52 protein-coding genes (1 of these 52 cut by a window edge) are annotated in these 56772 nt (G+C 59.1%); 16 read left to right on the top strand and 36 right to left on the bottom strand.

Annotated features, from left to right (window positions below; genetic code table 11):
• The 4 genes from fhuB to FS804_RS19625 form a co-directional block, all read left to right on the top strand.
• Positions 1 to 141, top strand: the 3' end of a protein-coding gene (fhuB, locus tag FS804_RS19640) for a Fe(3+)-hydroxamate ABC transporter permease FhuB (protein WP_144578577.1). Its footprint begins 1824 nt before the window's first position; only the last 141 of its 1965 coding nucleotides appear in the window; the start codon falls outside the window, past its left edge; the stop codon is at positions 139 to 141.
• Positions 142 to 171: 30 nt separating this feature from the next.
• Positions 172 to 978, top strand: a complete 807-nt coding sequence (locus FS804_RS19635; protein WP_144578576.1) for an ATP-binding cassette domain-containing protein — start codon at positions 172 to 174, stop codon at positions 976 to 978.
• Positions 979 to 1225: 247 nt separating this feature from the next.
• Positions 1226 to 1753 carry a DUF992 domain-containing protein gene (locus FS804_RS19630; protein WP_063947108.1) on the top strand — a complete coding sequence of 176 codons (528 nt, stop codon included), beginning with the start codon at positions 1226 to 1228 and terminating at the stop codon, positions 1751 to 1753.
• A gap of 98 nt (positions 1754 to 1851) precedes the next feature.
• Positions 1852 to 2250 (top strand): cytochrome c family protein, encoded by a 399-nt coding sequence (locus FS804_RS19625; RefSeq protein WP_186376912.1) that lies wholly within the window; start codon positions 1852 to 1854, stop codon positions 2248 to 2250.
• A gap of 2 nt (positions 2251 to 2252) precedes the next feature.
• Here FS804_RS19625 and recX read toward each other — a convergent pair whose 3' ends face one another.
• From recX to FS804_RS19595, 6 genes are all read right to left on the bottom strand, one after another.
• On the bottom strand, positions 2253 to 2843 hold the full coding sequence (gene recX / locus FS804_RS19620) for a recombination regulator RecX (protein WP_144578574.1): 591 nt from the start codon (positions 2841 to 2843) through the stop codon (positions 2253 to 2255).
• 62 nt (positions 2844 to 2905) lie between these two features.
• Entirely contained in the window at positions 2906 to 3826 is a 921-nt protein-coding gene (locus FS804_RS19615) for an SMP-30/gluconolactonase/LRE family protein (protein WP_144578573.1), read from the bottom strand.
• Between the two features lie 35 nt (positions 3827 to 3861).
• Entirely contained in the window at positions 3862 to 4809 is a 948-nt protein-coding gene (locus tag FS804_RS19610; RefSeq protein ID WP_144578572.1) for an ABC transporter permease, read from the bottom strand.
• A complete protein-coding gene (locus FS804_RS19605; RefSeq protein WP_144578571.1) occupies positions 4806 to 5747 on the bottom strand; it encodes an ABC transporter permease in 942 nt (313 codons plus the stop codon). The genes FS804_RS19610 and FS804_RS19605 overlap by 4 nt, the downstream gene beginning before the upstream one ends.
• Entirely contained in the window at positions 5744 to 7207 is a 1464-nt protein-coding gene (locus tag FS804_RS19600; RefSeq protein ID WP_144578570.1) for an ATP-binding cassette domain-containing protein, read from the bottom strand. The genes FS804_RS19605 and FS804_RS19600 overlap by 4 nt, the downstream gene beginning before the upstream one ends.
• Before the next feature lie 91 nt (positions 7208 to 7298).
• Positions 7299 to 8315 (bottom strand): ABC transporter substrate-binding protein, encoded by a 1017-nt coding sequence (locus FS804_RS19595; RefSeq protein WP_144578569.1) that lies wholly within the window; start codon positions 8313 to 8315, stop codon positions 7299 to 7301.
• Between the two features lie 308 nt (positions 8316 to 8623).
• On the opposite strand from FS804_RS19595, the gene FS804_RS19585 reads away from it, so the two are divergent.
• Both FS804_RS19585 and FS804_RS19580 read left to right on the top strand, forming a co-directional pair.
• Positions 8624 to 9859 carry a GAF domain-containing sensor histidine kinase gene (locus FS804_RS19585; protein WP_063947115.1) on the top strand — a complete coding sequence of 412 codons (1236 nt, stop codon included), beginning with the start codon at positions 8624 to 8626 and terminating at the stop codon, positions 9857 to 9859.
• A gap of 1 nt (position 9860) precedes the next feature.
• Positions 9861 to 10583 carry a response regulator transcription factor gene (locus FS804_RS19580; protein WP_144578568.1) on the top strand — a complete coding sequence of 241 codons (723 nt, stop codon included), beginning with the start codon at positions 9861 to 9863 and terminating at the stop codon, positions 10581 to 10583.
• A gap of 4 nt (positions 10584 to 10587) precedes the next feature.
• On the opposite strand, the gene FS804_RS19575 is transcribed toward FS804_RS19580, so the two are convergent.
• Both FS804_RS19575 and FS804_RS19570 read right to left on the bottom strand, forming a co-directional pair.
• Complete coding sequence (locus FS804_RS19575) at positions 10588 to 11604, bottom strand: DNA topoisomerase IB (protein WP_144578567.1); 1017 nt, start codon at positions 11602 to 11604, stop codon at positions 10588 to 10590.
• Between the two features lie 87 nt (positions 11605 to 11691).
• Positions 11692 to 12921 carry a PQQ-dependent sugar dehydrogenase gene (locus tag FS804_RS19570; protein ID WP_144578566.1) on the bottom strand — a complete coding sequence of 410 codons (1230 nt, stop codon included), beginning with the start codon at positions 12919 to 12921 and terminating at the stop codon, positions 11692 to 11694.
• Positions 12922 to 13104: 183 nt separating this feature from the next.
• Between FS804_RS19570 and FS804_RS19565 the strand changes: the two genes are divergently transcribed.
• Positions 13105 to 13290 (top strand): hypothetical protein, encoded by a 186-nt coding sequence (locus tag FS804_RS19565; RefSeq protein ID WP_063947119.1) that lies wholly within the window; start codon positions 13105 to 13107, stop codon positions 13288 to 13290.
• On the opposite strand, the gene FS804_RS19560 is transcribed toward FS804_RS19565, so the two are convergent.
• From FS804_RS19560 to FS804_RS19550, 3 genes are read right to left on the bottom strand one after another with little or no spacing between them, the layout of a single operon-like run.
• The gene (locus FS804_RS19560; protein WP_144578565.1) at positions 13291 to 13917 is read right to left on the bottom strand and encodes a class I SAM-dependent methyltransferase; all 627 of its coding nucleotides are present in this window, start codon (positions 13915 to 13917) and stop codon (positions 13291 to 13293) included.
• A gap of 8 nt (positions 13918 to 13925) precedes the next feature.
• The gene (locus FS804_RS19555; RefSeq protein ID WP_144578564.1) at positions 13926 to 14594 is read right to left on the bottom strand and encodes a pseudouridine synthase; all 669 of its coding nucleotides are present in this window, start codon (positions 14592 to 14594) and stop codon (positions 13926 to 13928) included.
• Positions 14595 to 14633: 39 nt separating this feature from the next.
• Positions 14634 to 15221, bottom strand: coding sequence for a YigZ family protein (locus tag FS804_RS19550; protein WP_144578563.1), 588 nt, complete (start codon positions 15219 to 15221; stop codon positions 14634 to 14636).
• A 68-nt stretch (positions 15222 to 15289) separates the two neighbouring features.
• Between FS804_RS19550 and FS804_RS19545 the strand changes: the two genes are divergently transcribed.
• On the top strand, positions 15290 to 16519 hold the full coding sequence (locus tag FS804_RS19545) for a TIGR03862 family flavoprotein (protein ID WP_144578562.1): 1230 nt from the start codon (positions 15290 to 15292) through the stop codon (positions 16517 to 16519).
• Here FS804_RS19545 and FS804_RS19540 read toward each other — a convergent pair.
• The 3 genes from FS804_RS19540 to FS804_RS19530 all read right to left on the bottom strand — a co-directional run bounded on the left by FS804_RS19540 (position 16511) and on the right by FS804_RS19530 (position 19663).
• Positions 16511 to 17572 carry a glycine betaine/L-proline ABC transporter ATP-binding protein gene (locus FS804_RS19540; protein ID WP_144578561.1) on the bottom strand — a complete coding sequence of 354 codons (1062 nt, stop codon included), beginning with the start codon at positions 17570 to 17572 and terminating at the stop codon, positions 16511 to 16513. The two genes, FS804_RS19545 and FS804_RS19540, sit on opposite strands and share 9 nt — an antisense overlap.
• Positions 17565 to 18452, bottom strand: a complete 888-nt coding sequence (locus FS804_RS19535) for a proline/glycine betaine ABC transporter permease (protein WP_063947125.1) — start codon at positions 18450 to 18452, stop codon at positions 17565 to 17567. Before FS804_RS19535 ends, FS804_RS19540 begins: the two co-directional genes overlap by 8 nt.
• Positions 18453 to 18664: 212 nt before the next feature.
• A complete protein-coding gene (locus FS804_RS19530; protein WP_063947126.1) occupies positions 18665 to 19663 on the bottom strand; it encodes an ABC transporter substrate-binding protein in 999 nt (332 codons plus the stop codon).
• Between the two features lie 364 nt (positions 19664 to 20027).
• Between FS804_RS19530 and FS804_RS19525 the strand changes: the two genes are divergently transcribed.
• Positions 20028 to 23003: a PAS domain-containing protein gene (locus FS804_RS19525; RefSeq protein WP_144578560.1), complete on the top strand. Its 2976-nt coding sequence runs from the start codon at positions 20028 to 20030 to the stop codon at positions 23001 to 23003.
• Positions 23004 to 23069: 66 nt separating this feature from the next.
• Here FS804_RS19525 and FS804_RS19520 read toward each other — a convergent pair whose 3' ends face one another.
• From FS804_RS19520 to FS804_RS19475, 10 genes are all read right to left on the bottom strand, one after another.
• Positions 23070 to 24014, bottom strand: a complete 945-nt coding sequence (locus FS804_RS19520; RefSeq protein WP_144578559.1) for a glyoxylate/hydroxypyruvate reductase A — start codon at positions 24012 to 24014, stop codon at positions 23070 to 23072.
• Between the two features lie 289 nt (positions 24015 to 24303).
• Complete coding sequence (locus FS804_RS19515; protein ID WP_186376911.1) at positions 24304 to 26652, bottom strand: polysaccharide biosynthesis tyrosine autokinase; 2349 nt, start codon at positions 26650 to 26652, stop codon at positions 24304 to 24306.
• A 107-nt stretch (positions 26653 to 26759) separates the two neighbouring features.
• Positions 26760 to 27665, bottom strand: coding sequence for a UTP--glucose-1-phosphate uridylyltransferase (locus FS804_RS19510; RefSeq protein ID WP_144578558.1), 906 nt, complete (start codon positions 27663 to 27665; stop codon positions 26760 to 26762).
• A gap of 67 nt (positions 27666 to 27732) precedes the next feature.
• Positions 27733 to 28728, bottom strand: a complete 996-nt coding sequence (locus FS804_RS19505) for a glycosyltransferase family 2 protein (RefSeq protein ID WP_144578557.1) — start codon at positions 28726 to 28728, stop codon at positions 27733 to 27735.
• Positions 28728 to 29672, bottom strand: a complete 945-nt coding sequence (locus FS804_RS19500) for a glycosyltransferase family 2 protein (protein ID WP_144578556.1) — start codon at positions 29670 to 29672, stop codon at positions 28728 to 28730. The genes FS804_RS19505 and FS804_RS19500 overlap by 1 nt, the downstream gene beginning before the upstream one ends.
• Entirely contained in the window at positions 29669 to 30667 is a 999-nt protein-coding gene (locus tag FS804_RS19495; protein WP_144578555.1) for a glycosyltransferase family 2 protein, read from the bottom strand. Before FS804_RS19495 ends, FS804_RS19500 begins: the two co-directional genes overlap by 4 nt.
• A 17-nt stretch (positions 30668 to 30684) precedes the next feature.
• Positions 30685 to 31866: a glycosyltransferase family 4 protein gene (locus tag FS804_RS19490; RefSeq protein WP_144578554.1), complete on the bottom strand. Its 1182-nt coding sequence runs from the start codon at positions 31864 to 31866 to the stop codon at positions 30685 to 30687.
• Positions 31867 to 31931: 65 nt separating this feature from the next.
• Positions 31932 to 32723 carry a glycoside hydrolase family 16 protein gene (locus FS804_RS19485; RefSeq protein ID WP_144578553.1) on the bottom strand — a complete coding sequence of 264 codons (792 nt, stop codon included), beginning with the start codon at positions 32721 to 32723 and terminating at the stop codon, positions 31932 to 31934.
• Positions 32724 to 32727: 4 nt separating this feature from the next.
• Positions 32728 to 33876, bottom strand: a complete 1149-nt coding sequence (locus tag FS804_RS19480; protein ID WP_144578552.1) for an acyltransferase — start codon at positions 33874 to 33876, stop codon at positions 32728 to 32730.
• A gap of 371 nt (positions 33877 to 34247) precedes the next feature.
• On the bottom strand, positions 34248 to 35726 hold the full coding sequence (locus FS804_RS19475) for a lipopolysaccharide biosynthesis protein (protein WP_144578551.1): 1479 nt from the start codon (positions 35724 to 35726) through the stop codon (positions 34248 to 34250).
• A 117-nt stretch (positions 35727 to 35843) separates the two neighbouring features.
• Here FS804_RS19475 and FS804_RS19470 point away from each other — a divergent pair, with 117 nt between their 5' ends.
• Positions 35844 to 36809 carry a glycosyltransferase family A protein gene (locus tag FS804_RS19470; RefSeq protein ID WP_063947136.1) on the top strand — a complete coding sequence of 322 codons (966 nt, stop codon included), beginning with the start codon at positions 35844 to 35846 and terminating at the stop codon, positions 36807 to 36809.
• 51 nt (positions 36810 to 36860) lie between these two features.
• Entirely contained in the window at positions 36861 to 37829 is a 969-nt protein-coding gene (locus FS804_RS19465) for a polysaccharide pyruvyl transferase family protein (RefSeq protein ID WP_063947137.1), read from the top strand.
• Positions 37830 to 37957: 128 nt separating this feature from the next.
• Here FS804_RS19465 and FS804_RS19460 read toward each other — a convergent pair whose 3' ends face one another.
• The 3 genes from FS804_RS19460 to FS804_RS19450 all read right to left on the bottom strand — a co-directional run bounded on the left by FS804_RS19460 (position 37958) and on the right by FS804_RS19450 (position 41217).
• The gene (locus FS804_RS19460; protein WP_144578550.1) at positions 37958 to 38950 is read right to left on the bottom strand and encodes a WD40 repeat domain-containing protein; all 993 of its coding nucleotides are present in this window, start codon (positions 38948 to 38950) and stop codon (positions 37958 to 37960) included.
• Between the two features lie 243 nt (positions 38951 to 39193).
• Positions 39194 to 40303, bottom strand: a complete 1110-nt coding sequence (locus tag FS804_RS19455) for a GTP-binding protein (RefSeq protein WP_144578549.1) — start codon at positions 40301 to 40303, stop codon at positions 39194 to 39196.
• Positions 40304 to 40416: 113 nt separating this feature from the next.
• Complete coding sequence (locus FS804_RS19450) at positions 40417 to 41217, bottom strand: creatininase family protein (RefSeq protein WP_144578548.1); 801 nt, start codon at positions 41215 to 41217, stop codon at positions 40417 to 40419.
• Between the two features lie 79 nt (positions 41218 to 41296).
• Here FS804_RS19450 and FS804_RS19445 point away from each other — a divergent pair, with 79 nt between their 5' ends.
• The 3 genes from FS804_RS19445 to FS804_RS19430 all read left to right on the top strand — a co-directional run bounded on the left by FS804_RS19445 (position 41297) and on the right by FS804_RS19430 (position 44359).
• Positions 41297 to 41791, top strand: coding sequence for a MarR family winged helix-turn-helix transcriptional regulator (locus FS804_RS19445; RefSeq protein ID WP_144578547.1), 495 nt, complete (start codon positions 41297 to 41299; stop codon positions 41789 to 41791).
• 131 nt (positions 41792 to 41922) lie between these two features.
• Entirely contained in the window at positions 41923 to 42945 is a 1023-nt protein-coding gene (locus FS804_RS19440; RefSeq protein WP_004433466.1) for a LacI family DNA-binding transcriptional regulator, read from the top strand.
• 451 nt (positions 42946 to 43396) lie between these two features.
• A complete protein-coding gene (locus FS804_RS19430) occupies positions 43397 to 44359 on the top strand; it encodes a 2-hydroxyacid dehydrogenase (protein WP_144578546.1) in 963 nt (320 codons plus the stop codon).
• 120 nt (positions 44360 to 44479) lie between these two features.
• On the opposite strand, the gene FS804_RS19425 is transcribed toward FS804_RS19430, so the two are convergent.
• From FS804_RS19425 to FS804_RS19395, 7 genes are all read right to left on the bottom strand, one after another.
• Entirely contained in the window at positions 44480 to 46135 is a 1656-nt protein-coding gene (locus FS804_RS19425) for an ABC transporter ATP-binding protein (RefSeq protein WP_144578545.1), read from the bottom strand.
• A complete protein-coding gene (locus FS804_RS19420; protein WP_144578544.1) occupies positions 46132 to 46986 on the bottom strand; it encodes an ABC transporter permease in 855 nt (284 codons plus the stop codon). The genes FS804_RS19425 and FS804_RS19420 overlap by 4 nt, the downstream gene beginning before the upstream one ends.
• On the bottom strand, positions 46986 to 47936 hold the full coding sequence (locus tag FS804_RS19415) for an ABC transporter permease (RefSeq protein ID WP_144578543.1): 951 nt from the start codon (positions 47934 to 47936) through the stop codon (positions 46986 to 46988). The genes FS804_RS19420 and FS804_RS19415 overlap by 1 nt, the downstream gene beginning before the upstream one ends.
• Before the next feature lie 92 nt (positions 47937 to 48028).
• The gene (locus tag FS804_RS19410; protein ID WP_144578542.1) at positions 48029 to 49639 is read right to left on the bottom strand and encodes an ABC transporter substrate-binding protein; all 1611 of its coding nucleotides are present in this window, start codon (positions 49637 to 49639) and stop codon (positions 48029 to 48031) included.
• An 87-nt stretch (positions 49640 to 49726) separates the two neighbouring features.
• Positions 49727 to 50440 carry an HAD-IA family hydrolase gene (locus tag FS804_RS19405; RefSeq protein WP_144578541.1) on the bottom strand — a complete coding sequence of 238 codons (714 nt, stop codon included), beginning with the start codon at positions 50438 to 50440 and terminating at the stop codon, positions 49727 to 49729.
• 255 nt (positions 50441 to 50695) lie between these two features.
• Positions 50696 to 52069, bottom strand: coding sequence for an aspartate aminotransferase family protein (locus FS804_RS19400; RefSeq protein ID WP_144578540.1), 1374 nt, complete (start codon positions 52067 to 52069; stop codon positions 50696 to 50698).
• A 14-nt stretch (positions 52070 to 52083) separates the two neighbouring features.
• Positions 52084 to 52920, bottom strand: coding sequence for a GNAT family N-acetyltransferase (locus FS804_RS19395; RefSeq protein ID WP_144578539.1), 837 nt, complete (start codon positions 52918 to 52920; stop codon positions 52084 to 52086).
• Positions 52921 to 53242: 322 nt separating this feature from the next.
• Between FS804_RS19395 and FS804_RS19390 the strand changes: the two genes are divergently transcribed.
• Entirely contained in the window at positions 53243 to 53911 is a 669-nt protein-coding gene (locus FS804_RS19390; protein ID WP_144578538.1) for a haloacid dehalogenase type II, read from the top strand.
• Between the two features lie 15 nt (positions 53912 to 53926).
• Positions 53927 to 55201: an FAD-binding oxidoreductase gene (locus FS804_RS19385; protein ID WP_144578537.1), complete on the top strand. Its 1275-nt coding sequence runs from the start codon at positions 53927 to 53929 to the stop codon at positions 55199 to 55201.
• 100 nt (positions 55202 to 55301) lie between these two features.
• Here the strand turns inward: FS804_RS19385 and FS804_RS19380 are convergent, their stop codons facing one another.
• A complete protein-coding gene (locus FS804_RS19380; RefSeq protein ID WP_144578536.1) occupies positions 55302 to 56291 on the bottom strand; it encodes a glycosyltransferase family 2 protein in 990 nt (329 codons plus the stop codon).
• A gap of 108 nt (positions 56292 to 56399) precedes the next feature.
• Complete coding sequence (locus FS804_RS19375) at positions 56400 to 56678, bottom strand: exopolysaccharide production repressor protein (RefSeq protein WP_144578535.1); 279 nt, start codon at positions 56676 to 56678, stop codon at positions 56400 to 56402.
• Between the last annotated feature and the right edge of the window lie 94 nt (positions 56679 to 56772).

Genomic DNA, 56772 nt, shown 5'->3' with positions numbered 1-56772 from the left:
TCCTTCCTGTTCGGCGCGGTGCTCATGGCGCTTTCCGATCTTGGTGCGCGAACGGTGACGTTCCCCTATGAACTGCCGCTTGGGCTTTTTGCAGCGCTCGCCGGTGCCCCCTATCTGATCTGGCTGTCGGGCAGGCGATGAATTTTTGAACGATATATAGAGGTGAGAAACATGGGTCAGGCAGCACTGGCAGTCGATCAAGATACACCGCTTTTTTCTCTTGATGGCGTCACCATGGCGGTGCCGGGCAGGACGTTGTTGCAGCCGTTGACGACATGTTTTTCAACCGGCAAGACTATCGGCCTGATAGGACATAACGGGTCTGGAAAATCGACGCTGCTCAAGATCCTGGCGCGCATCCAGGCGCCAACGGCCGGCCGGGTTTCGTTCGAGGGCAAGCCCTTGAATGCTTGGGGCAACCGCGAATTCGCGCGCAAGCTTGCGTATCTGCCGCAATATACACCGGCCGCCTCCGGCATGCTGGCAAAGGAACTGGTAGCGCTTGGCCGTTATCCCTGGCACGGGGCGCTCGGGCAATTCACCCGCGCAGATCAGGACAAGGTGGATGAAGCGATCGAGCTCACAGATACCGTTGCCTTCCGTGACCGGCTGGTGGATACGCTTTCCGGCGGCGAGCGCCAACGTGTGTGGCTCGCCATGCTGGTGGCGCAGAATGCCGAAAGCCTGCTTCTCGACGAGCCCATCTCCGCGCTTGATATGGCGCACCAGATCGAAGTGCTGTCACTTGTTCAGAGGCTATCCCGCGAAAAGGGCCTCGGCATTATCGTTGTGCTGCATGATGTCAACATGGCGGCAAGGTTCTGCGACGAGATCGTTGCGCTCCATTCCGGCAATCTCATCGCCAGGGGAACGCCCAAAGAGATCATGACGCCGGAGACGCTTGAGCTAATCTACGGCGTAAGCATGGATGTCATGATCCACCCAGCCACGGGCTTTCCTGTCGCATTGCCGCTCTGAGTTGTTGCAGCAAAACAACGGGTGATAACGACGGGTGTTAAACGGCAAATCCCCCCTCATTTGCCGCCCTAACAATGTCTTAATGGCCGCCTAGCCCGATCAGACATTGTTAACCGCGCCGCTTTCATCGCCTCCAATTAAGTTGTTTTGGATCGATTTTTCGGAACAAACGTTAACAGTGCGGAATTCAATATCCGGAGAGGGCAAGAAGGGCTGCTGCGGGTAGAATAAAACAGGAGAAGATCAAATGAAAAAGGCTGTTGCCGTAACTTTTGCCGCATTGACCATGGGCCTCGGTGGAGTAGCCTCCGCTGTTGCTGCTGACCTTGCAGGATATGAACCCGCTCCTCGCGAGCAGGACGACCGTAATGGCGTGAAGATCGGCTACCTCACCTGCGATATCGGCGGCGGCGTCGGTTATGTTCTCGGCTCTGCCAAGGAACTGGACTGCACCTTCCAGTCCACGATCGGCGCGCGTCGCACCGACCACTATACCGGCGCCATCCGCAAGATGGGCGTTGACCTCGGTTTCACCACGCAGGGTCGTCTCGTCTGGGCTGTATTCGCTCCCACCGCCGGTTACCATCGCGGCTCGCTCGGCGGCCTTTATCAGGGCGCAACCGCTGAAGTCACCGTCGGTCTTGGCGTCGGCACCAACGTTCTCGTAGGCGGTACATCCGGCTCCATCCAGCTGCAGACGGTCAGCGTGACCGGCCAGGTTGGTCTGAACCTCGCAGCGACCGGTACGTCTGTGACGCTGACCGCCATGAACTAATCGGCAAATTGCCCGCTACTCTCACCGGGCATTCTGCCGTATGTCAAAACCACGCCCTCTTCGTCGTCAGACGGAGAGGGCGTTGTAGGATCAGGGCCATGATTTCCATGTCTAGACAAGCTGCGGCCGCAGCCGCGTTTTTCCTGTTGCTTGCGGCGAGCGCCTTTGCAGATGGCGATGCCGCGCATGGCGAGAAGGTTTTCAGCCGCTGTTCCACCTGCCATAGCATCGACGCACCGCGCACACGCATGGGGCCGCATCTGATGGGCGTGGTCGGCAGACCGATCGCATCAGTCAATGACTACGGCCATTATTCGCAGGCGCTGAAGGATGCTGGAGCGGCCGGTCGCGTCTGGTCTGAGGAAGAGCTTCAGGAATTTCTCTCCAGTCCAAAGAAGGCGATACCTGGAAATGCAATGCGGTTTTTCGGACTTTGGAGCGACACCGATATCGCCGACCTGATCGCGTACCTGAAGACCCATCCGCTGCCGCAATAATGTCAGAGCGGTGCTTCGGATAAAATGTTTTCTGCTTCTTCCGTCGTCATCGACATAACTTTCGCCCCGATTTCGAAGCTGAAACCGTTTCTCGCGAAGGCCGAAAATTCTTTTGCCTTGCGCTTCTCATCAAATTCGACCCGACGAAAGGGACCAAATGCGCGTTTTCTCGCAAAACTGATGGCAGCGATAAGATCGTCAGTCTCCTGGAGTGCGACGGCAGCGGTCTCCCGGTCTACCCCCTTTAACTGGAGTTTTTGCGCCAGCCCCCGTTTCGATTTGCCACTGCGCTGGCCGCTTCTCACCGTGATTTCAGCAAAGGCGGTATCGTCAAGCGCCTTGATGTCGTAAGCGAAACGGACCGCAAAATCGCCGAGCGCCCTTACCTGGGCGGTGCTTATAGTCTCGAATTTCACTCGCGCCTTGCGCATGATGGCGTCGCGTAGTTGCTTCTCCGTCATCATGCGTTGTTCCAGCCGGTAGAGCGCGGAATTGCGTGCCCAGGACAGCATGCGGCTGGTAGGTTCAACGGCGGGTTTGTCGCCGTCGAACTCCATGTCATCAGTCAGGAACAGGTCTGAATCGTCGCTCATGGCGCAATTATAGCGCCCTGAAGCGACCTTGCCACGCCCTTTCAGACCGGTCTTTTCCGATCTCAGGGCGTTTGTGCACCGGTTGCGGCGACATAGACCGAATACAGTGATTTCGTTGCGGTGATGAACAGGCGGTTCTTCTTCGGGCCGCCGAAGGTGAGGTTCGCCACTGTCTGCGGTACCTTGATCTTGCCGATGAGCGTACCGTCAGGCGCAAAGCAATGCACGCCATCACCCGCGCTTGTCCACAGATTGCCGGCCGTGTCGAGGCGAAAGCCATCCGGCAGGCCGTTGTCGAGATTGCAGAACTCCCGGCCGTTGGCGAGTTTGATGCCATTCACGACGTCGAAGACGCGGATATGGCGGGGGCGGGAGACATCGTGGCTGTAGGAACTGTCGGCGACATAAAGCTTTGTCTCGTCGGGCGAAAAGGCAAGGCCGTTCGGCTGCACGAAGTCATCGACGGCGATGTCGATCTTTCCGGTGGCGGGATCGAGCCGGTAGACATTGCGGGTCTTCTGCTCCGGCACGGCCTTGTAGCCCTCGTAGTCGGAAAGAATGCCGTAGGTCGGGTCGGTGAACCAGACGCTGCCGTCGGATTTGACCACCACATCATTGGGAGAGTTCAGCCGCTTGCCGTCGTAGCTGTCGGCGAGAACGGTGATCGAGCCGTCGACTTCGGTGCGGGTGACACGCCGGCCACCATGTTCGCAGGAAACAAGCCGCCCCTGACGGTCGCGCGTATTGCCGTTGGCAAAGTTGGACGGCTGACGGAACACCGAAATCCCGCCATTCGGCACCCAGCGCAAGATCCGCTCATTGGGAATATCGCTGAACAGCAGGCAGTTGAGATCGGCAAACCAAACCGGTCCTTCGGCCCATCGGCAGCGGGAATAAAGCTCTTCCAGTTCTGCATTGCCGACGATCAGATGGCGAAAGCGGTCATCGTGGATTTCGTAAGGGGAGGTCTTGTCTGTGGTCATGAGCGTGGTCCGCTTTTAGGCTCGTCGTTCGGGGTTCAGCGCATGGCCTTGCGGCCGCTCGCCAGAAGAATGACGGAGATGATGATGAGGCCGGTGAGGATGAGGCGGATGCCGGCGCCGAAACCATAGGTGTTCAGCATCGAAACCACCAGGAACATGAAGAGCGAAGCGCCCCAGATGCCGGGAACATTGGAATCGCCGCCCGCGACCGCCGTGCCGCCAATGACAACGACGGCGATGGACATCAGCAGATATTCCGATCCCATGTTAAGCGCCGCACCTCCGGAGAAGCTGGCGAGCAGATAACCGGCAATTGCCGCCAGCACCGCGCAGAGCACATAGGTGACGAAACGTGCGCCATCCACGGGAATGCCGGTCATGCGGGCAGCGAAGGTGCTCTGACCGATGGCGGAAATCCAGCGTCCGTAAAATGTGCGGTCGAGCAGGAGCCAGGCGACGACCGAGAGTAACAGTGCGACGAGCGCGACGTTCGGGATACCGAAAGAGCTTGAAATCGCGAATGTCGCCAATGTTTCCGGCGGCTTGATGCGCAGACCACGGTTTGACCAGATGGCGATGGATTGCACGATGAAGCTCATCGACAGCGTCGCGATGATCGGCGGGATGCGCAGGAGCTTGATCAGCGCATAATTGCCGATGCCGATGGCAACGCCGATCAGAATGGCGATCAGCAGTCCGGGCATGATGAGACTGTCCGACACATCCATGAATTTCAGGGCAAGCGTGCCGGATAGCGTCATCGTCGCGGGAACGCAGAGATCGATGTTCCCCGGCCCAAGCGTGATGACGAACATCTGGCCGATGCCGACGATGACGGAGAACGCCGCGAAGGTGAGGGCGGCATGCGACAGGCCGAAGGAGCTTGCGCCGCCGGTGAAGAGCACGGTGACGATCCACACCGCAACGGTTGCGGCAAAAGACCAGATCCATGGTTTTCTGGTGATGGAAGCGAGCCCATTCATTGGTTTTTCTCCCGCTTTTCGAGACGGTTGAGCAGGATGCGCAGTGCAAGCACGATGATAAGGATCGCCCCTTGGGCACCGATCTGCCAGTCCGGCGAAATGCGCATGAAGGACAGGAAGGAGCCTGCGAGCGTCAGCGTCAAAGCGCCGATGACAGCACCGATGGGCGAGACCCTGCCGCCGACGAATTCACCGCCGCCGAGAATGACACCGGCAATCGACAGCAGCGTGTAACGCAGGGCGATATTGGCGTCGGCTGATGTCGTCAGGCCCACAAGGGCGATACCGGACAGCACCGCGAAGAAACCGGCCAGCGCAAAGGTGGCGGCGCGGATGCCGATGACCGACCAGCCGGAACGCTCGACAGAGCGGAAATTTCCGCCAACGCCGCGCATCAGCACGCCGAACGAGGAGCGCATGACGATATAATGGGCGATCACCGCAATCAGGATGCTGGCGACGATCGCGATCGGCAAGAAAGGCGGTTTCGCTGTCATCAGGGTGCGGATGAAGGCTGGGGCCTGGCCGCCCGGCGAAGGCAGAATAAGAACGGCGAGGCCGCCCCAGACGAAGCTCATGCCGAGCGTGACAACGATGGAGGGCAGGGCGCGGATATGGATGACGGCCCCAAGCACAGCATAAACCGCAATCGCTCCGGCAAAGATCGCAATACCGAGCAGGGGCGTCGATTGCAGGAAGGTGGCGGTGACGCAGGCACAGAAGCTGACGAAGGTGCCCATCGACAGGTCGAGATCGTTGACCGACATGATCAGCATCTGCGCAATGGTGGCGAGCGCGATGGGCACCGCCAGATTGAACAGCAGGTTCATGCCGGTGTAGCTCATGGCACGCGGCTGCATGTAGAAGACCGCGGCGAGCAGGAAAGTGAGCGAGGCGGCGGGAATGACGAGGCGGAGGGCGTTTGCCGAGAGTTTCATGCGTGGTCTTCTCCGGCAAAGGAGGCGGCCAATACATTCTGCTCGGTAATGTCATCGCCGACGAGTTCAGCCTGGATGGCGCCATCGCGGAAGACGTAGACCCGGTCACAAAGGCGGATTTCATCCATTTCGGTAGAGTACCAGATGAAGGTGCGGCCGTGAGAGGCTTCAGTTCTCAAGATATCGTAGACCTCCTGTTTCGTGCCGATATCAACGCCGCGCATCGGGTCGTCCATCAAGACGGTGCTGGCGGTGGTGGCGAGCGCACGGGCGAAAAGCACCTTCTGCTGGTTGCCGCCTGAGAGGGACAGGATCTTGTTGCCCATATCAGGCGTGCGGATTTCGATGCGCTTTTTCCACTGATCGCCGCGTTCGGTTTCCTTCGCCCTGTCCACCATGCCTGCGGATGAAATATCCCTGAGCGAGGCGATGGACAGGTTCTTGAGGATGCTCCACAGCGGGAAGGTGCCGTTGAGGCTGCGGTCACCGGCGACAAAGGCGATATCGGTCTTGCGCGCCGGCAGCCAGCTGCTGTTGCGGGCAAGGTAAAGCTCGAGAAGCGCTTCGGTCTGGCCATGGCCGCCAAGACCGGCAAGGCCGATGATCTCACCGCGAAAGGCCTCGAAGGCAAGGCCTTCGCCCCGGCGCGCCGGCATGGACAGCACTTTTTCGCCCGCCTTGCGGTTTTCGAGTTTCTGCCTGTCCTGCGGCTTGACGACGCTGCCCATGGCTTCCACCAGCGTGCGCGTGGTGAATTCGCCCGCCGGCCGGTTGGCCACCACGCGACCGTCCTTCATCACGACGATGCGGGTGGCGGTCGAAAGAATTTCGCCTAGAATATGCGAGATCAGCAGAACGGAACCGCCGGTTCGCACAAAACGCCGTACATAATCCATCAATTGTTCGGCAAGGCCGGCGTCGAGCGAGGAGGTGGGTTCATCGAGGATCACCAGCCTCGGGGCCTCAGGTGTGCGGCAGAAATTGATGGCGATTTCCACCATTTGCCGCTCCGCAATGGAAAGCTCGGCAATCGTCAGTTCGCAATCGATGCCATGCCCGGGAAAAATCTCGTCCAGCGTCTGGCGGATCATGGTAAGAGCGCGCCCGCGCCAGTTTCGTCCGCTGATAGTGGCATGCATGATGCGGACATTTTCGCTGATCGTCAGGTTCGGGCAAAGCGAGAGTTCCTGAAACACGCAGCGCACGCCGCTCGCACGCGCGGCGGCGATGCCGTGGCGGTTATGGTCACTGCCGTAGGAAATGGAGCCTTCATGCGGCGTCAGCCCGCCATTGATGACATTGACGATCGTGGATTTTCCCGCGCCATTATGGCCGACGAGCCCGAGGCATTCCCCGGCACGGATGACGAGATCGGCCCCATCCAGCGCCTTGACCGCGCCAAAAGCGACCTTCACGCCGCGTACGGCGACGACTTCTTCCGCCTCGATGATGTCATTCATGAGCAATTGCGCCAGTGATCTGAAATTGAATATGTGGGGCACTGCGGCGCTTGTTTCGAAAGCGCCGCAGGGTCCGGCATCGAACCGCAGACTACTTCGCCGAGGAAATGACCTTCTGGGCATCCTCAAGCGAGTATTCGACATTCGCAACGCCACCCTTCTGGGTCTTCTTGAGGTTCTCCTCAAGATTGGCCTGGTCGATGCGCAGGAAAGGAACCGTCAGGTCCTTCTTCACATCCTTCCCATCCAGAATCTGCTGCGCCACCCAGAATGCGAGCGTCGAAACGCCCGGAGCGATGGAGACGGACATGGTCTCGTAGCCGCTGGCATCCTTCTGCTGTTTCCACCATTGCAGCTCGTCTTCGCGGTTGCCCATCACGATCGTCGGTGTCGGGCGCTTGGCAGCGGCGAAAGCCTGTGCCGCACCATAACCGTCACCGCCCTGGGTTACGACGGCCGCGACTTCAGGAAGGCTCGGCAGAATACCGGCGACGGCGCGCTGGGCGACATCCTGTGCCCAGTCGCCATTGACCGAACCGACGATCTTGAACTGCGGGTTCTTGGCAACGGCATCGACGATACCGGCATGGATTTCGTCATCCACGGAAACACCGGCGAGACCGCGGATTTCGAGCAGGTTGCCGCCCTTCGGCATGGCCTTGGCGAGGTAGTCGATCTGGCTTGCACCCATCGCCTTGAAATCCACCGCGATGCGCCAGGCGCAGGGCTCGGTGACGATGCCATCGAAAGACACGACGGTGATGCCGGCATCACAGGCTTCCTTCACCGCGCCGTTAAGCGCGGTCGGCGAAGCGGCGTTGATGACGATGGCGTCATAACCCTGCAGGATGAGGTTCTGGATTTGGGCTGCCTGTTCGGTCGCCTGGTTTTCTGCTGTCGTGAAGGCGTCGGCTGCGGCCACCTGCTTGTCGGCGACGGCTTGCTTGGTGATCTTGTCCCAGCTGGTCAGCATCGCCTGACGCCAGGAATTGCCTGCGTAATTGTTTGAAAGCGCAATTTTCTTGGCCGACGTATCGGCATGTGCGGTGATCGGCAGGGCTGCGCATGCGACAGCGGCCGATGCCAGAAGCATCTTTCTGAAAGCCATTGATTTCCTCCCTGGTGGCTTGCCCTTTCGGGGTCCCGGAACCCTCCTCTGCCACAAATCTCCTCGGCGGCAGACGAAATCCCGTTGCACTGGAGCTCCGTTCCCCAGTACAAGCAAGAATGACCAATAAGATTTGGCTTGTATAGGCGGATCACGGCAATCTTACTGCGGGTTTCCGCAGAAAGCATGCGGGAACCCGCAGGACGAAACGGCATTCCGGGCGCAGAATGGATGATGCGGCGCTCTAGTGTGCTTAAACCTGCGCCGCCCGATGTCGATTCGGCAGGCGCTTGGGAGGGCGTCGGCAAATGTTGGATACGCCGAAAAGCGCGCTTTTTCATCACTACATGGGCATTTCGCGCCTGCTGGCCGGGCAGCTGGAATTCAACGCCATTATTCAGGCGGTTGCGACCGAGATCAGTCATATCATCCCGCATGACCACATGGATGTTTGCATCAAGCAGCTGGATGACAAGTACCACATCGCCTATGAGAGCGGGCTTGTCAGCGCCTGGAGCAAACACCCGCCTGCACTTTTGACCGGAAGTCCCATCCGCTCCCTCCTGTCCGGAGAGGTCGAGCATCTTCTGAGCAGCGATGCCTGCGCCGATCCCCGATTTCACTTCAAGGGCGCCTTTTCCAGTCCCATCCATGAACTCGACCTGCATAGCCGTCTGCACGTTCCGATGAAGGTGCACGGCGATATCATTGGTGCGCTCAGCTGCTCATGCCATCGAGCCAATGCCTATACGATGGAGGACGTGGCCAACGCGCGCGCAGTGGCGGATCTGCTGGCACCCTATTTTTATGCCATCCGCGCCGCCGAACAGGCAAAACGTTCAGCCATCGAGGAGGCGCGTGCCAATGCTCGCGAAGAAGGACTTCGCCTCGGCGCCCTGCAATTGACGGAGGCTCTTGAGGCCGAACGTCAGCGGATCGGCATGGATCTCCACGATCAGACGCTGGCCGATCTGACGAGACTGGCGCGACGTATCGAGCGCATGAGCCATTCGGCGGATATGTCGGGCGATATGCTGGAACCGGTTGTCCGGAGCCTTCAACATTGCATGCAGGACCTGCGCGAGATCATCGAGGAAGCAAAACCCTCGATCCTGCAATTGTTCGGCGTCGTTGAGGCGATCGAGACCTATGTCGACCGCTCGGTGCGCGATAGCGGCTCGGTTATAGAGTGGTCTGTCACCGATGAGACCGACGGCCTGGTGGAGAGGCTCGACAAGACGGTGGCGATCTCGCTGTTCCGCATCGTGCAGGAGGCGGTCAACAACGCCATCAGGCATGCCCAGCCGGATACGATCGCCGTGACGCTCTCCGCGGTTGATGGCGGGTTGAGGGTGACCGTGAGCGATGACGGCAATGGCGGCGGTGACAATGCTGCCTCCGGCGGTCTCGGCATTGGCAATATGAAGACAAGGGCACGGCTGATTTCGGCACGTTTTGATATTTCCGGCAATGAAGCCGGAGCGGGCACCCGCATCACTGTTACGCTGCCGCGAGGTGCTTTCGATGTCCGGGAGGATGTTTGACATGGACGTGCTGATCGTTGAGGACGATGTGCTGCACCGCGCCTATCTGAGTGAGGCCGTGAGGGCGGCGCTGCCGGAATGCGACAATGTTCTGGAGGCGGCAAATGGCAGGGCGGGCGAGAAGCTCGCGCGCGAAAATCGGGCGGCTCACATCGTCATGGATTTGCAGATGAACGAGCGCAACGGCATCGAGGCGGCGCGCACCATCTGGAAGGAAAGGCCCGATACCCGCATCCTGTTCTGGTCCAATTATTCCGACGAGGCCTATGTGCGCGGTGTTTCCCGCATCGTGCCCGAAGGTGCCGCCTATGGGTATGTGCTGAAATCTGCTTCCGACGATCGCCTGCGGCTGGCGCTCAGGAGCATCTTCATCGAGGCGCAATGCGTGATCGACCGGGAGGTGCGCGGGTTGCAGGAGAAGAGCCTCGGCAAGGCCCACGGTTTCACTGATTCCGAATATGAAATCCTCATCGATGTCGCGCTGGGCCTCACCGACAAGGCGATTGCGCGCCGCCGAAACCTGTCGCTGCGCAGCGTGCAGAACCGGCTGCAAAGCCTCTACGAAAAGCTGAACGTGCATCAGGCGGCCGGTGATGAGGAGGCGGAAGGCCGATTTAATCTTCGAACGCGCGCCGTTACCGTGGCATTCCTGCGCAAGCTTTTGAATTACAGCGCGCTGGAACGGGCCGAGCGAGACCTGTCGGAATGGGCGGGGAGCCGTTGAGTTATCAGGGGAGGAAGGCCAGCAGCCGTCTTTCATCCGCCCTGAGGCCCGAGACGGGTTTTGCCCCGACCTTCAAGATGCGGCTGAGCTTTTTCTGGGCCTTTTCTTCCGTCGCGATGTCGAGGACGGCGGGATGCACATAGCTCTTGCGGCAGATCGCCGGTGTGTTTGAAAGCTCCGCCGCCGCTGCCTGGCACATGCCCTTGATGCTCGGTTTTTCACCCGCCGCCACATGTTCCATCGCGTTGCAGAAGGCAGCGAGTGTTCCGCCCCAGGTGCGGAAGGTTTTGGCTGAAATGCCCTGGCCGCCAATGCGCGCGAGGTAGGCGTTGAGGTCGCTGGAATCGACGGAATGCACCCGGTTTTCGCTATCCTGCCAGACGAAAAGCTCCTTGCCGGGAAGATCGGCGATCTCCTCGAGGATTTTCTGAAGGCGCGGATGACGCAGCTGCCGTTTCACCTTCTGCCCGCCCTTGGCAGCAAAGCGCAACTCGATTGTCTCACCAAAGGACACGTGGCGCTTGAGCAGGGTCGTCGCGCCATAGGTGCCGTTGGTTTCGAGATAGGAGCGGTTGCCGACGCGCAGATAGGCGGCGTCGAGCAGCAGTGTGAGCGCGGCAAGCGTCATCTCCTGCCCGTGGTCCTGTTTTCCGACGTCCGCCAGCGCGCGCCGGCGGATGGCGGGCAATGCCTTGCCGAAGCTTTTCAGCTGGAAGAATTTGGTTTCTCCGCGTAGCGCATGCCAGTCGGGATGATAACGATATTGCTTGCGTCCCCGCGCGTCGAAACCGGTTGCCTGAAGATGCCCGGCAGGATCAATGCAGATCCAGACATCCCTGTAAGCGGGCGGCACACCCAGCGACTTGATGCGTTTCAGTTCGACGCTGTCGGAAAGAAGTTCGCCGCCCGGAAGGCGATAGCAGAAGCCACGCCCGCGCTTTTCGCGAGCGATACCCGGTTCCTGATCGTTGACATAGGCAAGGCCGATTTTGGCAAGAAGACGGGTAGGCGGCTGTGGCATGGTTGTTTCCGGCACGTTTGAGGTTGCGGGAAACGAAAAACAGGCCACCTTCGTTCCGGCAGCCCGTCCTTCCTGTTGTGGGTTTAATCAGCCGGCCCTGGCGATCCGCAAAATCTGTGAGTTGCCGCCGCCGCGCTCTTCGGTCACGGCATAGACGGCGCCGTCCGGGCCGACTTTCACATCGCGAATGCGCGCCTCCAGCGGCAGTCGGCTTTCAGTCGCAACCTTGTCGCCATCGGTGTGCAGGATGACCAGACCCTGGCTGACCAGGCCGCCAACGATGAAGGCGCCCTTCCATTCAGGTATCTGGTCACCGTCATAAAAGGCCATGCCGGAGGGGCCGATAACGGGGTCCCAATAGTATACGGGCTGCTCCATGCCTTCCTTGGCGGTGATACCTTCACCCACTTCGCCGCCGCTATATTCGATGCCATAGGTGATGACTGGCCAGCCATAGTTCAGCCCTGCCTTTGGAAGGTTCAGCTCATCGCCGCCCTTCGGTCCATGCTCGACGGTCCACAGTCGGCCTTGGCCGTCGAGGGCCGCCGATTGAAGGTTGCGATGGCCATAGCTCCAAATTTCCGGCAGAGCGTCCTGCTGGCCGGCGAAGGGATTGCCCTCAAATGCCTTGCCGTTGGCATCGATGCGGAAAACCTTGCCGAGACCACTCGACAAATCCTGCGCCTGAACGCGGGGCGTTGCGTCCGACCGCTCGCCAACAGTGACGTAAAGCTCGTTGTTGGGGCCGAAGACGAGGCGGGAGCCGAAATGTTTGTCGCCGTCATAGGTCGGCATCTGGCGGAAGATTACCGAGACATCCTCCAGTTTTGCCGCACCGCCCTCTTCACTCAATCTCGCAGAGGCAACGGACGTACCGTTGCCGCCCTCGCGTGGTTCGGAAAAGGAGAAGAAGATCTTACGGGATGTCTCGAAGTCGGGCGCCAGCGCGATATCGAGAAGACCGCCCTGTCCGTCGGACGCAACCTCAGGCACACCTTCCAGCGCCGGGCCCGCCTTGCCATCTGCGACTATATGCATGGCGCCTTGCTTGGCAGCAACGATCATACGACCGTCTGGCAGAAATTCCATGGACCAGAGATGCGGCAGACCCTCTGCAACGACGGTTTTTTCCACGTTTGGCTGGTTTGCGGCTTGGGGAGCGCGCGTCTGTCCCTCAAAGGCCGGTTTCTGATCCGGCGCATTCGGCCGTTTCGTTTCGGCAGCCGGAGCGGTCTGGGCGTGGGCGATCCCGGCAAGCGGCAAGGCAAAGAAGGCACACAGGATCGTTGAGCTCAGAAATCGGGTCTTATGGAACATGGGTCTCCCTTCCTTCGTTAAGGTCTCGCGAAAAACCATCTGGGAAGGAATTCGTTTCGTTCGATAGTTTCAAGAAAACTTGATCATCGCGTGTGCAGCCCTGGCACTTTTTCTAACCCGTAGGAATTCATACGGAACCCTATTCCTTTGGCCGCGTTTGGCATCGGTTAGACGGAGGGTGACATGCAGATCATTGACAACAAGACGATAGATGGGAACCAGACCAAACCGATCCTGAACGTTGCGGAATTCTGCCGCCGTTACAGGCTGGATAAGGCTGAAGAATCGCGGCTGAGGAAGCTATTCGGCGACTTCGCATCGCGCCACGAATTGCTGATGAATGCTCAGCGCAAGCCCAACTTTCGCTGATCAGCCGTCTTTATCGACCGACTTTCCAAAGATCATGAAGACGTCGTAACGGGTGTTTTTACCCGTTATCTGGTGGGAGGGCTTGCGAATGCCCGGCATCGGATCAGCGCGCAACGGCCATTTCAGGACGACACGTTTTGTGGCATTTTCCAGCGCAGTCTCCATAAGTTCCACCTGATCCTGATCTGCCCCGACGAGCTCTCTCAACACTCGCATTTCTTTTTTCACCAGCGCCGTATTGTGGCGAGGAGGATGCATGGGGTCGACGATGACCACTTCCGGTGCAAGTTCCTTCAGTAGATACCGCGAATCGCCATGGACCAGTGTCATGCGGGCCGCAGCTTCAGCGTAGGCGCCGCCCGCCTCCATTGCGCGCCGGATACCATCGGCGAGATGCGCATGCATGTCTGGCGAGCGTTCGATAAGGGTGACCTCCGCTCCGAGCGATGCGAGCAGGAAGGCATCCCGCCCCAGCCCGGCCGTGGCATCCACGATCCTTGGCGTGCGGCCTTTGGTGAAACCGGCGGCCTTGGGCAAGGCCTGCCCGCGCCCCTCGCCGGAACGGAAACGGTGTCCGACCGCGCCGCCGACGAAATCCACCACGAAGCTCTCGTTCGGTTCTTTCATCTCGGGCCTCAAAACGGACAGGCCACGGTGTAGGTGACGTCACGACCATCGGGATGGCGGAAGCCGACTTCCTGTGCATGCAACATGAGGCGCGGGGCGGCAATGCGTGCATCCCCCTCGGCATAGAAGTCGTCGCCGAGAATGGGGTGGCCAAGCGCCTTCATGTGGACCCGCAATTGATGCGTGCGGCCGGTGAGAGGCGTCAGCGCCAGTCGGGTTGCCGGAAGTGGCAAACGCTCGAGCACCCGCCAGAGACTTTGCGCCGGCTTGCCATTTTCATGGTCGACCAGGTGGCGCGGTTTGTTCTCGGGATCGATGGCAAGTGGCAGGTCCACTTCACCCTCTTCGCCCTTCACCTCGCCCCAGACAATTGCCACGTAGGATTTTCGCGTCTGGCGGTTTTCAAACTGTGACGCAATTGCCGCATGGGCCTTGCGGTTTAGGGACATCAGGACGATTCCAGATGTGTCCTTGTCCAGGCGGTTGATCATCAGCGCTTTCGGGAACTCTTTTTGGACCCGCGTCATCAGGCTGTCGGAAAGCGCAGGATCGCGCCCCGGCACTGAGAGAAGTCCGCTCTGCTTATCCAGCACCAGCAGATCGTTGTCTCGGTGCACGATGGTGAGCCATGGATCGAGCGGCGGGTTATAAATGGGGTTCGATAGCTCTGAAGACATGCGCTTCCATAACATGAATTGCGGGCTCGGACAGGCGCTCTAATCTGGAATTTGCAGGTTGACGCGGCCGCTCGTAAGGTCGCTGAGAAGCCGGGTGAGCCTTTCAGCGTCCTCGGCTGGAACCGAGAGCAGCATATCCGCGCCCGTGCCGGTAAAGTCTTCTTTTTCCAGCCGCAGGTTCGGCGCCGCGGAAAGCCGCGATTTCACCAGCGCGAGATCCGAGAATGGGCAGGTTAACGTTGCGCTGACATAGGCAATGACAGGGGAGGTTTCGCCAAGCCGCAGGCACGCTGCCGCGGTGCCGCCATAGGCCCGCATCAACCCGCCGCTGCCAAGCAGGATGCCGCCGAACCAGCGGATGACCAAGACCGCGACATTGTCGAGCGCCTGACCGTCGATGGCCTGAAGGATCGGCTTGCCTGCCGTGCCCGACGGCTCGCCGTCGTCGCTGAAGCGATAGGTCTGGCCGCTTCGCCACGCCCAGCAATTATGGTTCGCATTGGGATCGGAATGCGCTGCCAGAAAGGTCTTCGCGTCTTCTTCGCTCGTGACGGGTGCAGCAAAGGCGAGGAAGCGGCTTTTCTTGATATCCTGCGAATAGGTGACGGGGCGGTCGAGCGTGAACATGGACGTTTCATTATCGCATATATTCGCACGCGGAAATCGGTATAAGGCACGGAACAGTGAAACTAAGCATGGAGAGGGTTTTGGGCGAGGCAAGGCAGGTCGCCATTGTCGGCGGTGGCCCGGCAGGCTTGATGGCGGCGGAAGTGCTTTCAGCCGCCGGCCATGCCGTGACCGTGTTCGAGGCGATGCCGACCGTGGCGCGCAAATTGCTCATGGCCGGGAAATCTGGCCTCAACATTACCCATGCCGAAGGCTATGACAGTTTCCGCCAGCGCTTTGGCGAAGCGGAAATGCGGCTGCGCGCCGCCCTCGATGATTTCACGCCCGATAGGTTGCGCGACTGGGCGCTGGGGCTGGGACAGGAAACCTTTGTCGGCACCTCCGGGCGCGTCTTCCCCAAGGTCATGAAGGCTTCGCCGCTGCTGCGGGCCTGGCTTGCAAGGCTGGAGGCACAGAGTGTGACCATCCGGACGCGTCACCGCTGGATGGGCTTTTCCGACGATCGATTGGTGTTTGCGACACCGGAGGGCGACCTTGCTTTTAAGGCTGACGCCGTGCTGATGGCGCTCGGTGGCGCAAGCTGGCCCCGGCTGGGCTCCGACGCTGCCTGGGTGCCGGTGCTGTTGGAGAAGGAGGTGGAAATTGTCCCATTCCGTCCCGCCAATTGCGGTTTCGATGTCGACTGGAGCGAGATTTTCAGCGAGCGCTTTGCCGGTGAGGCTGTAAAATCCACCGTGACCAGTTCCCCCGCCGGAGCCTTTCAAGGCGAGTTCGTCATAACGAAACATGGTATCGAGGGCAGCGTCATCTATGCGCATTCGGCAGCACTACGCGACCGGCTGGAGGAGACCGGCAAAGGGTCGCTTGCTGTCGACCTTGCCCCCGGCCGAACCGCCGAACGGCTGGGCCGCGACCTGGCGAAGCTCGGCCGCAAGAAGAGTTTCGCAAACCGCATGCGCAAGGCGGGTGGTCTTTCGCCCGTCAAGGTGGGGATGCTACGGGAAATCTATCCTGATATCGCGACGATGCCGGATGCGGTCGTCGCGGCGAGCATAAAGCACACGGAGATTCCGCTTCTGCGGACCAGACCGATCGCCGAGGCAATCTCGTCGGCCGGCGGTATCGCATGGAGCGGCCTTGATCAGAACTATATGCTGGAGAAGCTCCCCGGCATTTTTGCTGCCGGGGAAATGCTGGACTGGGAAGCGCCGACAGGGGGGTATCTCCTGACCGCCTGCTTCGCCACCGGCAAGGCCGCTGCAAAGGGCATGGCCGCATGGCTTGAGGGCTCAGCCTGACAGACGTTCAGCCGTGCCGGCCTCCTCGCCATGTGCGGTTCTGACGAGGCAGCGCATGATGGCATCGGTGGTTATTGCTCCAAGTGTCTTGCCATTGTCCCCCACCACGGTGGCGCTGCTGACATTTTCCCGGACGAGGGCGCGCAGGCCTTCTTCCACCGTCATGTCCGCATCGAGCTGAAGGCGGGACTGGCCGGTAAATTCCGGCTGTACGACGGCGCCGAGGCGGATAACGCGGCCTCGGTTGACCTCTTCCACGAAGGCTTCGATATAGCTGTCGGCGGGCGACATGACGATTTCGGCCGCAGTGCCCTGCTGGATGATCTCGCCATCGCGCAGGATGGCGATTTTGTCACCGAGCCGCAGCGCTTCGTCGAGATCGTGGGTGATGAAGACGACAGTCTTCTTCAGTTCCTTCTGCAGTTCCAGCAGCACCGTCTGCATATCCACGCGGATAAGCGGATCGAGGGCCGAGTATGCTTCGTCCATGAGAAGGATTTCGGCGTTGTTGGTTAGCGCGCGGGCGAGCCCGACGCGCTGCTGCATGCCGCCGGAGAGCTGGTTGGGATAATGGTTCGAAAAACCTTCGAGGCCCACACGCCTGATCCAGACCTCTGCCCTTTCTTCGCGCTCACGCTTGTCGACGCCCTGCACCTCAAGGCCATAGACAACGTTTTGCAGCACGTTTCGGTGAGGCAGGAGGCCGAATTTCTGGAAGACCATCGCCGTCTTGTGTCGGCGAAACTCCAGAAGATCCGCTTCATTCAGACGGCAGACATCGGTGCCGCCGTAGAGGATTTCACCGGCCGTCGGGTCGATGAGCCGGTTGACGTGGCGGATCAGCGTCGATTTGCCGGAGCCGGAAAGGCCCATGATGACAGTGATCTGGCCGCCCGGCATGGTGATGTTGATATCACGCAGGCCGAGCACATGACCATGTTTGGCGTTGAGATCGGACTTGGACATGCCGGCTTTGACGGGTTCGACATAGTCCCCCGCCTTGGGGCCGAAGATCTTGTAGAGGCTGCGAATTTCGATCGATTGACTAGCCATGCGCCACTTCCCGGTGTTTTTGCAGGCGAAGGCCATAGGCCTGGCTGATGCGGTCGAAGATGATGGCGATGCCGACGATGGCAAGCCCGTTGAAGACGCCGAGCGTGAAGTACTGGTTGGCGATGGCTTTCAGCACCGGCTGGCCAAGCCCCTGGACGCCGATCATGGAGGCGATGACGACCATGGCGAGCGCCATCATGATGGTCTGGTTGATGCCAGCCATGATCGTGGGAAGAGCGAGCGGCAGTTGCACCTTGAAAAGCTTCTGGCGATTGGAAGAACCAAAGGCGTCGGCCGCTTCCAGGACATCGCGGTCAACCATGCGGATACCGAGATTGGTAAGACGGATCATCGGCGGAATGGCGTAAATGACGACGGCGATAACGCCGGGCACGCGGCCGATGCCAAGCAGCATCACGACGGGGATGAGATAGACGAAACTCGGCATCGTCTGCATGACGTCGAGAACGGGATTGATCACGTTCTGCAGGCGGTTGGAACGCGCCATGGCAATGCCGATCGGCAACCCGACGACGATGGACAGCACCGCGCAGACGAAGATCATCGAGACTGTCTTCATCGTGTCTTCCCACATGCCAAACCAGCCGATGGCGAAGAGAATGCCGCAACAGAGCGAAACAATGGTGGCACTGCGGCTGCCGAACCAGGCAAGAGCGCCGACAATAAGAATAACGACCGGCCAGGGCGCGCCGATCAAAAGCCTTTCCGCCCAGATGAGGAAGCTCTGAAGGGGTGTAAACAGCCCCTCGATTGCGCCGCCATAGGTTCGGGTAAAAGCCCGGAAACCTTCGTCGATGACTTTTTTCAGCGCGCGCAGAGAATCGTCATTCATGGTCGGAAATTTGAAAAGCCATTCCATATCCTGTTCTCCATGACGAACCGGAGGCGGGGACCAACGTCCTCCGCGCTTCGGGAGTAAAATCGCCAGAGCGTCGGGTGCCGGCTAATCGCGGGCAGAACACTCTGTTGAACCCGCTGTATCGGCTATCCCGCCAGAGCCGGGATAGCCGATACGGCTCGGCGCCGCCGTTGACAGGCGCCGATACCGGGCAGATATGTAAGCACGCGCTCTTAGAGGGCGGCCTTGACCTTTTCAGCGACTTCGGGAGAAACCCAGCCCTTCCAGAGGTCTTCGTTCTCTTTCAGGAAATGCTTTGCGCCGTCCTCGCCGGTTGCTTGATTATCCGTCATCCAGGCGATCAGCTTGTTGACGGTGGCGTTGGTCCAGGCGCGCTTGTTGAGGTAATCCATGGCAGGGCCGGAACGATCGGCAAAGGATTTGCTGACCAGTGTCTGCACGTCGTCGATCGGCCAGGCGTTCGGCTTTGGATCGGCGCAATCGGCAACCGAAGTACAGCGCTTCCATTCGGCCGCGTCATATTCGGTTCCGAACCCGAGCTTCACCATTTCATATTTGCCGAGCAGTGAGGTTGGAGCCCAGTAGTAGCCGACCCACGGCTGCTTTGCTTCATAGGCCTTGGCGACAGAGCCATCGAGACCGGCGGCAGAGCCGGTGTCAACAAGCGTAAAGCCGGCCTTTTCGCCGCCAAACGCCTTGAAAAGCTGCGCAGTGACCACGGTACCGCCCCAGCCCTGCGGGCCGTTGAATACAGCGCCCTTGGATTTGTCTTCCGGCGACGGGAAAAGTTCAGGATGCTTGAAGAGGTCAGGAATGGTCTTCAAATCCGGATTGGCCTCGGCAACATATTTCGGAATCCACCAGCCCTGGACAGCGCCGTCCGAAAGGATTTTAGCGGCCGCGACCACCTTGCCACCTTCGAGACCCTGCTTGACGATTTCCGGCTGCAGGCTGACCCAGGCCTCAGGGGCGATATCAGGCTGGCCTTTCTCGGCCATGGAGGTCAATGTCGGTACGGTGTCGCCAGTGACGATTTCGGCAGAGCAGCCGTAGCCCTTCTCAAGGATGAACTTGTCCAGATTGGCGGCAACTTCAGCCGACTGCCAGTTCATGCTGGCGATTGTAACGCTTCCGCAATCGGCAGCATAAGCTGCGCCGCCTGAAAAGGCGAAGCCTGCGGAAAGAATTGTGGCACCCAAAAGTATTTTCATTGTTGTTCCCTCTGGTCGCGGTGTGGCGAAGACCCGGGCGCTGACGGCACCGCGACCGCCAGCACCCTTATTGAGGCTTAATAATTCGTTTGTCGCCATTCCGTTTGCGGCAATTTCTGGCGTATTGAGGATGCTCACCCTGAGGAGAAGGCGCCATTGCAGGGGTATTCGGGAAAAAATTCTGGCGTGAAGGCTTTGAAATAAATGGTTGATTAGCAGCAGCGCCGAGAAATTTTCAAACCGATGGAACTTTTTCATTTTTTTGAAAAAGCAGGGAACAAACCAACGAAGTTTCTGTTCTCTTGGACTTTTATCCTGTTCTGTATTACGGGAGATTTCCTCTCGATTTTTGTGGTGATGTTGAATGACCAATCTTCGTGCTGCCCCGGTATGGCCCATCGGCGGCGGTGAAACGGGTGAGCTTGTGCGCCGCTTCGACTGGTCGAAGACCTCGCTCGGTCCGATCTGTGACTGGCCACAAAATCTGAGACAAAAAGCCAATTCCGTCGTCAATTCACCCATTCCGCAGGTGCTGATGTGGGGCCGCGATCATGTGATGATCTACAATGACGGTTATGCGGAGATCGCCGGTAATTATCATCCTCAGGCGCTTGGCGGCACGGTGCCTGGCATCTGGCCGGAAATCTGGGACTGGAACAGCCGTATTCTCGAAGCCGGTTTTCGCGGTGAGGTCATGGCCTACCGCGACCAGCCGATGACGCTGATGCGACATGGCGCACCGGAAGAGGTGATCTTCGATCTGTTCTACACGCCGATCTACAATGAAGGCGGCACAGTCGATGGCGTTCTGTGCACCGTGCTGGAAAACACTGACAAGGTGAGGGCGCTAGAAGCGCTGGAGCAGAGCCGCCTGGAGCTTAGCCGGCTTACCAATGCACTGCCCATTTTGGTCGGGTATGTGGACTGCAATTACGTCTATAAATTCGCCAATGATGGCTATCTGGAGTGGTTTGGCCGCAGCGCCGATGAGGTAATTGGCCACAGTGTTCCCGATATCGTCGGCGAAGAGTTTTTTGCCGCGCGCAAACCCTATCTCGATCGGGCGCTCAACGGTGAGAGCATCGTCTCCGACACGGTCATCCGCCGGCCGGATGGCACCACACGCGCCGCCGAAATCCGCTATATGCCGCGTTACGTCGCCGATGGTTCCGTCGACGGGATCTATGTTCTGATCATCGATATCGAAGACCGCAAGCGGTCCGAGCAGGAAATCCTCATCAGCAATAACCGTTTCCGGGCGGCGGTGGAGGCGGTGCACGGGGTGCTTTGGACCAACAGCGCCGATGGCAGAATGTTGGGAGAACAGCCTGCCTGGGCGGCGTTGACAGGTCAGACGGCTGAAGAATACCAGGGTTTTGGCTGGGCCGATGCCGTGCATCCGGACGACCGGCAGGGGTCGGTGGATAGCTGGAACAACGCTGTCGCCGAGAAGTCGACCTATATCTGGGAGCACCGCGTGCGCCGTCACGATGGCGTCTATCGGACGTTTGCAATCCGTGGGGTTCCGATCTTTGATAAGAATGGTGCGATTGCCGAATGGGTGGGGGTCCACACGGACATCACCGAACAGCGTCAGGCTGAGGATACGCTCAAAGAACATGCCAGCAACCTCGAGCGCGAGATTCGCCACCGAATCAGGGCGGAAGAGCAGCTTCGGCAATTGAATGAAGGTCTTGAGGCCAGGGTCGAGGCGGAAATGGCGGAGCGGCGCCAGGCGGAAAAAGCCCTGTTGCAGTCGCAGAAGATGGAATCCATCGGGCAACTGACTGGCGGTGTGGCGCATGATTTCAACAATCTTCTTCAGGTGATTGCCGGAAATCTGCAATTGCTGTCGAAGGACGTGATCGGCAATGAGCGCGCCGAACGGCGGCTGGAGAACGCGCTGGCGGGCGTCCATCGGGGCGCGAAGCTCGCCAGCCAGCTTTTGGCCTTCGGCCGTCGTCAGGCGCTGGAACCGCGGGTCATCAACATTTCCCGTTTCGTCACGGGGATGGACGATCTGCTGCGCCGGTCGCTCGGTGAGGCAATCGAAGTGGAAGTCATCACCTCTGGTGGTCTCTGGAATACCTATGCCGACCCCAACCAGGTGGAGAACGCCCTTCTCAATCTCGCGATCAATGCGCGCGACGCCATGGAAGGTCACGGGAAACTGACTATCGAAGTCGGAAATGCGGTTCTCGACCGCGATTATGCCCGCAAGCATTCGGACGTTTCGCCGGGACAATATGTGATGCTCGCCGTCACCGATACCGGCTCCGGCATGTCGCCGGAGGTTCTCGAAAAGGTGTTTGAACCGTTCTTTTCAACGAAGCCGGAGGGCAAGGGCACCGGCCTTGGCCTTTCGATGGTTTATGGTTTTGCCAAACAGTCCAGCGGCCACGTCAACATCTACAGCGAGGTAGGGCAGGGCACGACGGTAAAGATGTATCTGCCGCGCTCCGCTGCCGATGAGGACAGGGAAGTGGTCATGCCGACCGGTCCCATTGAGGGTGGAACAGAGACCATCCTGGTGGTCGAGGATGACGAGGAGGTGCGCAATACTGTCGTCGAGACGCTTGGCGACCTTGGCTATCGGGTGCTGACGGCGCGAGATGCGCAGGCGGGTTTGACCGTGGTGGAAAGCGGTATTCCGATCGACGTCATTTTCACCGACGTGGTCATGCCGGGGCCTCTGAAAAGCAGGGAAATGGCCCGCCGCGCACAGGAACGGCTGCCCAATCTTGCCGTTCTCTTCACCTCGGGTTACACCGAAAACTCAATCGTCCACGGCGGCAAGCTGGATGCCGGGGTCGAGCTTCTCTCCAAGCCGTATACGCGCGAAGCGCTGGCACGGCGCATTCGCCATGTCATCGCCAACCGCAAGCAGGTTTCCCTGGCAAGAGCGCGGCCGGCCGCCGCGCCGGGTCACGCGAAATCGTCGGGACTTCCCGGCGCAGCGGAGAAGGAAAACCGCTCAGTACGGGTTCTTCTGGTGGAGGATGATGAACTGATCCGGATGAACTCGACGGAGATGCTGTCGGATAGCGGCTTTGCCGTCATCGAAGCCGGAAATGCCGCTGAGGCGCTTCTGGTGATCGAGGCGGACCGCGTTGACGTTCTCGTTACCGATCTTGGCCTGCCCGACATGATGGGGGGTGAGCTGGCAGTGGAGGCCCTGCGCCGCAAACCGGGGCTAGCCGTCGTGTTTGCGACCGGCGACAGCAATCTGCCTGAGGGCGCGCCCGAAAATGCCGTGCTCCTGACAAAGCCCTACGACGAGCAACAAATCGTTTCAGCAGTCCGACAGGCACACAGCACAAAAAGCGAGCTGGCGGAGTAAGCCGCCAGCCGTCGCGGCCCGGCTCGGATCGCAGAAGCGGGACGCCCCCTGCGTGCGGGGCGTGCCCTAGTAACCGCGAGCCATATCGACGGTTTCTGGAAGTTTGCCGCTTTCCCGCCAGGCGCGGACATTGCCCGCAACGATCCGTGCCGAACTTTCACGGCTTGTCGGCGCAGAGATATGCGGCAGGGCGGTGACTTTCGGGTGCTGCCAGAATGGTGAGTCCACGGGCAGCGGTTCCTGCTCGAATACATCGAGTACGGCGTGGGACAGCCTGCCGGAATCGAGCGCTGAAATCAGGTCATCTGCGACGATCACCGCGCCGCGGGCGAAATTGATCACGGCTGCTCCCGGTTTCATTGCTGCCAGACGGTCGGCGTTGAGAAGGCCGCGCGTTGCGTCCGTGAGCGGGACGAGGCAGACGAGAATGTCGCTTTTTTCCAACAATGCCTGAAGGCCATCGTCTCCATTCAGGGTTTCCACACCTGGGATTGCCTTTTCCGATCGGCTCCAGCCGGCAACATTAAAACCAGCATGGATGAGACGGTCCGCAGCCGCCATGCCAAGCGCACCGAGACCGAGGAGCCCAACGGTCGTCTCGGCGGGATGGCGGTAGTCCAGCTCCTGCCACAACGCTTTTTGCTGGTTCTCGCGGTATGCTGGCATGTCGCGCTGTAGATAATAGGTCCATGCAAGCACTGCTTCGGCCATGACGCGGGAAAGCTCCGGGTCTTTAAGCCGGACGATAGGCGGCGCCTTTTCTCCCAATTCCAGCACCAGCCGCTCGACGCCCGCCCAGAGGCTGTGAATCCAGGTCAGGCCGGGAAGGGCCGCGATATCGGCCGGATCTGGATTGGCGACGATGGCAAAATCCACGACACGCCTTTGCTCGTCCGTCAATTCTGAAAAGGAGAGAATCACCTCCTGCGGCATTGCGGCGCGCAGCGCCTGTTTCCACACGGTTTCCGTTTCCGCATTCATCCGTGAAACAAAGGCGATAGGTGATGGCATGGCATTGGTCCTGCTTGCGATTTTGATGGCACGCCATCAATGCGCAATTTTGGAAGAAATGCATAGGCCACAGGCGGGATTTTACGTTTCTCCAGTCATGCCGGACGCGATCGGCGTCCAGCCGACGCGCGCCTGCCATGCGGACAGGTTCTCCTCAGCCAACGACTTGGATGGCTGTTCCCCGGCTCGAAGGCCGGGGTGACGGCGTGGGATGGTAAGTTTGCTGGATCGCCCAGTTCCCGAGTTGCCTTCGTGTCGACAGCCCGCTCTTCACCGGGCCGTTTCATGATCAGGCATCTTCCTTAACCGGCGGTTTTGCGTCGCCGTAATAGGCCGAGAATTTCTCGTGATAATGCTCCGAACCACCGGGGCCGGCATAGCGCTGAAGTTCCGTCATGTCGGTCTTGTTGAGCACGATGCCGAGCGTTTTGTTGGCGATCTGCGGTTCGTTGGCCATGAGGTTCTGCACCATCTGGATCGGCGTCTTGCCCCATTCGGTGACGAAGACAAAGCCATCCACCTGCGGCGCAAAGGCCTTGGCATCGATGACGGGAACCACGGGGGCAAGGTCAACGATGATGTAATCGCAGGCCTCGCGGGCGGAGTCGATGAATTTGCGCATGCCGGACGAGGAGAGCAACTCGCTCGAATGGGCGAACTGGTTGCTGGTCGAAACCGGCAGGATGCCCATTTTCGTGCGGGTATCCACCTTTACCGCCTGCGTCCACGGAACTTCATCGAGCACCACTTCCACCAGACCGGCGGATTGGCGTGTCGTCAGCATACGGCTAAGCCCGGGGTTGCGGATATCGGCATCCACGACAAGCGTGCGCTTACCGGTCGAGGCGATCAGGCCGGCGAGATTGAGCGCTACGACCGACTTGCCTTCGTTCGGCAGGCAGGAAATGACGCCGATGACCCTGCACTGGCGTTCCTGAATGACGACATCGGCCGTCAGCTTCACGTTACGCAATGTTTCCGCAAAGCTGGAGCGGGGGCTGTCGACCGCAAGGCGCAGCATTTTCTGGAACGAGACTTGCCCGCTTTCGTCAAGTGTTGCGTTCTCCCCGCCAGGAGTGGCGGCGCTATTGCCGGTTTTGGCATTTTCGACGCCTCGTTCCCCGATGAAGGGAAGGTAACCCAGAAAGCGCATGCGCAGATTGTCACGCACGTCGTTGCCGGTGTGGAAGAAGCGATCCCGGAACTCCAGAAGTGCGGCAATACCACCGCCCAGCATCAGGCCGAGAATGACCGAAAGCGCCATGGTCATGGTCTTTTTCGGGCTGGAAGGGGATGTCGGCAGGCCGGCTTCGGAGATGATGCGGGCCTTGGCGATCGGCAGCGACTGCTTCTGCGAAGCCTCTTCGAAGCGGCCGAGATAGGACTGATAGAGGGTGCGCAACGCCGTCGCCCGCTGCTCGAGCTCGCGCAGCTGCACCATGGTGATATTGGCTTCCGAATTTCGGCCAGCCACCTTATCGATGCTGTCGCGCAATGACTGAACGCGCGAATTGGCGACGTCATATTCGTTCTTGAAGCTGCCGGTCAGCTGCTGCAACTCCTGGAAAATCTGCTGCGATACTTCCTTCTTTTCCGCTTCGAGCGCGGTCGCCTGCGGATGATCGGCGCCGAACTGCTGGACGATGCCGCGCTGCCGGTCGGAAATGGTAATGTAACGCTTGCGAAGATCCTGAATGACCGAATTGTCGGTGTCGCGGGCCGAGACAACGGCGTTGTCGACGGCTGTTTCCGGTCCACGGTCGATGATCGATTTATATTGATTGTAACGGGCAGATGCCGTGGCTGCATCCGCCTGCGCAGCAATCAGCTGGCCATTGAGATCGGCAAGCTGGCTTTCCGACATCAGTTCGCCGCGTGAGGATACGATATTGTTGTCGGACCGGAATTTCTGAACCGCGAGTTCCGCCGCCTGGGCGCGCTGATTGAGGTCGGTCAGACGTTCCTGCAGCCAGACAGAAGCACGTTCACTGGCATCGAAATTGGCGTTCAGCTGTTCGGTGAGATAGGCCTGCGCATAGGTCTTGGCGATCTGCGCGGCCAGCTGACGATCTGTCGAACGCGTGGAAATGGCGATGACCGAGCTGCGGCCGACACGTTCCACCGTCAGCGACTGCTGCAGCACGGCGGCGGCCTTTTCGCGGCGTCCGGCGCGGATTGCGGCTTCGGAGACTGGCGGGTCGCCCGGCAGCACGAGGTCGAGGATGCCCCGAACGGAGGATTTGACGAGTTCGACCGGGGACATCGCTGGATTGACGATCGTGTCGTTCTCGTCAAGCTTGGCCTTGTCGACGACGGTCAGCGCCATTTCCTTGGATTTCAGGATTTCCACGGCGCTGGCGATGCGGTTGTCGACGATCTGCGCGGCGGGCACCGGCGATTCCTCTTCGGCGTAACGCGAGAGGCTTTCATCGAGCAGCACCTGCGTCATCGCGGTGTAAACAGGGGTCGCGAATACCAGATAGAGGCCTGCGAGGACCACGGCGGCAATGACGGAGGCAGCAATGACATTGGCGCGGCGCACCACGGCGGCCCACAGGCGGTCGAGGTCGATAAACGTATCGGAATCCTTGCCGGATTCCGGAAAACCAATATTGGATTTAAAGGTCTTGTGGTGCATGGACCTACCTTGTGAACTAAAAATGGTACGCGGGAAGCCGAGCAACACTCGCCTTCCCGCCTCCCGTTATTGGTGCGCCGACCGCCTCCCCGGCGGCGCGATTAAAGTCAGGCCGCCTTCCCGCGGCTTTCATGGTTCGAAACCAGTTCCTTCACCGAAGCGAGAACCTGTGCTTCCATGTCTGCCCGCATCAGCGAAAAGGCGACGTTGGCGGCAATGAAGCCCTGCTTGCTGCCGCAATCAAAGGTGCGGCCGGAATATTTCTGCGCGTGGAACGGCTGTTTTTCCGCAAGACGTTTCATCCCATCGGTCAACTGAATCTCATTGCCGGCACCACGCTCCTGCCTGGCGAGAATATCGAAGATTTCCGGCTGCAGAATATAGCGGCCATTCAGGTAATAATTCGAAGGCGCCTTGGATGGTTCCGGCTTTTCAACCATTTCGGTGACGGCAAAGCCGTGGTTGACCTTCTGGCCGACGCCGACGACGCCATAGGAAGAGACTTCTTCCGGCAGGCATTCCTCGACGCCGAGAATATTGCCACCGACTTCGTCATAAAGCTCCATCAGACCGGCAATGCAGCCGCGTGCGCCGTAGGAGACCATGTCAGGCAGCAGCAGGGCAAAAGGCTCCTTGCCGACCAGTTCGCGCGCACACCAGACGGCGTGGCCGAGACCGAGCGGAACCTGCTGGCGGGTGTAGCTGACGGTCCCTGCAACGGGCAGCATCTTTTCCAGCTGCAACACCTGCACGGTCTTGCCGGAGCGGGTCAGCGTATTGATGAGTTCCGGCGCGCTGTCGAAATAGTCTTCGATGGCGGTCTTGTTACGGCTCGTGACGAAAATAATGTGCTCGATACCGGCCTGCATCGCTTCATCGACAGCATATTGCACGACCGGACGATCCACGATCGTCAGCATTTCCTTCGGCATCGCCTTAGTGGCGGGCAAAAACCGCGTGCCGTTGCCGGCGACGGGAATGACGGCTTTTCTGACAGTTTTGTTCAGGTCCATCGCGTTCTCCTTCATCAAGGTTTCATCTGTCCCCAGTCCCCGCGCAGACAGGGTCCGCGCGCAAATTTTATGAAATCTGCTTTCTCACCCCTGTATTCGCTGCAGGGGCGAACATCGCGTCCCGCAGCCTCCTCAGCCGCACTGCAATGGGCATCCGCAAATGCCCCAAAACGGCGGGATCTTTGATCGTGGTCTTCAAAGCGCCAAGCACCGAGCGGCGCTTGATGTTTTCCACCAAAGTCAGAAAATTATGCGCAAGCTGAAGGCTGCGGGTCCTCGCCTGCTGCGCGTCCATGGCGGTGGGCAGAAGAGTATAGTGGCTCAGGAAATCCTCATCGGCCCGCATCATCGCCTCAACGTGGTGCAGTTCAAGCACGCGCGAAATCGAGCCCTCGCGGATATTGTAGATATAGCCCGGCTTCGGTTCGATGACGCAGAGGCCGCCGGCGGCGAGCGCCGAGGCGAGCAGGATGTAATCCTCGCCGATGCGGATGTCCTCGCGGAAGCGCAGCCCCTCGCTATTGAGGAAATCGCGCCGGAACATCGGTTTCATGTAGCCGAAATTGAAGGTGGAGCGGAACAGGATGTTAGAGGAAATGAAGTCCTCCAATGTTAGAACAGGCCGTTCCTCCAGAAACTCTTCGGGAAACATCGTCTCCATCGGTCGCCCATCGGTGTAGACCACATCGAGATTATCAACAGTGATCGCCGCATTGGCGGCTTCCGCCCGGCACATCATGCAGGCGGAGCGCTCCGGGCGAATGACATCGTCGGAATCGAGCACGGCGATCCAGTGTCCGGTCGCGGCTTCGATACCGGCATTGCGTGCCCCGCCCGGACCGAGGTTTTCGGCAAGAGCAAGCAGGCGGACGCGCGGATCGATGATGGCGATACCTTCCACGAGCGCAATGGTGGCATCGGCGGACCGGTCGTCGACGACGATCACTTCCAGCGTCACACCCTGCTGGTCGAGTGCGCTTTGAATGGCGGCTTCAATCGTATCGGCGGCATTATAGGCAGCGATGACGAAGCTGATATCGGGCGGCGAGGTAAGGTTTTCCATCAGGTCGCCTCCACCGCACCATATTGGCGGATTTCACGCACACCGAAGGCGCCGCTCATTGAACCCATATGCAGTGCGCCACGCAACGCATAACGGTTACGGCGCACGGCGTTGAAACCGCTCAGGACAGCGAAGAGGGCGCAATAAACTACTTTCGAGCCGGCTTTCACCACTTGAACGACGCGGCGCGCACCAGGCTTTTTCTCAGCCAGCACGCGGCCGTGGGTCTGACCGGAGCGAAAGCGGCGCTTGGCAAGCCACATGAAGCTTGCGCGATTTTCCGGCACGGGTTCGGACAGTACTGCATCTTCCGCAAACACGATACGACCGCCAGCGGCGTGAAGATGCGAGAAGAAATGCGTATCTTCGCCACCGCTCTGGCCAAGCGCCAGCGCAAAGCGCCGACCTTTTACAGAGGGTGCTTCCATCCTGAGCAGCGTGTTGCAGGTATAGCCGGTGATGATCTCGCCATTCACCCAGACCGGAAGCGTCGAATGGAAATCGCCGCGTTTCATCCAGCCCGGCGCGTTTTCCCGATAGACGGCCGTGACGGGGCCGAGGACGGCTTCCGCGCCGGTCTCGTGCGCCTTTTTCAGAAGGGCATTGAGCCATTGCGGCGGGGCGGTTTCGTCATCATCGATGAAGGCAAGATAATCCGCCTTGCACTCCGAAAGGCAGGCATTGCGGGCAATCGAAATATTCGATTTCGGGCAATGCACATAGGTGATCTCGAAGGGCGCGGTTTCGCGCAGGCGATCGACGCTTGCCCTGGCGCTTGGCTCCTCGTCATTATCGGCAACAATCAGCCGAACTTTCACGCCTTCCGGCACCTCAAGTTCGAAGAGTGACAGAAGTGTGGCCACCAGCGCCGGGCGTCTGTAGGTGCAAATGCCGATGTCGACGGTTTTCGAATCATCTATACGGGTGACGGTGTTGTCGGTCATGAGACAGCCTTTCTTTCCCGGAATTTCAGGAGTTCCAGCCAGAAGCCGGTGGACCAGGCCAGATGCATCACCATCGCCGAAAAGGCGGCGAGCGGTCCGTATGGATTTTTCTGACCAATTGCCATCCACAGGCCATAACCCACACATGCGGCAATCCAGAGGCCGAGCGGGATAAGTGCCGCCCAGTGCACAAGCGACAGCAGCGCAAGCACGAAGACCGGCAGCACGGCGAGCGGAATCATCTGGCGGATTTTCGGGATCGAGCGATGTTTCAACAGGTTCTTCGCCCGGCCGCGGCCATAGGCGAGATATTGCTTGAAGAGCGGCATGACGCTGGCGCGCGGATAATAGGTCATGCGGGTCTTGTCGGTCATCCAGATGCGGAACCCGGATTTGCGCAGCCGGAAATCCAGCTCCGCATCCTCATTGTGGCTGAAGCTCTCGTCATAACCGCCGACCGCATCGAAAGCGGCAATCCGCATCAGCGCGTGGTGGCCGTGATCGATCCAATGGCCTTTCGCGCCCTCGCGGTGCTTGGAGCCGCCATTGCCGAGCTTGGAATTCTGGGCGATGGCCGTGGCCTTCTGGAACAGGCCGTTGCCGACCGTATCCATGGCGACGACGACGGAGTCCGCACCCGTCCGTTCGGCGTCCTCGATCAGCCGCTGGCAATAATCATCGGGATAATCGCCATGGGCGTCGATGCGGATGAGGTAATCGAAATCCTCGCCGAAGGTGGCGACGGCAAGATTGATGCCTGCGCTCTGGATACGCTTCGGGTTGGCAAGAAGCGTGACGCGTTCGTCCTTTGCCGCAAAGGCGGCAACGATGTCGCGCGTTCCATCCGTGCTGCCGCCATCGGCAACGACGATGCGGAACAAGCGACCCTGCATCGCGCCGGTGAATTTGACAAGCAGCCCCTCGATCGTCTTCGCCTCATTGAGGCAGGGTATGACGATCAGCGTTCTGATGCCGGAATGACCGAAACCTTCCATGATTTGCCCCCTACGCACTACACGGGTGAAAACTGCGCTTCACGGGCGTGGCCGGAAGCGGATTTGGCGAGTGAGGACAATTGCTGCACCAGCAGACGGCAATCGTCGCGGTCGGTCAGCCATTGTTTCCTGTCTGTTGCCGATAGGGTGTGGAAGGCATCCGCATAGGTCTGCGGGGTCATCTGGTTGAAGAGGGCGGCAAGATCGTCAGCGCCCGCCTGTTGCAGGACGAAGCCGATATTGCGTTTTTCGATGAAGCGGGCTGTTTCCGTGCCGGAAAACGCAATCGGCAAGGTGCCATAAAGGCAGCCTTCATATAGCCGGTTGGGCAGCAGCCAGCTGGAATTCTGGCCTTCCTCGAAAAAGTCGATGGCCCAGGTGAATTGCACCTCGTTATAGATGGCGGCGAGATCCTCGGGGTTCTTGTATGGCCCATGGAAATGCACATGCGGGGTTGCGGCCACGACGCCGTCGAAATCGGCAAACTCCGAATAGGCTGGCCGGCCACGCAGGATGATTTCGACCCTGCCTTCCATGCGGCGAGCGAACTCAGCGAGAATTTCAAGCGATTTGCGGCAGCGGAGCGCCCCGAACCAGCCGATTTTCCATGGCTCGCCGGGCGCGGGCGCCCGTTGTTTTGGCGTGGCGGCAACGGCGTCGTCGAGCGCGAGCACCTTGTTTTCCTGCAGCAGCACGGGAAGATCGAGGCCGGACACGGGCTTGAAATAATGCTCCACGAAGGCCGGAGAGCTGGTGATCAGCAGTTTGGCGTCGCGTGCGAAATAGCGCTGGGCTGCATTCAGCATCTGTCCTGGCTTGCCCTCATTGAGAAGAAGGCGGTGAATATCGAGACATTCGTAAACCAGTGCCGGCTCGCCGCCATAGATCGACATGGCGCGCTTTGCCAGCGCCAGCATCTCCAGATTTCTGGCAAGAATGACCTCGGGTGTCGGGATGCCGCTCAATAGCTTGCCGAGCGAAAGGCTGGCTTTCCCCACCGCAGCTAGGCGTTGCATGAACTTCCCGTCGGCGGTCTCCCCGAGCACGGTGGGCACGACGCCCTCGATTTCCGCCAGCCGGTTCTGCCCGCGCCGGAAACCTGCCAGCGTGACCCGCGCCCCGCCTGCAAGCAAGGTCAGCACCCGCCGGCGAATGGCGGGGTCTGAAAGATCATGTGCGAGGTAGAGAATATGGGTCATGCAGGGTTCCGGGTGGTTCGCGGGTCAAAGACGCCGCAGCACGGGATTTGGTTCAAAACATCCGGTCAATTCAGAGCGCAGGCGATGCTTTCCGGGAACTGACATTTGTCGCCCAGCGCGGTGAAGGCGAAGCGATCAACGACCATCTGCGATGGCCCGGCATAAGCAAACTTGCCCATCCAGTCCTTCAGCGTGTCGGTGCCCCACAGGCTGAAGAAGATTTTCTGAGCGTTCTGCGGAATTTTCGTCGCGTCCGTCACCTCATGAACGAGCTTGCCGTTGACGTAATAACGCAGGCGCTGCGGTTCCCAGACGAAGGCATAGTCGTTGAAGCCGGCATCGGCCCCGCCTTCCACCGGCACCAGCTTCTCATTGCCGCCCTTGGCGGACACATATTGGTTGAGCTGCACCTGATTGGTGTTCTTGCCAAGAACCTCGAAGTCGATTTCGTCATGCGGCTTCTTGTCGGTCGGGCCGATATAGGTGAAAAAGGCGGAGTTCAGGCCTGTCCCTGTTGCGGCCTTCATCCGCGCCTCATAGGTGCCGTAACGGTAACGCCCCTTGGTCTGGATTTCACCGCAGGCAAAGTTGCGTTCGCCGAGTTTTTGCTGATCGAAACCAAGCGTCAGTTGGCCGTTTTCGACCGTCGCCAGTTTCTTCGACCAGGTGCAGTTCTGGTGGGAACCATTGTTCCAGCCGTCGGAAACGTACCAGAAAGACCGGTCCATGGAATCGAAGTTCTCGATGAAGGACGTGCCGTTGCCTTCCTGGGCGTTGACGGGCGCTGTGAAGGCCGTGGCCGAGAGGGCGGCGGCAAGAAGAATGCGTGTCTGAACGCGGGTGACAAATGTTGTCATTGGTTCACCTCTGTCGTTGCGAATAAAGCGTTTCGGATGTGGGCGGGCCGATCATGGGGGCCCGTTTGGTCACGGCGGCGACTGTCGCCTTGCGTTTGCCGCTGCGGCTTCCGGTGAGCACAGAATAGAGGGTGGGCAGATATTTACGCGTCTGCGCGTTGCTGATGATCAGAATGACGAAGGCCGACAACGTCGCAGCGATATAGAAGGCCGGATAAAAGTCCGGCCCGCCTTTGTTCCAGATCATCCACATGATGACCAGCAACGGGTAATGAGCGCAGAATATCCAGAAGCTCAGACTGCCGGTCTCGGCAAGCCGCTGGCCAAGCCGGCTGCGGATCAGGATGGATGAAGACACCCAGAAGCCGAGTGCACCAAAGACCGCGAGCAGATTGCGCGACATGTTTAGCCAGAACGTGAATTCCGGGCCGGTGAAATATAGACCGGTGGCCAGAATGGCAGAGGCGATGACGGTCAGCACCATGATCGGCAGGGCGTAAGGATCGAGCGCCTTGACGTCGACACGGTGCAGCGCAAGCGCAATACCAAGCGAGAAGCTGAAGAGGATCGATTTTTTCTGGACGATGTAGATCGTGAGATCAGGCATGGCCGTCATGACCAGCAAAATGGCAAGGGTCGGCAGCGCGAAGCGGCGCATCAGAAATGCGAGGACGGGAGACAGCAGAATGCAGACGAAAAGGTCGCGCAGAAAATAAAGCGGCACGTTGACCGGCAACTGTTCCAGCGCCGCCCCGTGGCTCAGGATTTCACGCGGGCCGGCGTTCCAGAGATCCGGGAAATATCCCACGCCGACTTCGAAGAACTGAATCAGCAACACGGCGGCAAACAGCGCACCATTCCACAGCAGGAAGGGCAGGAGCACGGTTTTCGATTTGGAGCGGATCGTTGCCGGATAATTGAATTCACTCATGCCCCGACGAAACAGCAGGTAACCGGAAATGGCGCTGAGACAGGGCACACCAATGCGAAACAGGGCGTCGCCCAGAAAAACCCGCAGCCAGTCGAAGAAGCCGTATAGGCCGAGAAACGGGCTGGTGTCGGCATCGTGCGGAACATGCACGAACACGATTCCTGAAATCAACAATATGCGCATCAAATTGATACGGGAGGATAGGTTCTGATCGACAGTCACATCAGTCACCCCTATTGGGCGGCGTCTCCCCACGCCGCGTTGCAACCAGAGCGAACTTAAGCCCGCACTGGAAAGTCTGGTTTCGACTTTGGGATAAAATGTGGCGACGCGGGAAAAACACAAGATTAGATTTTGCGGGTGAATGTCTGTCTTGAGTTCAAATTCTACCGCGCGAAAAAAATAAATCATTGAAATAAAATAATTTTATTGAAATTCGCGTTTCCTTAAAAATCTTTGAAGCGTGTGAATTTGTCATTTGCCGTGATGTTGCGCTGCAAAAAGAGCGCCCAATCCTCCTTGCCACGACGATAAAAATCGCCGTGGCAAGGCTGCTTAACGGCAGAAATGAGGCGTATTTTTCTGCGGTGTTTCTAACCTTGGGTTGCGGTATTCGGCATGCGCCGTGATTTGACCATGCCCAGGATTTTCCCCAGCAGGGCACGTTCGGTCAGCAGGATCAGTATTGCATAGATGGCGCCGCCCACGGCAGCGCCGATAAGAACCTGAAGGGTGGCGTTGGGAACCTGATCGGCGAGAAGGTGAAGTAAATAGCGCACCGCAACGGCCATTACGAAAGCGGCGATCATCGGCCGGCTACTGACGTAAAGTCCCTGGAAGAAAGGCGTGTCGCTCGCTTTGAACACGGCCCAGGAGTAAGCGACGAGCGTGACGGCGTTGACGATACAGAGCCAGATCATGGCGTCTATCAACGTTCCATAAAGTGCCGCGAACCAGACCGCGACCGTGGTGACGACGGCACGGAGTGTCGCCGACCAGAACAGGACACGACCGTAACCAGCGCCCTTGAGGTAAGGGATGAAGGTGCTGCAGGGCGTGAGAATGGCTTTCGATAGGGCCAGAAGACCAAGCACCGGCCAGGCATAAGCCCAGTTCTGCCCGAAGATGACAAGCATGGCCGGCTCGGCCACGGCCCAGAGACCGAACATCATGGGCGCGAGCAGCACGGTCAGCACCTGCGTGCTGAACATCAACGCATCGCGCCGGCGCTGGGGGTCGTCCATCATGCGGCTGAAAGCGGGAAACAGAACCCCCATGACGGCGGATAAAACCACCTGGTTGGGAATGCTGGCGAAACGGTTGGAAGCGGAATAGGCGCCGGCATCCGCCAGACCCAGGTGCCGGGCAATGACCACCATCGGCGACTGGAAGGTGACAAAATTGGCGATTTCCGAGCCCATCAGCCCCGAACTGAAGCCAAGAAGCGGCACCAGCCGGCGTGGCTTCATGACAAAACGCGGGCAATAACGCGAAACGGCGTAAAGTCCGACGAGGCGAATCAAAGCCGCGGCGAAAAGCTGGATGATAAGCGCCCAGACGCCGAACCCCTTGAAGGCGAGCGCGACCGCGACAATCGCCGCGATGCTCTCCGAGGCCATGCTCCACAGCGCATCCTTGCTGAAGTTCATCCGTCGCGCCAGCAGCGAATAGGCGACATCACCGGCAAGCTGCAGCGGGATGAGGAAAGCCATGATGCGCAGCAGGTAAGCGCTTTCCACGGCTCCCAGCAGCCCGCCGAAAAACTCAGCCCAGATGTAGAGAACGGCGGCCATGGTGCAGGAGATCGCCAGATTGGCCCAGAAGACGGTATGGATCGTCTCCATATCCTCTTCCTTCTCGACGATGAGAGCGGAGGTCAGCCCCGCGCCGGCGATCATGGTCAGGAACTGTACAACCGTAAGTCCTACCGCCACCACGCCGAATTCTTCCGGGGTAAGCAGTCTTGCGAGAATGGGGACCGTGACAAATTTAAGCCCGAATGTCCCTGTTTTTGATAAAACGCTCCAGCCGACATTCGTGGTGATGGTCTTTACATTTGGTGCTGGGGGCATACAAGCATCCTGTTTCTGGAGGCCGGCGGGAGGAAGCCGGTTGGGAGTTGCCGATACCATCGGGTCCGCTTTTAGGATCGGGCCCGACACTTCTTGATCAACGCAAGGGGCGAAACAATGGCAAGATTTACTGTCGTCATTCCCTACTACCAAAAGCAGCACGGCGTCCTGGGACGTGCACTCGCATCGGTTTTTGCGCAGACTTACCAGGACTTCGATCTTGTCATCGTCGATGACGAATCGCCGTACCCGATCGATCGGGAACTTGCGGAAATTTCGCAGGAACAGAAAGACCGGATTATTGTCATTAAGCAGGCCAATGCTGGCCCCGGCGGTGCACGCAACACCGGTTTGGACAACGTGCCCGATGGCACTGACTACGTGGCCTTCCTGGATTCCGACGATATCTGGACGCCTGATCATCTCAAGAATGCGGCCTTTGCGCTCACGACCTTCGGTGGCGAGTGCTATTGGGCTTCGATGCAGGCAAGTGACGAATTTTATTACCATTTCGCCATTTCCGAGCTTGAGAAAAACGAGGGCGCGGCACGCGTTTCCGAGACGCCGCTGGTGATCGAGCTGCCGGATCTGGCAAGTGTGATGCTGCGCAACTGGAGCTTCCTGCATCTCTCCTGCATGGTGATCGGCCGTCCTCTTTTTGAGAAAATCCGCTTTGACCCGGCGCTTCGTCTGGCGGCGGAAGATGTGCTGTTTTTCTGCGATTCCATCCTCGCTTCGAAGCGGACGCTGCTCTGTGACGACGCCGGTGCGATGCGGGGAATGGGCGTCAATATCTTCCACAGCATCGACAATAGCTCGCCGGAATTCCTGCGCCAGCAGTTCAATACCTGGGTGGCGCTCGATACGCTGGAGGGGCGTTTTTCACGCCGGCCGGCCGATGTCGCCTCCATTGCATCCTATAAAAACACGGCACGCAAACAGGCGCTGTGGAGCCAGGCGGGCAATTTGAAACGGCGCAAGGCGCCCGAATTCGGACTGCTGTTGAAGTGGGTGATGCGTGATCCGGCACTGCTGCGTGCCGCTTTCGAACTCGGCGCCGGCAAAATCGTGCGCTCCAGATGAGCGAATTTTCGCCCGCAAGAATCTATATGTTTTTCACCGAGGAGTGACCTCATGAAACCTTATCACTGGGAATCTCATCACGGAAATTTCGGTGACGATCTCAACCTTTGGCTGTGGGACTTTCTGCTCCCGGGTCTGCGCGACGTGCATGACGATGTCATGCTCGTCGGTGTCGGCACCGTGCTCAACGACGTTCTTTTGCCTGGAAAACAGCGCAAGCTGGTGATCGGTAGCGGTTATGGTTATGGCGCGGTGCCGGATACCAGCACCGAGTTCTGGGATATTCGTTGCGTGCGCGGCGAAAAAACCGCCGCCAAGTTGGGACTCGCGCCTGAAAAGGGCATTGTCGACCCCGCCGTCATGGTCACGGAGATGCCTGACTTCAAAAACCTGCCCAAACTTTACAAGAAGACCTTCGTTCCCCATTGGGAATCGGCGGAGTTCGGCATGTGGGAAACGGTCTGTGAGCCAGCAGGCCTCACCTATCTTGACCCGCGCGGCGAAGCGAAAGCGGTCATCCGCGCCATTGCCCAGTCTGAATTCATCGTGGCTGAATCCATGCATGGTGCAATTCTGGCGGATGCCTTCCGCGTGCCGTGGGTTGCCGTCAGCACCTCGCCTTCGATCAACAGCTTCAAATGGAGCGATTGGGCCGGCAGCGTCGGCGTGGAGTACCAGCCGCGTTATGTGCCCGTTTCGACCCGCGCAGAGGCGGCGAAAAAGGGCTCGCGTTTCTGGGGCATGAGCTTCCCGCCACCACCGCCACCTGTCGTCGCGGAGCCTGGTTCGGTTTCTCCGCATGAGGGCGCCGCGCATGAAGGCGAAGTGCTGGTACGCCCACAGGAAACGCAATCTCGCTCGCTGCGAAAACTCGCCAAGCAGGTGCTTGCGGCCCCTTCCACGCTGGCGCTTTGGCAGGCCAGTCGCGCAGAACCCCGCCTCAGCCCGGACGGCCGACTGGAGGAGCGGAAGGAACGTTTCTCGGCGGTTCTAGACACTGTGAAGCGGGATTATTTTTAAGCATGTATCCGGAAAATGCGGCAGCATTGTTCAGGCCGCATTTGCTGGATATCCTACGCCGGAAAGGCAATCGGCGCCTTCGGCGCCGACGGTGGTTATCAGGCAGCCTTCTTCATTGAAGTTGGCCGTCACGCTGAAATGTCGATGATCCCGCAATCTCCCGCCTCGGAGGCAAAGGCGAGCAGTTTGCCGGTGGCGCTCCAGTCCATGCTGGTGATCGCGCCTTTCCCGGGGCGGCGCAGCAGGGCTTCCTTGCCGTCGGCGAGGCGCACGCCGAGAATCATGCCGTCGATGAAGCCAATGGCGAGAACGTCTTCCACCGGGTGGAAGGCGACGTTGGTGGCGAGGACGTTGGCGCGGCTGCCGAGTTCTTCCGGGGCCTTACCCATCGGGCCATCCTTGCCGGAGAAGGGCCAGACGATCGCGGCTGGCGCGCCTGATGAGGCGAGCCATTTGCCCTTTGCCGACCATGATACGGATTTAACCTTGGCGGGATAACCGGTCATGCGCATATGGCGCGCTTCCATGCCGCCTTTCGTGGCTTCCATCTTCCAGCCATGCAGGGCATTTTCCTGCATGGTGGTGACGAGGAACTTGCCGTCTGGCGAAAAGGTGACGCCGGTGTGCGCACCCTTCCATTCGAGATCGACGGGATCGCCCGCGGTTGCCACCCAGTGGAGCGTCACGCCGTTATAACGGGCAACGGCAATGCGTAGGCCCTTTGGAGCGAAGGCGATCGCCTCCACTGTGCGCTCTTCCTTGAATTCCTTGACCGTGCCGTCCGAGAGGCGCACGAAGCTGGACTTGCCGACGCCATAAGCGACCGCTTTCTGCGGACCGCCGGCGACGACGCCAACCCATTTGCGCGGCACGTTGGCGATCTCGCTGATGCTGCCATCATGGCCGATGCGCAGCACGCGCCCGTCTTCACCGCCAGAAAGCAGCGTGGCGCTATAGGGGTCGCGAATGCAGGTCAGAAGCCCGTCATGTGCCTCGGTCACCTTCTCGCCGCCATCCAGCCGGTGAATGGTGCCGGCGGCGGTGGAAAACAGCGGAATGTCGCCGAGAAAATGGGTCGAGACCACGTGGCCTTCGATATCAAGCGGGGCAACAGTCGGCATGGGGCATTGGTCTTTCGTATCTATGTTTTCTGCGGTGGGTTCGTTCTCAAACCAAAGTCACGAAGATGCGCTAACGCGGCTCCGCACCCTGGCGTCGAGGTCGGCATTCGGGGCGAACCCTGGAGCGTCCGACCGTCTCCATGCTGTCCGCATTGGGTCCTCGGGTCAAGCCCGAGGACGACGCCGGAAGTCGCTAGGGGTGCCGAGAAACCGGTAAAGCTTCTCGGTGCCGCCCTTGAAACCCTATGCCGTGGCGAGGCAGGCGTTAAAGCTTTTCTCCAGCTTCTCGCGGTCCAGTTCGCGGCCGATGAAGACGAGGCGGCTTTCGCGCTTTTCATCTTCCTTCCACGGACGCTGGTGGTCGCCCTCGATGATCATGTGCACGCCCTGCACCACGTAACGCTCCGCGTCGCCTTTGAAGGCAATAATGCCCTTCAGGCGCAGGATGTTGGGCCCATCGACCTGCGTCACCTTTTGAATCCAGGGGAAGAAGCGCTCGGGGTTCATCTCGCCGCCGCGTAGCGAAACCGACTGCACCGTGACGTCATGGATCGGCGAAACTGCGCCATGGTGGTGATCGTGCCCATGGTCGTGATCATGGTGATGATGCCCGTGGTCGTGATCGTGATGATGATGATGCTCATGATCATGGTGGTGGTCGCAATCGGGGCCGCAGACGTGGTCGTCATGGCCATGCTCGAGGAAATGCGGATCGTTCTCGAGCGCGCGCTCGAGATTGAAGGCGCCCTGGTCGAGAACGCGGGCAAGATCGACGCCGGAGCGCGTGGTCTTGTAAATGCGGGCGGAAGGATTGATGGCGCGCACGATATCTTCGATGCGGGCGACTTCCTCGGGCGAAACGAGATCGGTCTTGTTGACGATGACGACGTCGGCGAAGGCGATCTGGTCTTCAGCCTCGCGGCTGTCCTTCAGCCGCAGCGGCAGGTGCTTGGCGTCAACGAGGGCAACGACGGCATCGAGCTCGGTCTTGGCGCGCACATCGTCATCCATGAAGAAGGTCTGGGCGACGGGCACCGGGTCGGCGAGCCCCGTCGTTTCCACAATGATGCCGTCGAAACGGCCGGGCCGGCGCATCAGGCCTTCCACGACGCGGATGAGGTCACCACGCACCGTGCAGCACACGCAGCCATTGTTCATTTCATAGATTTCTTCATCGGATTCGACGATCAGATCGTTGTCGATGCCGATCTCACCGAATTCATTGACGATGACAGCGTATTTCTTTCCGTGGTTCTCGGAGAGAATGCGGTTGAGAAGCGTCGTCTTGCCTGCACCGAGATATCCCGTCAGGACGGTGACTGGAATGGGCTTGGCTGCTGCTGTTTCGGTCATGGAAAACCCCGTGTGGAGAGAGGCCTGATCGCCTCAGGAAGATGTGTTGACGTCCATATAGGCGCGACGCCGCGGCAGTTCAAAGAGATTTTGGTCGAATTCGGCCGTGCCACTCAAGTTTTGTTATGAAATAACGTTAAGTCAAAAGCGTGGATATCTTCAAGCAGTTCGAGAAGGCCGTTGACCGCATGGGAAATGAGCCTCTCGCCCTTTTCCGCGGTCGCGGCGGCCGCATTTCCGGCAACGCCATCCGGGTTGAGATCGCTCATCAGCCAGCCGAAGGCGTGGGGGCCATAGGCGCGCAGATGCTTGAAACGCTGGGTGAAATCACTTTGCCGCGACGGGAAATTGGCGGCCTTTTCCATTGCCACACGCTCGGGATGAAGCGCCAGCATGACGGATGTCTCGATGTCGCCGCCATGGATATCGATTGCCTTGTCTTCGGGGGTGATGACATTTACGGGCACGCCGAAGCGCGTCCAGCTCGTCGCCACGGCGAGCATGCCGAAACGGACGCGGGCCTCGGTGGCAACGATGGTCATCAGTGGTGAATTGCCGCCATGGGCGTTCAGCATCACAAATTTGCGCACGCCCTTTTTATATTCCGCCTCCGCAATGTCGAGCCAGCGTTCGACGGCTTCAGCGTAACCCAGCGTCTTCGTGCCGGGCACATTCATGTGCTCGATGGAATAACCGACGGGCTCTGCCGGCAGGAAAGAAACAGGAAGATGGCGGGGCAGCGCGGCAGCGAGCCGGGTGACGATTCCTTCTCCAATCAGTGTGTCGGTCTCGAAGGGCAGGTGCGGCCCGTGTTGCTCATGGGCGCCGAGCGGCAGCACGGAAATTGCCCCTGTTGCGCGAAGATCGGGCTCTGTTACGTTTTCGTCGTGATAATGCGTGTATGAGTTTGGCATCTGGCAGTCCGCGCATGCATTCGATAAGGATTTCCAGCAGCATATATCGGTTCCGCCACAGGGTAAAAGGCACTCGCATATGAGCAAGGACAAAAGCGCCAAGAAGGACAAGGGCAGCAAGAAGGCCAAGGAAGGGAAGAAAAACAGGGAAGAGAATTTCAACCCGGAGGAACTGGCGCAGTCCATTACCCAGGCTGCCCGCTCCATGCGCACGGCGCTCAGCCATAGCCTTGCCGAAAGCGGCCTTTATGCCGGACAGGACGGCGTCATTCTCGCTCTGGCGCAGGAAGGCAGCCTGACACCGGGACAGATCGCCCAGAAATTGGGCGTCAAGGCACCCACCATGACGCGCACCATCGGTCGCATGGAAGCCCAGGGCTTCGTGGAGCGTAGCGGCTATGAAGAGGACGGCCGCGTTACGCTGGTGAAGCTCACGGAAGCGGGTTTGAAGAGCGTCGACCATATCAACAACTCGATCGCCACTTGCAGCGAGCGCGCGATATCGGGTTTTTCTGCCAAAGACATTCGCAACGTCGTCAGGCTTCTCAAAGCCATCGACGCAAATCTTCAATGAACTTATTTGATTTTTAAATCTATCCTGAGTTTTTGTGAGCGTTCCTTAAACGGGTTGCGGATTTCATTTAAATTGTTTAATTGCAGTTTAAATGGACATGCGCCGTTGACATGCGTTTGGGGAGGAATGCCATGGCACAAAAGGTTAAACTGTCGACGATTGCCGAGAGTCTCGGGCTTTCGACTGCCACCATTTCTTTGGCATTGCGCGACAGTCCACTGGTAGCATCCGATACGCGCGACAAGATCAAGGAACAGGCGAGGGCGCTGGGTTATATCTATAACCGTCGCGCCGCCAGCCTGCGCACATCGCGCTCGGGTATTGTCGGGGTTGTCTTCCACGATGTGATGAACCCCTTTTACGGCGAAATCCTGAAAGCCATCGAAAGCGAACTCGATCGCAGTCGCCAAACCTTCATCCTGTCTAACCATTATGATTCGGTGGAAAAGCAGCGCACCTTCATCGAGACACTGCTGCAGCTCGGGTCTGACGGCATCATCATGTCCCCGGCGATCGGTACGCCGATCGAGGACATGACGCTCGCCGAAGAGAACGGCATGCCCGCCATTCTCGTGGCCCGTTCCATGGACGGCGTCGATATGCCGACCTATCGTGGTGACGACAGCTACGGCATTTCGCTCGCCACCAATCACCTGATCAGCCTCGGCCACCGCACTATCGCCATGGTTGGCGGCACTGACCAGACCTCGACCGGCCGTGATCGTTACCAGGGTTATGTCAACGCGCTGCGCAAGGCGGGCATCGAGGTTGATCCGAACCTGCGCATCCCCGGCCCACGCTCCAAGCAGGGCGGCTTCGAGGCAGCTGTGCATTTTCTCTCCCTACCGCAGAAGCCGACCGCCGCCGTGTGCTGGAACGATCTCGTCGCCATCGGGCTGATGAACGGCATCTCCCGCGCCGGTCTGGTGCCAGGTGTCGATATATCGGTCACCGGTTACGACGATCTGGAGGAAGCTGCCATCGCCACCCCGGCGCTGACCACCGTGTCCAACGGCCAGGCCGAGGTTGGGCGCCTGGCAGCTCGGGCGCTGCTGGACCGGCTCGCGGGCAGCCATGAACCTGACGGCATTCATCTCATCAAGCCGGAAATGCGAATCCGGCAATCGACCGGCCCGGTGCGGCCGCGGGTGTGAGCTCGGTATCGCTTTCATCAGTTATTCCGACCCTGAGCCGGCTGACTGCGCGTTGCCCATAGTCGCCGGCGACGTTTCCTTCCTCCGTCATACCGGCCTTGAGCCGGTATCCATCAAGCCTAAGTCATTGAGCTGAAAAGACTCTTCTCGCCGCGCGGACGCGCTGCGGCTCAATTCCGGCTCAGGGCCGGAATGACGGAAGCTATATGTTTACGTCCTCCCCATAGCCTTTTCGATTTGAACCGGACAGTCGTGGATCCGGTCCGTTTGCCGGTGGCGGACGCCACAAAAAATCGGCATGAAACCTCTGTCTGCCCCATAACATCCCCTAATTGGCCTTTTCACGGCAGCCGTTGTTTGAAAAGATCGCGCCCGGAAGGAGCGGGGTGGCGAGTAGTTTGCCTGCAACCCGCTCCGGCTATTGGAATGTTATCAGGAGGAATATCCGCTCATGTCTGACAAAAAGGCCGTCGTTCTCGTTCCCGGCAAGATCAATCCGCGCGTTCTCGAACGCCTCGAAGGCAAGGTCGAGATCGTTGCTGCGCCTGCGGGCGCCGAGCCGGTTCTGCCTGAGGGTGCGGCCGAGCGCGTCAACGCCATTGCTGTTTCCGGCGCCGTCAACGCCAATTGGATCGATGCCCTGCCGAAGCTCGAGATTATCGCCAATTTCGGCGTGGGCTACGACGGTGTCGACGCCAAGCATGCGGCGACGCGCGGCATCGTGGTGACAAATACGCCTGATGTGCTGAATGACGAAGTGGCGGATACGACGATTGCTCTGCTTATCAACACGGTGCGCCGTCTTTATCAGGCCGAAACATGGCTGCGGGAGGGCAAATGGGCTGGGGAAGGTCCGTTCGCACTGTCGCCGTTCTCGCTGCGCGGCCGCAAGGTGGGGCTGTTCGGAATGGGCCGCATCGGCCAGGAGATCGCCAAGCGCCTGGAGCCGTTCAAGGTGGAGATCAGTTACCACACGCGCAGCAAGCGGGATGAACTCTCCTACGCCTATTATGGCTCACTGAAGCAAATGGCTGAGGCCGTCGATACGCTGATCTGTATCGTGCCGGGCACGCCGCAAACACACAAGGCGATCAATACCGAAATCCTGACGGCGCTCGGACCTGAAGGTATATTCATCAATGTCGGTCGCGGCTCCAGCGTTGATGAGGACGCGCTTCTTGAGGCGTTGCAGAGTGGCGCCTTGGGAGCTGCCGGGCTCGACGTTTTTTACGCCGAACCGAAGGTGCCGGAAGCCTTCCTGTCGCTTCCAAATGTGTCCCTGCTGCCCCATGTTGCCTCCGCCTCGGTTCCGACGCGCAATGCCATGGCCGATCTGGTGGCCGATAATATTCTCGGCTGGTTCAGGGACGGCAAGGTGCTGACGCCGGTGCCGGAAACGCCCGTCAAGGGATGATACTTCCTGCGTCGGCTCCTGGCCCATGAAAAGGCGATCCACGCCCTTGAGGGCCATCTCACTGCCGCCGGGCCAAACCTCGTGGCAGCGAGACTTGCCGGATCACCCGGGGAAACGCGCCTATCTCTTCGAAAAGGCCCTGACCAACTCCGCGTCCTGCTGCAGATTATCGAGCCACGTCGGATCGAGCTTGGGCACCGAGGAGAACAGCAGCTTGGAGTAGGGGTGGGTGGGCGATTTGATCGCTTCCGTCTCCAGATGCTCGACCTTCTGCCCGCCATACATCACGACGATCTCGTCGCAGATGGTTTCGACGACCGAGAGATCGTGGCTGATGAAGATGTAGGAAAGGTTCAGTTCCCGCTGCAACTCGCCGAGAAGATCGATGATGGCAGCTGCAACAACGGTATCCAGTGCCGAGGTGATTTCGTCGCAGATGATCAGTGAAGGATCGGCAGCAAGGGCGCGGGCGAAGTTGATGCGCTGCTTTTGCCCACCGGAAAGGCCGGATGGGTGGCGATGGCGCACCGATCGCGGCAGCTTCACCATATCAAGAAGTCGGTCGATCCGCGCATCGCGCACCTTCCCTTTCATGCCGTGGTAAAAGGTCAGCGGCCGGCCGAGAATGTCTTCGATCGATTTTGATGGATTGAGTGCCGTATCCGCATATTGAAAGACGATCTGCATGCGACGCAGCTGGTCGCTGGTTCGACGCCGGGCGTCTGGGTGCAGTTCGCGACCTTCGAAGATGACATGGCCGCTCGCCGCCGGCAGAATGCCGGCGATGGCGCGAGCAAGCGTGGATTTTCCGCAGCCAGATTCCCCGATGATGCCGAGGTTGCGGCCGGGATAGACCGCAAGACTGACCGTATCCACCCCCCGGACCAGCGGCATCTTGTCGTCACCCCTATTGCCATAACCGGCGATCAGATTTTCAATATCCAGCAGCGGTTTTGCCCGTTCCTGCGTGGGCGGCGCAACCGCGCGAACCTTGTCATGGAATGCCGTCAGCAATTCCCTCGTGTAAGGATGCTGCGCATTTTCAAGAATTTCCGTCGTGGTGCCCGTTTCCTTGATCTCGCCGCCCTTCAGCACGACGATGCGGTCGGCGATCTGGGCGACGACGGCGAGATCGTGCGACACGTAAACGCCGCTAATGCCACCCTTGCGCATGGCCGATTTGAAGGCGCGCAGCACTTCGATCTGGGTCGTCACGTCAAGGGCGGTCGTCGGTTCGTCAAAAATCACCAGCTTCGGGTTGCCGATCAACGCCATGGCGGCGGAGAGGCGTTGCAACTGACCGCCCGAAACCTGATGCGGGTAACGCTCCCCGATGGTTTCAGGGTTTGGCAAGGACAGTGCCTTGAAGAGGTCTACGGCGCGGATGCGCGCCTCCTGCGGCGGCATCAGATGGTGGATACGGGTGACTTCTATCACCTGTTCGATGATCTTCTGCGCTGGGTTGAAGGCGGCGGCGGCGCTTTGCGGTACGTAGGTCACATTTGTGCCACGCACCTTGGCGCGCTCTGCTTCGGAAAGCTGCACCATATCCCGCCCGGCGACGGTGACACTGCCGCCTGAAATGCGGCAGCCGGGCCGGGCATAACCCATCAGGGTCAGGGCGATGGTCGTCTTACCAGAACCGCTTTCGCCGATCAGCGCGACGATCTCGCCATCGGCGATGTCGATGTCGACGCCCTTGATGATCTCGATCCGGCGACCGGAATCGGTGGTCGCTTCGACCTTCAGTCCGCGAATTTCAACGAGATTGCTCATGCTTCCCTCCTGTCGCGGATTTTCTGCGGCAAGTTGTCGATCAGAAGGTTGACGCTGATCGTCAGGCTGGCAATGGCGATCGAGGGGAATATGACGGCTGGTGCCGCAAAGGGCAGACCACCGATGTTTTCGCGCACCAGCGCGCCCCAATCCGCATTTGGCGGCTGTAGGCCGAGGCCGAGGAAGGACAGCCCGGACAAGAGCAGAACGATGAAAACGAACCGCACGCCGAGATCGGCAAGCACGGGACGGATGATGTTCGGCAGTATCTCTGCGCCAATAAGGTAGAGAAGGTTTTCGCCGCGAACGCGAGCAACGGTGACAAAGTCCATGGTGTTGACGTTGACGGCGAGTGCCCGGGCGAAACGATAGGCGCCCGGCGTGTATATGACGGACAGCGTGATGATCAGCACCGGGATGGACGAACCAACGGCTGCGACGACCACAAGACCGAACAGCTTGCTCGGAATGGAGTTCACCGCATCCAGAAATCGGCTCAGCGCCGCATCGAACCAGCCGCCGATGACGGCGGCGCACATGCCGAGCACGACGCCGCAGGTGCAGGCGATGGTGACAGCCGCGAGCGAAATGCCGACCGTGAAGCGCGCACCTATCAAGATGCGGGAGAAGACGTCACGGCCGAGATAATCGGAACCGAGCCAGAGATCTGACGTCATCGGCCCGAAGTAATCGAAATCGACGATTTCACCGACCGGATGCGGAATGAGATAGGGGGCGAAAATCGCAACCATCGCCCAGAGGAAAATGACGAGAAAGCCGAAAACGCCGACTGCGTTGATCTTGTAACCCAAACGCGAAGTTCCCTGATATCTCTTGATATGATCGGTCATCAGCGCAGCCTTGGATTGGACATGATGGCGATGATGTCAGCTGTCGTGATGAGGAGGAGATAACCGACGCAGAAGATCATCGCGCAGGTCTGGATCAGCGGCAGGTCACGGGTTGCCACACCATCGACCATCAGTTTGGCGATGCCGGGATAGTTGAAGATCGTCTCGACGATGATAACGCCGCCGACGAGATAGGAGAGCGACAGCGCGACCGCATTGACGATGGGGCCGAGCGCGTTGGGCAGCGCATGACGCAGCACGATGCGCATGCGTGGGGCGCCCTTCAGAAGCGCCATTTCCACATAAGGAGTATCCAAAGTCTCGATCACCGCGGCACGGCTCATGCGGATCATCTGCGCCGAAACAACGAAGGTAAGCGTGATGACCGGCATGGCATAAACGCGCAGCACATCGAATAGCGTATGAACCTCGCTAACCAGTGACAATGCCGGTAACCATTTCAGATAAACGGCAAACAGGAGGACGGCGAGCGTGGCGATCATGAATTCCGGCACGGAGATGACGCCGATTGTGAGAATGGTGACAGCCCGATCATAAAGCGTTCCGCGCAGCATGGCGGAGCTGATGCCGAGCGTGAGCGCCAGCGGCACGGCAATGATGGTGGTGATGCCGGCAAGTTTCATGGAATTGACGAAACGGGGGCCGATGAGATCGGCGATCGCCATGTTGTTGGCGTAGGACGTGCCGAGTTCGCCGTGCAGCAGCCCGACAAGCCAGCGCACGAAACGCAGAAGGGCGGGGTCATCGAGATGCATCGCGGTCCGCAGACCGGCCACCGCCTCCGGCGTGGCAGCCTGGCCGAGGAGGATCGTCGCGGTATCGCCGGGCAGCAGGCTGGTGGCGGAAAAGACGATAAACGACACAATCAGCAGCGTCGTCAGCATGACGACCAGCCGCCTGGCGATAAGAGACAATATTCGGCTGTTCATTCAAGATGCTCCTGCGACCGGCCCTTATTGTGGAGGCTTCCCGCATCGGCGGAAAGGTCGCCGGGCACTTGAAGGCCCGGCTCCATGGGCTATCAGGCTTCGAGCCAGACGTATTCCGCAAACGCGTACCCCATCATGCCGCCGAGCGGATTTGCTTCCAAACCCTTCAGCTTGGAGGAGATCGCGTCGACATTCGAAATATAGGCCGGAATGATGGTGCCGGCTTCGTCGGCAATCATCGCCTGCATTTCGAAATAGATTTGCTTGCGCTTTTCCATGTCGAGCAGGCCGCGGGCCTCCAGCATCATCTTGTCGAACTTTTCCGACTTGTACTGGCTTTCGTTCCAGGGTGCATCGGAGGCGTAGAGCAGGGAGAAGAGGATGTCCGGTGTCGGGCGCGGGTTGATGTTGCCGAAGTGTATCGGTGCCTTCAGCCAGTAATTGCTCCAGTAGCCATCCGATGGCACCCGTTGTACGTCGAGCTTGACGCCGATTTGTGCGGCGGAAGCCTGCATGATCATTGCCATGTCGATGGATGATCCTGCCGCATCCGATGCGATGACCGGAATGGACTGACCGATGACGCCGGCTTTTTCGAAATGAAACTTTGCCTTGTCCAGATCGAATGCCTTCGGTTTGAGGTCCGGGTTGTGATAGGGGCTCATGGGCGGAACGGGCTGGTCGTTGCCAACTTCACCGAGGCCGCGCAGCGCCGCCTTGACGATCTGCTCGCGATTGATCAGCGATTTCATGCCCGCAACGAAGTCGGTTTTGTTGCCGGGTGCCTGATCAAGCCGAATGTTGAGGTTGGTATAATTTCCGGACGTCGTCTTGGACATGACGACGCCGTCCTGTTTGTCGAGCAGGCGAAGCGCACGTGGATTGATGGCGGCAGCAAGCTGGATGTCGCCGGAAAGAAGGGCGTTGACGCGTGCATTGTCGTCGGAAATCGCCATGAACTCAAAACTGTCGAGATGCGGACCGCCGGACTTCCAGTAATTCGCATTCTTTGCCATGACGGAGCGAACGCCGGGCTCGAATTTTTCGAGCTTGAACGCACCGGTGCCATTGCCTTTGGAGAAGTCCGTAGCGCCATCGGCAACGATCATGAAGTGATGCAGCGCAAGGATGGATGGCAGGTCGGCGTTCGGGTTTGCCAGCGTAATTTCGACGGTGTTTTTGTCGACCGCCTTGAAACCGGTCATTTGAGCCGCGATCTTGGCGACCTTGGAGCCGACAGCAGGATCGAGGTGACGCTTAAGCGAATAGACCACGTCATCGGCCGTCAAAGACTTGCCGTCATGGAAGGTGACGCCGGAACGCAATTTGACCGTCCACGTTTTGGCATCTTTCGTTTCGATGGATTCGGCCAGCTCCATCTGCGGTGTGCCGGAAACGTCGAGAAAGGTAAGCCGGCTATAAAGGGCGCAGCAACGGACATAATCCGTCGAAAGCGAGGCCTTGGCGGGGTCGAGCGTATCGGCGGTGGAGGAGGACCATCCGGCCGCCTTTAACGAGCCACCGGAAACCGGTGTTGCCGCCACGGCCTTCGAGGCGCGGCCGAGGATGGCCGAACCGGCCGAAAGGGCCACGCCACCCGCCAGCATCATGTGAAGCAGCTCACGCCGCGTCGCGCCGCGGCGGATCGCCTGTTCAACGGCGGCATCGTCAGAGCGGGTCCAGTTTGTAATCCTGTCACTCATGGTATTCCCCTTTTGTATTTGTTGAGATCCGATTGAAAAATACTCGACACCGCAGGGCGGTTCGCGCTGCGTCTTCTGGAGTATGGCTTAACCGGCTGCTTGTCTCGTCGCTTCGGCAAGGCCAGCCATCGACGTGAAGTGATAGTCCGGCTCCGTAAAATTCTCCGGCTCTATCGTGCCGCCATAGCCCTTCTGGGCGTGGCGACGCTCGATCCAGCAATTCGTCATGCCCAGTTTCCGGGAAATGCCGATATCGTGGTACTGGCTTTGCGCGACGTGCAGAATGTCGTCCTTCGATGCGCCCTCGCTTTCGACGAAAGCAAATACCTTTTCGAAGAAGACCGGATCGGGTTTTTCCGTGCCCGTGTCATCCGCCGTGAAGGCGGCATGAAAGGGATTGCCAAGCTCCTTCGAAAAATAGTCGAAGGCCCAGCGCTGGGCATTGGTCATGGCGATGAGGCGATGTGTCTTTGCCAATTCTGCCATTGCGGCGCGGCTGTCTTCAAAGCCTTTCCAGTCTTTTGCCGCATCACGCAGGCGCTCGCCGAACGCCCGCTCTGCCGGCAGGCCAAGTTCGGGGGCAATGTTCAGGTAGACACGGACAAGATCGTCGGGGAACAGGTCCGTTGCCTCGGAATACCGGGCAGCGCGATAAAGGGCGAGTGCCTTTTCACCATCGACCTCCACGCCGTTTTCCGTACCGATCGCTGCCAGGGTCGATTTCAGGCCACCTTCGAAATCGATGAGGGTGCCTACCACGTCGAAGCTCATATATTTGAAGTCGCTCAGTTTCTTGGGCAATGTGGGTCTCCACTTTGCTGCCTCGGCCTCTTGGGACGGCTGCGGCAGATTATTCTGTTCCCGGACGAGATCCTTGTCCCGTTCCCATTTGTCGCTACGCCCTTTTTTATGGCGTTTGTTGCCGTCTACATCGCTAGTTTGGCACTTTCGGCGCGCGGGATACGCCGAATTGGATCAGCTGAACGGCAGAATATTGCGAATAAGTGGGGCGTTGCGACATTTCCAGAGGGCGCCGCAACGCTGCTTGCTTTCGCCTCAGGCCATGGCTGCGCGTACGGCCGGGTCTTCAAGCGTCTGGTCCAGTGTCTTGCGCGTCCGCTCAATGATGGCGTCAATATCGCTATCGGTGCAGCAAAGCGGCGGCGCATAGCCGAGGATGCCATTCGCGAAGGCCCGCACGATGAGGCCGTTTTCCCACGCGCGGTCGAAAACTTTTCGCGCGGGGGCAGCCGCGGCCGGCAAAGGAGTCTTCCTGTCCTTGTCGGTCACGAGTTCGATGGCGGCAAGCATGCCACGGCCGCGCACGTCGCCCACCAGCGGGTGGCTTCTCAAGCCCTCAAGTCCGGCCATCAATCGCGCACCGGCGCGACGGCCATTCTCCAGCAGTCCGCCTTCGTAAAGTTTCAGCACTTCCAGACCGACAGCCGCGCTGACGGGGTGGGCGGAATAAGTATATCCGTGCCCGATGGCAGCCTCGCCAGCAAAGTCGGCTATTGTATCATAAACGTGGTCGGCCATGAAGACGGCGCCCATAGGCACATAGCCTGACGTGAGGCCTTTGGCTGTCGTGATGAAATCAGGCACGATGTCCTCGTCGGCACACGCAAAAAGCGGTCCTGTACGACCGAAGCCGGTGATGACTTCATCGGCGACGAAAAGAATGCCATAGGAGCGGCAGAGTTCGCGCATAGCCTTGATCCATCCCGGCGGTGGCACCAGAACGCCGCCCGAGCCCTGAATGGGTTCTGCGTAAAAGGCGGCGACACGATCCGGGCCGATGGACTCGATCTTTTCTTTCAGGATTTGCAGGGAGGAGGCGATGATGGCCGCCGGATCGCTGCCAACAGGGTTGCGGTAGGCATAGTGCGACGGAATTTTGTGCTGCCAGTCGTATGGCACGCCGAAGCCGGCGTGGAACGCGGGCAGGGCCGTCAAGCCTGAGCCGGCCGTGGTGGAGCCGTGATACCCCTGTTCGATGGAAATGAACTGGTCGCGCTGCGGCTCCCCTTTCGCGTGCCAGTAATAACGGATGAACCTGATGGTGCTGTCCACCGCGTCGGACCCGCCAAGCGTGAAGTAGACGTGGTTGAGATCACCGGGTGCGCGATCGGCAAGCTCAGAGGCCAGCCGGATTGCGGGTTCGCTGCCGATATCGAAATAGGCCGTCGCATAGGGCAATTCCCGCATCTGCCTTGCCGCCGCCTCAACGATGCTGTCGTGTCCGTAACCGGCATTGACACACCATAGCCCTGCAAAGCCGTCGATCAGCTGATGACCTGTCATGTCGGTGACGGTGGCGCCTTTCGCCGATTGGAGCACCCGCACGCCAAGCTTTTCATGGCCGCGGAAGGACGAGACCGGATGCACCAGATGGGCGCGGTCCAGTTCGATCAGTGAATTGCTTAGCATGTGTCTCTCCCGGTTCAGCCCAGCGCCTGGCTGGTCAATGCGAATGTTTTCAATCTCTTTTCAGCAGGTAGTTCGGTCGTTGACCGGCGCATGGCAATGCCGCCGCCGACATGGGCAAGGCCCTGTTCGGCAAGCCACGAACCGAGCCCAGCCTTTACGGTTGTATCCACACGCAGGAATGCGCCAGGGCGTTCCGACATCGCGAATGCAATCAAATCTTTTGCAATTTCAATGTCTTCGGCCACGACCGGACCGATGACTTCGCCGCGACCGAAGGTACGCATTGCCGCAAATCCCTGAATGACGCCTTCGCTCTTCACCGTCGCGAAACGTGCCCTTTGCGCAAGTGCCGCAAAAAGCGGTGTCCGATCTGCGCCGAAAGCCTCTGCATCAAGTGTCGCAAGTTCGGCCGCGTCGATGTTTGGCGCCCAGGCTACATTTTCCGGTTTGGTGGGGGTCTTCGGAATTCCCTGATGCTGAACCACCTGACCCCAGGCGACGAATCCCAGTTTTTCATAAAGCGGCAGCCCATCTGCAGTGGCGACCAGACGGCATTCACGATCGTCGGCGGCGTCGAGCGCCGCATCCATCAATTTGCGTCCAAGGCCGCGGCCGCGCATGCTTTCATCCACGATCACCATGTTGACGGTGGCGCAGCGTTCTCCGAGCAGCGTTGCCATCGCCGTTCCGACGACGCGCCCGTCGTCAACGGCAACGAAACCTTTGCTGATGGAAAGGACCATCGCCCAATCCTCTTTCCGGTGCGGCCATCCGGCCTGGCGGGAAAGTTCAACGGCCGCATCAAGATGGTCCGCTTGAAAAGGTTGGATATCGATCAGGCTTGCCTGCATGTCGGAACTCCGTTTTTCTGCTCATTCATTGATAGACTGATGCCGGAAGAAGATTGTCCCGACAAATGGGAAGGTTCGATATGTTTCGCTGTTGCTTTTATCCGCCGCCGCATCTTATGCCGCGTCCACGTCGCGCCGGCCGGGAAGGTAGAAAGGGGAGAAAGCAGCTGGCCCGCCCCCGCGCAACTCTCTGCCAAACCGGCGGCTGCATACGCAACAATCTGCTTCCATTAGCGTCAATTGCGGTGCGCCGATCAGCCAAAGGCCTCTATGATCTGGTTATTGCAGCCACCACCAATCCCCAAGCAAGGATGACGACGAGATGACCACCTTCCGCCCGAAATACATCACTTTCGATTGCCACGGCACGCTCATTCATTTCCAGATGGCAGAGGCTGCCCGCGATCTCTACGGTGATCGTCTGGGAGAGGCGGAGATGGAAGAGTTCATCAGGAATTTTTCCGCCTATCGACTGGACGAGGTCATGCATGACTGGAAACCTTATGCAGACGTCGTTCACAACGCCCTGTCGCGCACCTGCAAGCGCAATGGTGTAGCCTTCAAGGATGAAGATGCAGCAATGGTCTATGAGCGCGTTCCGACATGGGGGCCGCATGCGGACGTTCCGGCGGGTCTTTCCAAGGTCGCCAAGGAAATCCCACTCGTCATTCTGTCCAACGCCATGAACTCGCAGATCATGTCGAATGTCGCCAAACTCGGAGCACCGTTTCATGCGGTCTATACGGCCGAGCAGGCGCAAGCCTATAAGCCGCATTTCAAGGCTTTCGAATATATGTTCGACATGCTCGGCTGCGGTCCGGAGGAAATCCTGCACGTTTCGTCCTCGTTCCGTTACGATCTGATGTCCGCGCATGATCTCGGCATCAAGAACAAGGTCTGGGTCAACCGTGGCCATGAACCTGCAAATCCCTATTACGGTTATACGGAAATTTCAGATATTTCCGGTCTCGCGGGCGTCGTCGGACTATAAGAGAGGACATTGATCATGAAGCTCGTCTCCTATTGGCACGACACGGCGCCGCTGTTTGCTGGAGCGGCGCAAGGTCCTGTCGAAGGCCATTATGATGTGGCCGTCATTGGTGGCGGCTTCACGGGTCTCGGTGCTGCGCGCCAGCTTGCAAAAGCCGGTGCGCGCGTCGTCGTTCTGGAAGGGCAGCGCGTCGGCTGGGGTGCTTCGGGTCGCAACGGTGGCCATCTGAACAATGGCCTTGCCCATTCCTACCTCTCTGCCAAGGCAGAACTCGGCAAGGAGCGCGCCATCGCGCTCTATCAGGCGCTCGATGCCTCCATCGATACGCTGGAAAGCCTCATCGCCGAGGAAAATATCGACTGCAATTTCCGCCGGGCCGGCAAGCTCAAGATGGCATCGAAGCCCCAGCATTTCGAAGGCCTTGCCCGGAATTTCGAAGCCGTTCACGCCGAGGTGGATCCTGATACGGCGCTGTTGTCAGAGGCGGAACTGAAGGCGGAAATCGGCTCGCCATTTTATGGCGCCATGCTTTCGAAAAAGAGCGCCATGATGCATATGGGCCGTTATATCGCTGGCCTTGCGCAAGCCGCCAGCCGTCATGGCGCGGTAATTTTTGAAAACGCAGCCGTGACGAAACATGTCCAGAACGGCGGGAAGCATGAACTGGAGACCGCGCGTGGCAAGATGACGGCAGACAATGTTCTGGTCGCCACCGGCGCCTATACGCCCCCCGGCTTCGGTTATTTCCGCCGGCGCATCATCGCCGTTGGCAGCTTCATCATCGCCACGCGGCCGCTGACGAATGCCGAAATCAAAGCCTCGGTTCCCGGCAACCGCACCTACGTCAACACCATGAATATCGGCAATTATTTCCGTCTTGCGCCGGACAATCGTTTGATTTTCGGGGGTCGCGCCCGTTTTTCGGCGACATCCGATCAGCGTTCCGATACCAAGAGCGGCGCGATCCTGCAGGAAAGCCTGCACCGCATCTTCCCGCAACTCGCCCATGTACCAATCGATTATTGCTGGGGCGGACTGGTGGACATGACCAAGGACCGTTACCCGCGCGCCGGTTTCCATGACGGCGTCTGGTACGCCATGGGCTATTCCGGCCATGGCGCGCAACTCTCGACGCATCTCGGCATGATCATGGCCGACGCCATTCTCGGACGTCCGGACAACAATCCGCTGAAGGGCCTGGACTGGCCAGCGGTGCCCGGGCACTTCGGAAAACCGTGGTTTTTGCCGCTGGTGGGCTTTTATTACAAGATGCTGGACAAGTTTCAGTAAAACGCGGCAATTGGGACCTGAGCCCCATCGGGCCCGCGCTGAATTCGGCGGAGAGTTTGAGCGGAGCAGGTCGGACCGGCGGCAGTACCTAAATCGTTCTTTAGGAAATCGGCGTGCCTTGCAGCAGGTAACGCACGTCGCGAACCGGCGGCGATTTGCGGAAGCGGGCGGTTTTGTCGCTCCAGATGCCGCGCGCAATGGCGGGCAGGGCTGGCAGTCGTGAAAGGGCGTGGCTCAGCGCGCCGCCCATGCCGCTTTCTTTCTTTGCATCCAGAAAATGACGAAGCTCGAATTTGGCGCGGATATGTTTTTCATGTTCGCGCAGGATCGCGGTTTCCTCTGGAGACAAGCGGCAGCTGGCGAGAATGGCCCTGTCGGCTTCATAGAGAAGGCGAAGATCTTCGGTGCGGTGTCTGCCACTCAGCGAGTTGCCCCGCACGATTGCGCCGTAACCACAATGGCGGATGACCTTGTATCGCGCACCGGCCGCAAGCGCGCGGACATAAAGTTCGTAATCCTCGCCAAGCCGAAGGGCCTCGTCATAACGCAGCGCATGTTTGTCGAGGAAGGCGCGGCGGATCACGGGTTTCAGAAAGCCGGTCTCCCCGCGCTCCACACCGGGTCTTGAGATATTGCCTTCGACGAATTCAACGAGCGACAGAAATCCGGCCTGCGGCTCGAACCGGGCCGGTTGCATGGAAGATGCGCCTGGAAAGGATTGTTGGATAAAGGCGATGTTATCGGCCACAAGATCCCAGTCGTCATCGGCCAGCATGGCGGCGAAGCGACCTCGGAAAAAGAAGTCATCCGCGTCGAGAATGCTGATCAGCGGTGCAGATGAAATTGAAATCGCGTGATTGCGCGCGGCCGAAGGGCCACGATTGACGTCGAAACGTACGACCCGAAGACGGGCCGTAGCGTCGTCCGCTCTGTGAGCCACATCGCTTGTCTTATCCGTAGAGCCATCGTCGATCACCACGACTTCTCCGACCTCCGGTTCCGCAAGCGCGGAGCGGATGGCGATGTCGATCGTGTCAGACGCATTTTTCGCAGCGATGATGACGCAAATGGGCTGTGAACCGCTCACCATGTGTTGTCCTTCTGCCTTGAACACCGTCAGGATATGGCCAGCAGAAAGTGTCAGGCGTATGGATGCAAGCGATTTTTTGCGGCGCAACAAAATAAGCGGCGCGTAATCTCACATATCGGAGAGTTTGGCTCCATGCGGCGGCGCGCTCTTGGCCGTGTCAACCGCAATGATATCGGCATTGCGGTCGCGCAAAAAGGTCTCACGCATTCTGCGCTTTTCGCGGGCAACGAGAACGAGAATCCCGATAAAATAGCCAATTTGGAGGATGACGGCGCAGACGAGTGTCTGAATGAAGGCCGTGTAGAACGACCCGTGGATGAAATATGTCGCGATGGCAAAGGCAAGCAAGGCACCAATCATGCTGAAAAAGACACGAGGTGCATACATGTTGCTCTCCTCCCGAGAACGATTTCTCCGCTCTTGACTGCTCTGCTGCATTTTTCTTCTTTGAAGGAAATATACGATGAGACCGGTGCTGTTT

The organism is Agrobacterium sp. DE0009 (assembly GCF_007680755.1).
GTDB lineage: Bacteria > Pseudomonadota > Alphaproteobacteria > Rhizobiales > Rhizobiaceae > Agrobacterium > Agrobacterium tumefaciens_B.
The sequence above is the reverse complement of the archived record's forward strand: the minus strand, read 5'-3'. Positions and strand labels throughout refer to the sequence as shown.

What these genes read in the sequence shown, in the direction of transcription:
- FS804_RS19635 (WP_144578576.1), top strand. Translation starts at nt 172, where the DNA reads ATGGGTCAGGCAGCACTGGCAGTCGATCAAGATACACCGCTTTTTTCT.
- FS804_RS19630 (WP_063947108.1), top strand. Translation starts at nt 1,226, where the DNA reads ATGAAAAAGGCTGTTGCCGTAACTTTTGCCGCATTGACCATGGGCCTC.
- FS804_RS19625 (WP_186376912.1), top strand. Translation starts at nt 1,852, where the DNA reads ATGATTTCCATGTCTAGACAAGCTGCGGCCGCAGCCGCGTTTTTCCTG.
- recX (WP_144578574.1), bottom strand. Translation starts at nt 2,843, where the DNA reads ATGAGCGACGATTCAGACCTGTTCCTGACTGATGACATGGAGTTCGAC.
- FS804_RS19615 (WP_144578573.1), bottom strand. Translation starts at nt 3,826, where the DNA reads ATGACCACAGACAAGACCTCCCCTTACGAAATCCACGATGACCGCTTT.
- FS804_RS19610 (WP_144578572.1), bottom strand. Translation starts at nt 4,809, where the DNA reads ATGAATGGGCTCGCTTCCATCACCAGAAAACCATGGATCTGGTCTTTT.
- FS804_RS19605 (WP_144578571.1), bottom strand. Translation starts at nt 5,747, where the DNA reads ATGAAACTCTCGGCAAACGCCCTCCGCCTCGTCATTCCCGCCGCCTCG.
- FS804_RS19600 (WP_144578570.1), bottom strand. Translation starts at nt 7,207, where the DNA reads ATGAATGACATCATCGAGGCGGAAGAAGTCGTCGCCGTACGCGGCGTG.
- FS804_RS19595 (WP_144578569.1), bottom strand. Translation starts at nt 8,315, where the DNA reads ATGGCTTTCAGAAAGATGCTTCTGGCATCGGCCGCTGTCGCATGCGCA.
- FS804_RS19585 (WP_063947115.1), top strand. Translation starts at nt 8,624, where the DNA reads ATGTTGGATACGCCGAAAAGCGCGCTTTTTCATCACTACATGGGCATT.
- FS804_RS19580 (WP_144578568.1), top strand. Translation starts at nt 9,861, where the DNA reads ATGGACGTGCTGATCGTTGAGGACGATGTGCTGCACCGCGCCTATCTG.
- FS804_RS19575 (WP_144578567.1), bottom strand. Translation starts at nt 11,604, where the DNA reads ATGCCACAGCCGCCTACCCGTCTTCTTGCCAAAATCGGCCTTGCCTAT.
- FS804_RS19570 (WP_144578566.1), bottom strand. Translation starts at nt 12,921, where the DNA reads ATGTTCCATAAGACCCGATTTCTGAGCTCAACGATCCTGTGTGCCTTC.
- FS804_RS19565 (WP_063947119.1), top strand. Translation starts at nt 13,105, where the DNA reads ATGCAGATCATTGACAACAAGACGATAGATGGGAACCAGACCAAACCG.
- FS804_RS19560 (WP_144578565.1), bottom strand. Translation starts at nt 13,917, where the DNA reads ATGAAAGAACCGAACGAGAGCTTCGTGGTGGATTTCGTCGGCGGCGCG.
- FS804_RS19555 (WP_144578564.1), bottom strand. Translation starts at nt 14,594, where the DNA reads ATGTCTTCAGAGCTATCGAACCCCATTTATAACCCGCCGCTCGATCCA.
- FS804_RS19550 (WP_144578563.1), bottom strand. Translation starts at nt 15,221, where the DNA reads ATGTTCACGCTCGACCGCCCCGTCACCTATTCGCAGGATATCAAGAAA.
- FS804_RS19545 (WP_144578562.1), top strand. Translation starts at nt 15,290, where the DNA reads ATGGAGAGGGTTTTGGGCGAGGCAAGGCAGGTCGCCATTGTCGGCGGT.
- FS804_RS19540 (WP_144578561.1), bottom strand. Translation starts at nt 17,572, where the DNA reads ATGGCTAGTCAATCGATCGAAATTCGCAGCCTCTACAAGATCTTCGGC.
- FS804_RS19535 (WP_063947125.1), bottom strand. Translation starts at nt 18,452, where the DNA reads ATGGAATGGCTTTTCAAATTTCCGACCATGAATGACGATTCTCTGCGC.
- FS804_RS19530 (WP_063947126.1), bottom strand. Translation starts at nt 19,663, where the DNA reads ATGAAAATACTTTTGGGTGCCACAATTCTTTCCGCAGGCTTCGCCTTT.
- FS804_RS19525 (WP_144578560.1), top strand. Translation starts at nt 20,028, where the DNA reads ATGACCAATCTTCGTGCTGCCCCGGTATGGCCCATCGGCGGCGGTGAA.
- FS804_RS19520 (WP_144578559.1), bottom strand. Translation starts at nt 24,014, where the DNA reads ATGCCATCACCTATCGCCTTTGTTTCACGGATGAATGCGGAAACGGAA.
- FS804_RS19515 (WP_186376911.1), bottom strand. Translation starts at nt 26,652, where the DNA reads ATGCACCACAAGACCTTTAAATCCAATATTGGTTTTCCGGAATCCGGC.
- FS804_RS19510 (WP_144578558.1), bottom strand. Translation starts at nt 27,665, where the DNA reads ATGGACCTGAACAAAACTGTCAGAAAAGCCGTCATTCCCGTCGCCGGC.
- FS804_RS19505 (WP_144578557.1), bottom strand. Translation starts at nt 28,728, where the DNA reads ATGGAAAACCTTACCTCGCCGCCCGATATCAGCTTCGTCATCGCTGCC.
- FS804_RS19500 (WP_144578556.1), bottom strand. Translation starts at nt 29,672, where the DNA reads ATGACCGACAACACCGTCACCCGTATAGATGATTCGAAAACCGTCGAC.
- FS804_RS19495 (WP_144578555.1), bottom strand. Translation starts at nt 30,667, where the DNA reads ATGGAAGGTTTCGGTCATTCCGGCATCAGAACGCTGATCGTCATACCC.
- FS804_RS19490 (WP_144578554.1), bottom strand. Translation starts at nt 31,866, where the DNA reads ATGACCCATATTCTCTACCTCGCACATGATCTTTCAGACCCCGCCATT.
- FS804_RS19485 (WP_144578553.1), bottom strand. Translation starts at nt 32,723, where the DNA reads ATGACAACATTTGTCACCCGCGTTCAGACACGCATTCTTCTTGCCGCC.
- FS804_RS19475 (WP_144578551.1), bottom strand. Translation starts at nt 35,726, where the DNA reads ATGCCCCCAGCACCAAATGTAAAGACCATCACCACGAATGTCGGCTGG.
- FS804_RS19470 (WP_063947136.1), top strand. Translation starts at nt 35,844, where the DNA reads ATGGCAAGATTTACTGTCGTCATTCCCTACTACCAAAAGCAGCACGGC.
- FS804_RS19465 (WP_063947137.1), top strand. Translation starts at nt 36,861, where the DNA reads ATGAAACCTTATCACTGGGAATCTCATCACGGAAATTTCGGTGACGAT.
- FS804_RS19460 (WP_144578550.1), bottom strand. Translation starts at nt 38,950, where the DNA reads ATGCCGACTGTTGCCCCGCTTGATATCGAAGGCCACGTGGTCTCGACC.
- FS804_RS19455 (WP_144578549.1), bottom strand. Translation starts at nt 40,303, where the DNA reads ATGACCGAAACAGCAGCAGCCAAGCCCATTCCAGTCACCGTCCTGACG.
- FS804_RS19450 (WP_144578548.1), bottom strand. Translation starts at nt 41,217, where the DNA reads ATGCCAAACTCATACACGCATTATCACGACGAAAACGTAACAGAGCCC.
- FS804_RS19445 (WP_144578547.1), top strand. Translation starts at nt 41,297, where the DNA reads ATGAGCAAGGACAAAAGCGCCAAGAAGGACAAGGGCAGCAAGAAGGCC.
- FS804_RS19440 (WP_004433466.1), top strand. Translation starts at nt 41,923, where the DNA reads ATGGCACAAAAGGTTAAACTGTCGACGATTGCCGAGAGTCTCGGGCTT.
- FS804_RS19430 (WP_144578546.1), top strand. Translation starts at nt 43,397, where the DNA reads ATGTCTGACAAAAAGGCCGTCGTTCTCGTTCCCGGCAAGATCAATCCG.
- FS804_RS19425 (WP_144578545.1), bottom strand. Translation starts at nt 46,135, where the DNA reads ATGAGCAATCTCGTTGAAATTCGCGGACTGAAGGTCGAAGCGACCACC.
- FS804_RS19420 (WP_144578544.1), bottom strand. Translation starts at nt 46,986, where the DNA reads ATGACCGATCATATCAAGAGATATCAGGGAACTTCGCGTTTGGGTTAC.
- FS804_RS19415 (WP_144578543.1), bottom strand. Translation starts at nt 47,936, where the DNA reads ATGAACAGCCGAATATTGTCTCTTATCGCCAGGCGGCTGGTCGTCATG.
- FS804_RS19410 (WP_144578542.1), bottom strand. Translation starts at nt 49,639, where the DNA reads ATGAGTGACAGGATTACAAACTGGACCCGCTCTGACGATGCCGCCGTT.
- FS804_RS19400 (WP_144578540.1), bottom strand. Translation starts at nt 52,069, where the DNA reads ATGCTAAGCAATTCACTGATCGAACTGGACCGCGCCCATCTGGTGCAT.
- FS804_RS19395 (WP_144578539.1), bottom strand. Translation starts at nt 52,920, where the DNA reads ATGCAGGCAAGCCTGATCGATATCCAACCTTTTCAAGCGGACCATCTT.
- FS804_RS19390 (WP_144578538.1), top strand. Translation starts at nt 53,243, where the DNA reads ATGACCACCTTCCGCCCGAAATACATCACTTTCGATTGCCACGGCACG.
- FS804_RS19385 (WP_144578537.1), top strand. Translation starts at nt 53,927, where the DNA reads ATGAAGCTCGTCTCCTATTGGCACGACACGGCGCCGCTGTTTGCTGGA.
- FS804_RS19380 (WP_144578536.1), bottom strand. Translation starts at nt 56,291, where the DNA reads ATGGTGAGCGGTTCACAGCCCATTTGCGTCATCATCGCTGCGAAAAAT.
- FS804_RS19375 (WP_144578535.1), bottom strand. Translation starts at nt 56,678, where the DNA reads ATGTATGCACCTCGTGTCTTTTTCAGCATGATTGGTGCCTTGCTTGCC.